This window comes from Bradyrhizobium sp. (genome assembly GCF_027307225.1).
Classification (GTDB): Bacteria; Pseudomonadota; Alphaproteobacteria; order Rhizobiales; family Xanthobacteraceae; genus Bradyrhizobium.
This window is the reverse complement of record NZ_DAHUXJ010000047.1, coordinates 1-51463: the sequence shown is the minus strand read 5'-3', so window position 1 is coordinate 51463 and position 51463 is coordinate 1. Positions and strand designations below refer to the sequence as shown.

At 61.2% G+C, this 51463-nt stretch carries 47 protein-coding genes; 24 read left to right on the top strand and 23 right to left on the bottom strand.

Annotated elements, in window-relative coordinates:
* The 3 genes from hemW to rph all read right to left on the bottom strand — a co-directional run.
* The coding region (gene hemW, locus M6D32_RS07650; protein ID WP_298254949.1) for a radical SAM family heme chaperone HemW at positions 1-1004 on the bottom strand (1004 nt) is incomplete at its 3' end.
* Positions 997-1626, bottom strand: coding sequence for an RdgB/HAM1 family non-canonical purine NTP pyrophosphatase (rdgB, locus tag M6D32_RS07645; protein WP_298254948.1), 630 nt, complete (start codon positions 1624-1626; stop codon positions 997-999). The genes rdgB and hemW, both read right to left, overlap by 8 nt.
* Before the next feature lie 53 nt (positions 1627-1679).
* A complete protein-coding gene (gene rph / locus M6D32_RS07640; protein WP_298254946.1) occupies positions 1680-2393 on the bottom strand; it encodes a ribonuclease PH in 714 nt (237 codons plus the stop codon).
* Positions 2394-2537: 144 nt separating this feature from the next.
* On the opposite strand from rph, the gene hrcA reads away from it, so the two are divergent.
* Both hrcA and grpE read left to right on the top strand, forming a co-directional pair.
* A complete protein-coding gene (gene hrcA / locus M6D32_RS07635; protein ID WP_298254944.1) occupies positions 2538-3626 on the top strand; it encodes a heat-inducible transcriptional repressor HrcA in 1089 nt (362 codons plus the stop codon).
* A 115-nt stretch (positions 3627-3741) separates the two neighbouring features.
* The gene (gene grpE, locus M6D32_RS07630) at positions 3742-4362 is read left to right on the top strand and encodes a nucleotide exchange factor GrpE (RefSeq protein WP_298254942.1); all 621 of its coding nucleotides are present in this window, start codon (positions 3742-3744) and stop codon (positions 4360-4362) included.
* A 148-nt stretch (positions 4363-4510) separates the two neighbouring features.
* Here grpE and M6D32_RS07625 read toward each other — a convergent pair whose 3' ends face one another.
* From M6D32_RS07625 to M6D32_RS07615, 3 genes are all read right to left on the bottom strand, one after another.
* Complete coding sequence (locus M6D32_RS07625; RefSeq protein WP_298254941.1) at positions 4511-4792, bottom strand: helix-turn-helix transcriptional regulator; 282 nt, start codon at positions 4790-4792, stop codon at positions 4511-4513.
* Positions 4789-5076 carry a type II toxin-antitoxin system RelE/ParE family toxin gene (locus M6D32_RS07620; protein ID WP_298254939.1) on the bottom strand — a complete coding sequence of 96 codons (288 nt, stop codon included), beginning with the start codon at positions 5074-5076 and terminating at the stop codon, positions 4789-4791. The genes M6D32_RS07625 and M6D32_RS07620 overlap by 4 nt, the downstream gene beginning before the upstream one ends.
* A 78-nt stretch (positions 5077-5154) precedes the next feature.
* Positions 5155-6090 (bottom strand): hypothetical protein, encoded by a 936-nt coding sequence (locus M6D32_RS07615; protein WP_298254938.1) that lies wholly within the window; start codon positions 6088-6090, stop codon positions 5155-5157.
* Positions 6091-6434: 344 nt separating this feature from the next.
* Here M6D32_RS07615 and dnaK point away from each other — a divergent pair, with 344 nt between their 5' ends.
* From dnaK to M6D32_RS07570, 9 genes are all read left to right on the top strand, one after another.
* Positions 6435-8336, top strand: a complete 1902-nt coding sequence (gene dnaK, locus M6D32_RS07610) for a molecular chaperone DnaK (protein ID WP_298254936.1) — start codon at positions 6435-6437, stop codon at positions 8334-8336.
* 136 nt (positions 8337-8472) lie between these two features.
* Complete coding sequence (gene dnaJ, locus M6D32_RS07605) at positions 8473-9600, top strand: molecular chaperone DnaJ (RefSeq protein ID WP_298254935.1); 1128 nt, start codon at positions 8473-8475, stop codon at positions 9598-9600.
* A 348-nt stretch (positions 9601-9948) separates the two neighbouring features.
* On the top strand, positions 9949-10551 hold the full coding sequence (locus M6D32_RS07600; RefSeq protein WP_298254932.1) for an rRNA adenine N-6-methyltransferase family protein: 603 nt from the start codon (positions 9949-9951) through the stop codon (positions 10549-10551).
* A gap of 41 nt (positions 10552-10592) precedes the next feature.
* Positions 10593-11171 carry an NAD(P)H-dependent oxidoreductase gene (locus tag M6D32_RS07595; protein WP_298254930.1) on the top strand — a complete coding sequence of 193 codons (579 nt, stop codon included), beginning with the start codon at positions 10593-10595 and terminating at the stop codon, positions 11169-11171.
* Between the two features lie 6 nt (positions 11172-11177).
* Complete coding sequence (pyrF, locus tag M6D32_RS07590) at positions 11178-11885, top strand: orotidine-5'-phosphate decarboxylase (protein WP_298254928.1); 708 nt, start codon at positions 11178-11180, stop codon at positions 11883-11885.
* A 22-nt stretch (positions 11886-11907) separates the two neighbouring features.
* Positions 11908-12216, top strand: a complete 309-nt coding sequence (locus M6D32_RS07585; RefSeq protein ID WP_298254926.1) for a DUF1330 domain-containing protein — start codon at positions 11908-11910, stop codon at positions 12214-12216.
* 62 nt (positions 12217-12278) lie between these two features.
* Positions 12279-13094: a 4-hydroxy-tetrahydrodipicolinate reductase gene (gene dapB / locus M6D32_RS07580; RefSeq protein ID WP_298254924.1), complete on the top strand. Its 816-nt coding sequence runs from the start codon at positions 12279-12281 to the stop codon at positions 13092-13094.
* 24 nt (positions 13095-13118) lie between these two features.
* The gene (locus M6D32_RS07575) at positions 13119-13739 is read left to right on the top strand and encodes a 2,3-bisphosphoglycerate-dependent phosphoglycerate mutase (protein ID WP_298254923.1); all 621 of its coding nucleotides are present in this window, start codon (positions 13119-13121) and stop codon (positions 13737-13739) included.
* On the top strand, positions 13736-14266 hold the full coding sequence (locus M6D32_RS07570) for a GNAT family N-acetyltransferase (RefSeq protein ID WP_298254921.1): 531 nt from the start codon (positions 13736-13738) through the stop codon (positions 14264-14266). The genes M6D32_RS07575 and M6D32_RS07570 overlap by 4 nt, the downstream gene beginning before the upstream one ends.
* Positions 14267-14275: 9 nt before the next feature.
* Here the strand turns inward: M6D32_RS07570 and M6D32_RS07565 are convergent, their stop codons facing one another.
* From M6D32_RS07565 to M6D32_RS07555, 3 genes are all read right to left on the bottom strand, one after another.
* Positions 14276-14671 carry a hypothetical protein gene (locus tag M6D32_RS07565; RefSeq protein WP_298254919.1) on the bottom strand — a complete coding sequence of 132 codons (396 nt, stop codon included), beginning with the start codon at positions 14669-14671 and terminating at the stop codon, positions 14276-14278.
* A 733-nt stretch (positions 14672-15404) separates the two neighbouring features.
* On the bottom strand, positions 15405-16301 hold the full coding sequence (locus tag M6D32_RS07560; protein ID WP_298254917.1) for a bifunctional helix-turn-helix domain-containing protein/methylated-DNA--[protein]-cysteine S-methyltransferase: 897 nt from the start codon (positions 16299-16301) through the stop codon (positions 15405-15407).
* A gap of 80 nt (positions 16302-16381) precedes the next feature.
* Positions 16382-16897: a DUF2244 domain-containing protein gene (locus M6D32_RS07555; protein WP_298254915.1), complete on the bottom strand. Its 516-nt coding sequence runs from the start codon at positions 16895-16897 to the stop codon at positions 16382-16384.
* A 27-nt stretch (positions 16898-16924) separates the two neighbouring features.
* On the opposite strand from M6D32_RS07555, the gene nth reads away from it, so the two are divergent.
* From nth to M6D32_RS07540, 3 genes are all read left to right on the top strand, one after another.
* Positions 16925-17704, top strand: a complete 780-nt coding sequence (gene nth / locus M6D32_RS07550; protein ID WP_298254912.1) for an endonuclease III — start codon at positions 16925-16927, stop codon at positions 17702-17704.
* Positions 17705-17831: 127 nt separating this feature from the next.
* Entirely contained in the window at positions 17832-19040 is a 1209-nt protein-coding gene (locus tag M6D32_RS07545; protein ID WP_298254910.1) for an ABC transporter substrate-binding protein, read from the top strand.
* A 257-nt stretch (positions 19041-19297) separates the two neighbouring features.
* Positions 19298-19975 (top strand): isochorismatase family cysteine hydrolase, encoded by a 678-nt coding sequence (locus M6D32_RS07540; RefSeq protein ID WP_298254908.1) that lies wholly within the window; start codon positions 19298-19300, stop codon positions 19973-19975.
* A gap of 80 nt (positions 19976-20055) precedes the next feature.
* On the opposite strand, the gene M6D32_RS07535 is transcribed toward M6D32_RS07540, so the two are convergent.
* From M6D32_RS07535 to M6D32_RS07525, 3 genes are read right to left on the bottom strand one after another with little or no spacing between them, the layout of a single operon-like run.
* The gene (locus M6D32_RS07535; RefSeq protein WP_298254907.1) at positions 20056-21438 is read right to left on the bottom strand and encodes a hypothetical protein; all 1383 of its coding nucleotides are present in this window, start codon (positions 21436-21438) and stop codon (positions 20056-20058) included.
* Positions 21431-22984 (bottom strand): hypothetical protein, encoded by a 1554-nt coding sequence (locus M6D32_RS07530; protein ID WP_298254905.1) that lies wholly within the window; start codon positions 22982-22984, stop codon positions 21431-21433. Before M6D32_RS07530 ends, M6D32_RS07535 begins: the two co-directional genes overlap by 8 nt.
* Complete coding sequence (locus M6D32_RS07525; RefSeq protein ID WP_298254903.1) at positions 22981-24369, bottom strand: toll/interleukin-1 receptor domain-containing protein; 1389 nt, start codon at positions 24367-24369, stop codon at positions 22981-22983. Before M6D32_RS07525 ends, M6D32_RS07530 begins: the two co-directional genes overlap by 4 nt.
* A 792-nt stretch (positions 24370-25161) precedes the next feature.
* On the opposite strand from M6D32_RS07525, the gene M6D32_RS07520 reads away from it, so the two are divergent.
* The 3 genes from M6D32_RS07520 to M6D32_RS07510 all read left to right on the top strand — a co-directional run bounded on the left by M6D32_RS07520 (position 25162) and on the right by M6D32_RS07510 (position 27832).
* Positions 25162-26232, top strand: coding sequence for an ABC transporter substrate-binding protein (locus M6D32_RS07520; protein WP_298254901.1), 1071 nt, complete (start codon positions 25162-25164; stop codon positions 26230-26232).
* A 132-nt stretch (positions 26233-26364) separates the two neighbouring features.
* Positions 26365-27099 (top strand): ABC transporter permease subunit, encoded by a 735-nt coding sequence (locus M6D32_RS07515; protein ID WP_298254899.1) that lies wholly within the window; start codon positions 26365-26367, stop codon positions 27097-27099.
* Positions 27062-27832, top strand: a complete 771-nt coding sequence (locus M6D32_RS07510) for an ATP-binding cassette domain-containing protein (RefSeq protein WP_298254897.1) — start codon at positions 27062-27064, stop codon at positions 27830-27832. Before M6D32_RS07515 ends, M6D32_RS07510 begins: the two co-directional genes overlap by 38 nt.
* 63 nt (positions 27833-27895) lie before the next feature.
* On the opposite strand, the gene M6D32_RS07505 is transcribed toward M6D32_RS07510, so the two are convergent.
* The 3 genes from M6D32_RS07505 to M6D32_RS07495 form a co-directional block, all read right to left on the bottom strand.
* On the bottom strand, positions 27896-28696 hold the full coding sequence (locus M6D32_RS07505) for a xanthine dehydrogenase family protein subunit M (RefSeq protein WP_298254895.1): 801 nt from the start codon (positions 28694-28696) through the stop codon (positions 27896-27898).
* Between the two features lie 126 nt (positions 28697-28822).
* Positions 28823-31171 (bottom strand): xanthine dehydrogenase family protein molybdopterin-binding subunit, encoded by a 2349-nt coding sequence (locus M6D32_RS07500; protein ID WP_298254894.1) that lies wholly within the window; start codon positions 31169-31171, stop codon positions 28823-28825.
* 111 nt (positions 31172-31282) lie between these two features.
* Complete coding sequence (locus M6D32_RS07495) at positions 31283-31768, bottom strand: (2Fe-2S)-binding protein (RefSeq protein WP_298254893.1); 486 nt, start codon at positions 31766-31768, stop codon at positions 31283-31285.
* A 581-nt stretch (positions 31769-32349) separates the two neighbouring features.
* Between M6D32_RS07495 and M6D32_RS07490 the strand changes: the two genes are divergently transcribed.
* The 4 genes from M6D32_RS07490 to M6D32_RS07475 all read left to right on the top strand — a co-directional run bounded on the left by M6D32_RS07490 (position 32350) and on the right by M6D32_RS07475 (position 37317).
* Positions 32350-34062, top strand: coding sequence for a PQQ-dependent methanol/ethanol family dehydrogenase (locus M6D32_RS07490; protein ID WP_298254892.1), 1713 nt, complete (start codon positions 32350-32352; stop codon positions 34060-34062).
* A 22-nt stretch (positions 34063-34084) separates the two neighbouring features.
* The gene (locus M6D32_RS07485; RefSeq protein WP_298254890.1) at positions 34085-35284 is read left to right on the top strand and encodes a transporter substrate-binding domain-containing protein; all 1200 of its coding nucleotides are present in this window, start codon (positions 34085-34087) and stop codon (positions 35282-35284) included.
* Positions 35285-35566: 282 nt separating this feature from the next.
* The gene (locus M6D32_RS07480) at positions 35567-36253 is read left to right on the top strand and encodes a response regulator transcription factor (RefSeq protein ID WP_298254951.1); all 687 of its coding nucleotides are present in this window, start codon (positions 35567-35569) and stop codon (positions 36251-36253) included.
* Between the two features lie 320 nt (positions 36254-36573).
* Positions 36574-37317, top strand: coding sequence for a response regulator transcription factor (locus M6D32_RS07475; RefSeq protein ID WP_298254889.1), 744 nt, complete (start codon positions 36574-36576; stop codon positions 37315-37317).
* A gap of 204 nt (positions 37318-37521) precedes the next feature.
* Here M6D32_RS07475 and M6D32_RS07470 read toward each other — a convergent pair whose 3' ends face one another.
* The 4 genes from M6D32_RS07470 to M6D32_RS07455 form a co-directional block, all read right to left on the bottom strand.
* Complete coding sequence (locus tag M6D32_RS07470) at positions 37522-38874, bottom strand: hybrid sensor histidine kinase/response regulator (protein ID WP_298254888.1); 1353 nt, start codon at positions 38872-38874, stop codon at positions 37522-37524.
* Positions 38871-40040: an FIST N-terminal domain-containing protein gene (locus tag M6D32_RS07465; protein ID WP_298254887.1), complete on the bottom strand. Its 1170-nt coding sequence runs from the start codon at positions 40038-40040 to the stop codon at positions 38871-38873. Before M6D32_RS07465 ends, M6D32_RS07470 begins: the two co-directional genes overlap by 4 nt.
* Before the next feature lie 217 nt (positions 40041-40257).
* Positions 40258-40653 (bottom strand): c-type cytochrome, encoded by a 396-nt coding sequence (locus M6D32_RS07460; protein ID WP_298254885.1) that lies wholly within the window; start codon positions 40651-40653, stop codon positions 40258-40260.
* 233 nt (positions 40654-40886) lie between these two features.
* Positions 40887-41084, bottom strand: a complete 198-nt coding sequence (locus M6D32_RS07455; RefSeq protein ID WP_298254883.1) for a hypothetical protein — start codon at positions 41082-41084, stop codon at positions 40887-40889.
* A 288-nt stretch (positions 41085-41372) separates the two neighbouring features.
* Between M6D32_RS07455 and M6D32_RS07450 the strand changes: the two genes are divergently transcribed.
* On the top strand, positions 41373-41759 hold the full coding sequence (locus tag M6D32_RS07450; protein WP_298254881.1) for a septal ring lytic transglycosylase RlpA family protein: 387 nt from the start codon (positions 41373-41375) through the stop codon (positions 41757-41759).
* Positions 41760-41897: 138 nt separating this feature from the next.
* A complete protein-coding gene (locus M6D32_RS07445) occupies positions 41898-43550 on the top strand; it encodes a sulfatase-like hydrolase/transferase (RefSeq protein WP_298254879.1) in 1653 nt (550 codons plus the stop codon).
* A 217-nt stretch (positions 43551-43767) separates the two neighbouring features.
* On the opposite strand, the gene M6D32_RS07440 is transcribed toward M6D32_RS07445, so the two are convergent.
* Together M6D32_RS07440 and M6D32_RS07435 are read right to left on the bottom strand one after the other, a co-directional pair.
* Complete coding sequence (locus tag M6D32_RS07440) at positions 43768-44406, bottom strand: hypothetical protein (RefSeq protein ID WP_298254877.1); 639 nt, start codon at positions 44404-44406, stop codon at positions 43768-43770.
* Between the two features lie 156 nt (positions 44407-44562).
* The gene (locus M6D32_RS07435) at positions 44563-45414 is read right to left on the bottom strand and encodes a hypothetical protein (protein WP_298254875.1); all 852 of its coding nucleotides are present in this window, start codon (positions 45412-45414) and stop codon (positions 44563-44565) included.
* A 312-nt stretch (positions 45415-45726) separates the two neighbouring features.
* Between M6D32_RS07435 and M6D32_RS07430 the strand changes: the two genes are divergently transcribed.
* Positions 45727-46224: a Phasin protein gene (locus tag M6D32_RS07430; RefSeq protein WP_298254873.1), complete on the top strand. Its 498-nt coding sequence runs from the start codon at positions 45727-45729 to the stop codon at positions 46222-46224.
* Positions 46225-46284: 60 nt separating this feature from the next.
* On the opposite strand, the gene M6D32_RS07425 is transcribed toward M6D32_RS07430, so the two are convergent.
* Entirely contained in the window at positions 46285-47982 is a 1698-nt protein-coding gene (locus M6D32_RS07425; RefSeq protein ID WP_298254872.1) for a glycosyltransferase family 39 protein, read from the bottom strand.
* A gap of 579 nt (positions 47983-48561) precedes the next feature.
* Positions 48562-51246 carry an alpha/beta hydrolase fold domain-containing protein gene (locus tag M6D32_RS07420; RefSeq protein WP_298254871.1) on the bottom strand — a complete coding sequence of 895 codons (2685 nt, stop codon included), beginning with the start codon at positions 51244-51246 and terminating at the stop codon, positions 48562-48564.
* Positions 51247-51463: the final 217 nt, after the last annotated feature.

Here is a 51463-nt window from a genome sequence, read left to right as displayed (position 1 = left end):
TAGCGGCGCGGATCGATTCCTTCGGCCAGACGCAGTCCCATCAGCAGGAATTCGTCGGCGCGCTCCTCGCTGTTGAGGACATCGTCGACCACGACGCCATGGCCGTTGCTCTCGGCCCGCATCAGCCACGCCTCGGGACGCTTCTCGGTCGAGGTCGCGTGCCGCACGCCGTCGATATCGAGACGGCCATGCGCGCCGGGGCCTACGCCTGCATATTCCTGGCCGCGCCAGTAGACGAGATTGTGCCGGCATTCGGCGCCGCGGCGCGCGTGGTTTGAGATTTCGTAGGCATTCAGCCCGTGGTGATCGCAGACTTCCTGCGTCACGTCGTAGAGCGTGCGCGCCAGCGCCTCGTTCGGCGTCTTGAGCTTGCCCGCCGCATGCAGGCCGAAAAACGGCGTGCCTTCCTCGATCGTCAGCTGGTAGAGCGACAGATGCTCGGCGGCTTCGCCAATCGCGAGGTTGAGTTCGCTGGTCCAGGCCTCCGCCGTCTGGTCGGGACGCGCATAGATCAGGTCGAACGAATAGCGCTCGAACGAACGGCGCGCGATCGCGACCGCATCGAGCGCTTCGCGCGCGCTGTGCATTCGTCCGAGCATTTTCAGCGAAGCATCGTCCAGCGCCTGCACGCCGAGCGAAACGCGGTTGACGCCGGCTGCGCGATAGCCGGCGAAGCGCGTCGCCTCGACGCTGGTCGGATTGGCCTCCAGCGTCACCTCGGCATCCACCGCCACGCGCCAATGCTTGCCGATCGCATCGAGGACCGCCGCGACCGTCTGCGGCTGCATCAGGGACGGCGTGCCGCCGCCGAGAAAGATCGACGTCACCTCGCGCCCCGGCGCGCGGCTCGCTGTGGTTTCGATCTCGCGGGTAAAGGCACGGATAAAGCGATCCTCGTCGATCGCGGCATGGCGGACATGGCTGTTGAAATCGCAATAGGGGCACTTCGACAGGCAGAACGGCCAATGCACGTAAACGCCGAAGGCTTCTTTTTGGCTAACCAAAGCAGCGCTCCGCCAGTTTGACGAAGGCGCGGGCGCGGTGCGACAGGCCCATGCCGAGCGGCGGCAGGCCGTGCTTTTCGATCGAGGTCATCTGGCCGAAGGTGCGGTCGTGACCGTCGGGCAAAAACATCGGATCGTAGCCGAAGCCGGCGTCGCCGCGCGGCGGCCAGACGAGCGTGCCATCGACGCGCGCCTCGACTTCCTCGACGTGCCCGTCGGGCCAGGCGACGCAGAGCGCGGAGACGAAATGCGCCTTCCGCTTTCCTGGTTCAGCCGCGCCACGCTCGATCAGCAGGCGTTCGATCCGGGTCATCGCGGCGTTGAAATCCTTCGACGGTCCGGCCCAGCGCGCCGAATAAATTCCGGGCGCGCCGTCGAGCGCATCGACCGCGAGGCCGGAGTCATCGGCGAACGCCGGCAGCCTTGCCACCGTCGCAGCCGCCACTGCCTTGATCCTCGCATTCGCTGCAAAACTGTCGCCGGTTTCTTCCGGTTCGGCGAGGTCGAGTTCGGCCGCCGAGATCGCCGTGACCCCGTGAGGCGCAAGCAGCTCGCGCATCTCGGCAAGCTTGCCGGGATTATGGGTCGCGATCACAAGCTGGCCACTGATGCGGCGGGGCATTCTCATCTTCCGGATTTAACCTGTCATGGCCGGGCATGACGACCTTTTTGAAATTACGCCACCGCCATCTTCTGCAAGTCCACAAGCCGGGCGACGCCCTTCTGCGCCAGCGCCAGCAGCGCCAGGAACTCTCCTTGCGAGAACGGCGTCTTCTCGGCCGTGCCCTGCACCTCGACGATGCGCCCGTCGCCGGTCATGACGAAATTGGCGTCGGTGTCGGCGGACGAATCCTCGGCATAATCGAGGTCGAGTACCGGCGTGCCGTTGTAGATCCCGCAGGAGATCGCGGCGACATGGTCGCGCAGCACCTCGGTCTTGATCATGTTGCGCGCCTTCATCCAGCCGATGCAGTCGGCGAGCGCGACCCAGGCGCCGGTGATCGACGCCGTCCGTGTGCCACCGTCGGCCTGCAGCACGTCGCAGTCGACCGTGATCTGACGCTCGCCCAGTGCTTCGAGGTTGAGCGTGGCGCGCAGCGAGCGGCCGATCAGGCGCTGGATCTCGACGGTGCGGCCGCTTTGCTTGCCGCTTGAAGCCTCGCGGCGGGTGCGCTCCAGGGTGGCGCGCGGCAACATGCCGTATTCAGCCGTGACCCAGCCGCGGCCCTGGCCCTTGAGCCACGGCGGCAGGCGTTCTTCCAGCGTGGCCGTCACCAGCACATGGGTATCGCCGAACTTAACGAGGCAAGACCCCTCGGCATATTTGACCACGCCGCGTTCCAGCGACACGGCGCGCAACTCATCCGGCGCACGGCAGCTTGGACGCATGAAAATCCTCCGAAAATTAACCAATTTGGTTGTCCGGCGTGCTTGTAGGTGGACGCTTGCGCAGCGGCAAGGCTTTTCCTTATGCCTGCTTGTCACCGGGCACCCGGAGGGACAAATTAGGTCGAGGGCAGCGGAGTCTTGAATTTGGCCCACCACGAACCGATCGGCCTGATCTCGTCGCATAGCGGGCTTGCCCAGCTCAACGAGCGCTCGCGCGATATTTTTCGCCAGATCGTCGAGAGCTATCTCGCCACCGGCGAGCCGGTCGGCTCGCGCAACATTTCGCGCCTGATTGCGGTTCCGCTGTCGCCGGCCTCGGTGCGCAACGTGATGTCCGATCTCGAGGCGCTCGGGCTGATCTACGCGCCGCATACCTCGGCGGGGCGGCTGCCGACCGAAGTGGGTCTGCGGTTTTTCGTCGATGCCTTGATGCAGGTCGGCGATCTCACCGAGGCCGAACGGCAATCGATCCAGACCCAGCTTGCCGCCGTCGGCCGCGCGCAGTCGGTGGAAGCAGCCCTTGGCGAGGCGCTGACCCGCCTCTCCGGTCTGACGCGCGCCGCCGCCGTGGTCTTGACCGGCAAATCCAATTCGCGCCTGAAACACATCGAATTCGTGCGGCTGGAGCCGGAGCGCGCGCTGGTGGTGCTGGTCAGCGAGGATGGCCAGGTCGAAAACCGCGTGCTGAGCCTGCCGGCGGGCGTGCCGTCCTCGGCGCTGATCGAGGCCACCAATTTCCTCAATGCACGGATCCGGGGACGCACGCTGGCCGAAGCGCGGCTCGAACTCGAAACCGCGCTGGTGCAGGCCCGCACCGAGCTCGATCAGCTGACGCAAAAGGTGATCGCGGCCGGGGTTGCCAGCTGGTCCGGCGGCGACCACGAGGACCGGCAGTTGATCGTGCGCGGTCATGCCAATCTGCTCGAAGACCTTCACGCGCTCGAAGACCTCGAGCGCGTCCGCCTTCTGTTCGACGATCTCGAGACCAAGCGCGGCGTGATCGATCTCCTGGGCCGCGCCGAGAGCGCCGAGGGCGTACGGATCTTCATCGGATCGGAGAACAAGCTGTTCTCGTTGTCCGGTTCGTCAACCATCATCGCACCGTATCGGGATGCCGCCGGCAAGATCGTCGGCGTGCTCGGGGTGATCGGGCCGACCCGGCTCAATTATGCCCGCGTGATCCCGACCGTGGATTATGCGGCGCGGATCGTCAGCCGCCTGCTGGGCGGCTGATCGGCGGCATCAGGTTTCGTCTGGACGCTTGATTTTCGGCCGCCAAAGCACGATATCCGCCCCAGCAATCCCGACCGTGAACTTATTCAGAAGACGATTTCGAGAAGGTGGCTGCATGACCGATCCGAACGGGCAGAACGACAATTCGGCCGATCCAGAGCAGGCCGCCGAGCCCGTGATTTCCAAGCCCTATATCATGCCGGATGATCCCGAGCCGGGATCGGCCGAGGCGCTTGCCAGGGAAGTCGCGGAGTGGCGCGACAAGATGCTGCGCACGCTGGCCGAAATGGAGAATCTTCGTCAGCGCACGAAGCGCGAGGTGGCCGATTCCAAGGTCTACGGCATCACCGGTTTTGCGCGCGACGTGCTCGACATTGCCGACAGTCTCCAGCGGGCGCTCGACGCGGTGCCGGTGGAAACGCGGGAACTGGCCGATCCGATGCTCAAGACGCTGATCGAAGGCGTGGTGTTGACCGAGCGCTCGCTGCTCAGTGCGCTGGAGAAAAACGGCGTCAGGAAATTCGACCCCACCGGCGAGAAGTTCAATCCGAATTTCCAGCAGGCCATGTACGAGGTTCCTGATCCGTCCGTACCTGCGGGCACCGTGGTGCAGGTGGTCCAGGCCGGCTACATGATCGGCGAGCGGATCCTGCGTCCCGCGTTGGTCGGCGTTTCCAAGGGCGGCGCAAAGGCTGCTGCGCCCGCGCCTGCCAACGGCAATGAGCGGCAGAGCTGAAGACCCCGAAAGCGGCTATTCGTTTCCACGTCATGCCCGCGCTTGTCGCGGGCATCTACTTTCTTACCTCGGGCACGAAAGACGTGGATGGCCGGGTCAAGCCCGGCCATGACGAGCTAACTAACTCCCGCTATAAGCGAAAGCCGCATCAAGCTGCCGACAGCCGCACGTGGAACTTGCTACCGGTTGCCTCGGCATAGCGCAGCAGCGTCTTCGTGCCCGGTAGCGTTTGCCCACTCTCAAGCCGGGCGATCGTGGACTGGCTGGTTCCCATGCGGGCTGCCAGTTCGGCTTGCGAAAGACCGGCGCGCAGGCGAGCCCTGAGCATCTCGGCGGCAATTTCGAACTCCGGCGCCAGCGCATCGTACTCTGCCTTGACCTTCGGATTGGCCAAGAGACGAGCTTTGAGCTTTTCGAACCGGATTGTCATGTGATCTCCTTTGCGCGTTGCAGCGCCAGCTCAATCTCGGCGCGCGGCGTCTTTTGCGTCTTCTTCACGAATGCGCGAACCACGACGACCCTGCGGCCCATCGCCGTGACGTATAGCGCGCGAGCAATTCCATCGCGGCCCGTCAGTCGCAGCTCCCACAGCTTCCCCTCAAGGTGCTTGACGTGCGGCTCACTTAGACTTTCCAGTCCGACGGAGGCGATCCGTTCAGCCAACCGCAAAAAGCGCGCCTGCATGTCCGCGAGTGTCTTTCGCCGGTCCATCATGCGCACCTCCCGCCGAAAGCGGCGATGCCCGCAAATCCGTCCGGCCGGGAAAGGTCAAAGAAGCGGCGGGCGGAGACCCTACGAGCGCGGCTGAATGCTGTCGCGGACCGCACGGAATCTTGGAAAAGCCTTCTCCCATTGATCGCGCGGCGCGCTGCCGATCACGCGCAAGGCGCCCTGGCTGCCGAAGCGCAGCCACTGCACCAGCGTGACCTGGGTGTCGTTTCGCCCGCTGGTGCCATCGATCCGCGTCTCATAACCGGCCATGCTCTCGATACGAACCGGCTCGGACATGGTGATGCGCCCGGTGTGCAGGCCGGGAATGGCGCGGGCCGCCTGCTCGGCAAAGCGGGCGCGGTCGTCAGGCTCCGCGGGCGCTGACGCCATCACGCCGATCACCATGAAGGGCGCGGCCTCAAAGCCCGTGGTCTCATCGCCATCGGAGAGAAGCAGGGCGCCGGTCGCTCCCAGCGCGCGAACGTGCTTGAAGTCGCCAAGGTTGCCGACAGTGAACGGCATCAAGGAGAGTTGTTCGTCGACCGGAACTTCCTTGCGGGTCACGGCCGAGGCCAGCATCTGCCGCACTGCATCGTCGCTGTAGATCTTGGTGGCGTTCTCGGGGACCTGCACATCGACATAGCCCGAGAAGGTGCCGCCCGAGAGGATCATCGCGTAGTGGCGAACGACGCCGGAGGCGTTCTTGACGTTATCGACCGTGTAATAGGCGGTTCCGGCGCCGGTCTCGAGACTCTCCGGCTTGATGGCGCCGATCGCCGGATTGGTCTTGAAGGTATTCATCACCTCGCCATAGGCGGCGGCCGGCAACTCCGCGACCAGCACCTTGACGCTCTTGTCCTCCGTCTCGAAGCCGGTGAAGGTCTTGGCCGGGGTGAGGCCCACCAGCGGCGTCAGCCCGATCCGGGCGCCCGGGGGGAAAACCTGGTCGGCGGCGAACGCGCCCCCCATGGTGATGACGAGCCAGGCGAGGATGGAAGACAGTCGGAGATAGGACATCGGCGATTTTCTCGAGGTATGATTGAGGCCGTGGCCGAATCCCTTTGCCGGCCCGGTCGGCCTTTTAGCGGTTTTGCTGCGGCTGCGACAGCGCCATGGCGGTCCGAGCACCGGGCTTTCCCGGACCCGCCCCGGCGCGGTTCACCATAGCCCTGCCCCGAAACTATCTTTAAAGGTTGCGGGCTTTTACGGACGAAGGTTGCGCTAGCCTCCTTGCAGGGCATACGCCCCCTCCTATATGAGGCTCACCGTCGCAATATCGCGAGTTTTTGATCGTTGGGGGTCCGGATCAGGGCGCCGTCAGGGCCCAGCCGACCTGCCGCAAAAAGAAGGATATGAGGACCATGGGAAAGGTCATTGGGATCGATCTCGGCACCACGAATTCGTGCGTCGCCGTCATGGATGGCAAGAACGCTAAAGTTATCGAAAATGCCGAGGGCATGCGCACGACCCCGTCGATCGTCGCTGTTACCGATGATGGCGAGCGTCTCGTCGGCCAGCCCGCCAAGCGCCAGGCGGTCACCAATCCCGAGCGGACCTTCTTCGCGGTGAAGCGGCTGATCGGCCGCCGCTACGACGATCCGATGGTGGAAAAGGACAAGAAGCTCGTCCCCTACAAGATCGTGAAAGCGTCCAACGGCGATGCCTGGGTCGAAGCCGACGGCAAGACCTATTCGCCCTCGCAGATTTCCGCCTTCATCCTGCAGAAGATGAAGGAGACCGCCGAGGCTCACCTCGGTCAGAAGGTCGACCAGGCCGTCATCACGGTCCCCGCTTATTTCAACGACGCCCAGCGTCAGGCCACCAAGGATGCCGGCAAGATCGCCGGCCTTGAAGTGCTGCGCATCATCAACGAGCCGACCGCGGCCGCGCTCGCCTATGGTCTCGACAAGACCAAGACCGGCACCATTGCGGTATACGACCTCGGCGGCGGTACGTTCGATATTTCAATTCTCGAAATCGGCGACGGCGTGTTCGAGGTGAAGTCGACCAACGGCGACACCTTCCTCGGCGGCGAAGATTTCGACATGCGCCTGGTGAACTACCTGGCCGACGAGTTCCAGAAGGAGCAGGGCATCAACCTGCGCAACGACAAGCTTGCCCTGCAGCGTCTCAAGGAGGCTGCGGAAAAGGCCAAGATCGAGCTGTCGTCGACCACGCAGACCGAAATCAACCTGCCCTTCATCACGGCGGATCAGGCCGGGCCGAAGCATCTGACCATGAAGCTGACGCGCGCCAAGTTCGAGGCGCTGGTCGATGACCTCGTGCAGAAGACCATCGAACCCTGCCGCAAGGCGCTGAAGGATGCCGGTCTCACCGCCGGTGAGATCGGCGAAGTCGTGCTGGTCGGCGGCATGACCCGCATGCCGAAGGTGCAGGAAGTCGTGAAGCAATTGTTCGGCAAGGAGCCGCACAAGGGCGTCAACCCCGACGAAGTCGTGGCGATTGGCGCTGCAATCCAGGCCGGCGTGCTGCAGGGCGACGTCAAGGACGTGCTGCTGCTCGACGTGACCCCGCTGTCGCTCGGCATCGAGACGCTGGGCGGCGTGTTTACCCGCATCATCGACCGCAACACCACGATCCCGACCAAGAAGAGCCAGGTGTTCTCGACGGCCGAGGATAACCAGAACGCCGTCACCATCCGCGTCTTCCAGGGCGAGCGTGAAATGGCGGCCGACAACAAGATGCTCGGCCAGTTCGACCTGATGGGCATTCCGCCGGCGCCGCGCGGCATGCCGCAGATCGAGGTGACCTTCGACATTGACGCCAACGGCATCGTCAACGTGTCCGCCAAGGACAAGGCGACGGGCAAGGAACAGCAGATCCGGATTCAAGCCTCCGGCGGTCTGTCCGAAGCCGACATCGACAAGATGGTCAAGGACGCCGAGGCCAATGCGGCCGAGGACAAGAAGCGCCGCGAAGCGGTCGACGCCAAGAACCATGCCGACGCGCTGGTGCATTCCACCGAGAAAGCGCTGGCCGAGCATGGCTCGAAGGTCGCCGATACCGAACGCCGCGCCATCGAGGATGCGGTCGGCGATCTGAAGGAAGCGCTCAAGGGCGACGATGCCGAGGCCATCAAGGCCAAGAGCAACACGCTGGCGCAGGCCTCGATGAAGCTCGGCGAAGCGATGTACAAGCAGCAGGCCGAAAGCGATGCGGCCAAGGACGCTGCGAAGGATGACGTCGTCGACGCGGAATTTACCGAAGTCGACGACGACAAGAACAACAAGAAATCTGCTTAAGGCCACGATGATGACCCCCATTTCTTACGAGTACGCAAGTGGCGTCTCGAAAGAGTGGGGGTTATTTTTTCGTTAAGCCGAAGGCGGCATTGTAGGCCGCATTCCTTCGGGATGAGGATTCGGGCGGGTTTGACGGATGTCCACCAAGCGCTGTTATTACGAGACGCTGGAAGTCGAGCGGAACGCGGACGATACCAGTCTCAAATCGGCCTTTCGCAAGCTCGCGATGAAATGGCATCCCGATCGCAATCCCGGCGACGCCCAGAGCGAGATCCGGTTCAAGGAAATCAACGAGGCTTACGAAGTTCTGAAGGACGGCCAGAAGCGCGCCGCCTATGACCGCTTCGGCCACGCCGCTTTCGAGCAGGGCCACGGCGGGGCTGCGGGTTTTGGCGCCGGCTTTGCCTCTTCCTTCTCCGATATTTTCGAAGACCTGTTCGGCATGGCGGGCCAGCGCGCCCGCGGCGGCCGCGAGCGTGGCGCCGATCTGCGCTACAACATGGAAATCAGCCTGGAAGAAGCCTTCCAGGGCAAGACGGCCCAGATCGAGATTCCCGTCTCGGTCACCTGCGAAGCCTGTTCGGGCATCGGCGCCAAGGCCGGCACCAAGCCGAAGGCCTGCGGCATGTGCGGCGGGGCGGGAAGGGTGCGTCAGGCGCAGGGATTTTTCACGCTGGAGCGCACCTGTCCGGGCTGCCAGGGCCGTGGCCAGATGATCGAGGATGCCTGTCCGTCATGCTCCGGCACCGGCCGGGTGACGCGCGAGCGCACGCTCTCGGTCAACATTCCGCAAGGCGTCGAAGACGGCACACGCATTCGTCTGGCCGGCGAGGGCGAGGCAGGCGTGCGCGGCGGGCCTCCCGGCGATCTCTATATTTTCCTGTCGCTGTCGGCACACGAATTCTTCCAGCGCGATGGTGCTGATCTGCATTGCCGGGTGCCGATCTCGATGGTGACCGCAGCCCTTGGCGGAGAGTTCGAGGTGCCGACCATCGAGAAGGGCAAGACCAAGGTGAAAATACCTTCGGGAACCCAGTCGGGCCGACGCTTCCGCATTGCATCTAAGGGCATGCCGGTGCTGCGTTCGCGCCAGACCGGCGACATGTACGTCCAGGTCGTGGTCGAGACGCCTCAGAACCTGACCAGGAAGCAACAGGAATTGCTCGCCGAGTTCGAAAAATTGTCCTCTGGTGCAACCCAGCCCGAGGCCGAGGGTTTCTTTGCCAAGGTCAAGGACTTCTTCGGCAGCCGCGCCAGCACCTGAAGAGCGCCGTCGCTGCTTATGAGCGCACAAAACAATAGCGAGTGCAGCGTCTTATCGCGAAGCTGATCTGTTCTGGACCGCGCGCCGCAAGGCGCGTTTTGCTTGACCGGATGGCTGCGTCCCTATACGTGTTTATGACTATTTTCTGACATCGCCGCGAGAGCGGTCCCGCCTAGTGCTGCCTATTCGAAGTTCCTGCACGACAAGCGGCGAATTCGATACAGGAACTTCGAATAGATAAGCAGCACTAGAATCAATATGTTTGCTAGTGCCCATGACTTTCCGAAGTTCGTGAAAATGGGTGCTGAGATGGAATACGAACTTCGGAAAGTGGGCACTAGTAGCGACATGCCATTGCAATCGTCCGCGCGTGCGTTGAAAAAGCCCCTTCGTCTCGATGACGAAGTTCGTTTTCTCCGCTCGTGGATTGAAAAGCCGCTTCACATGGGAGCGGTGATGCCGTCGGGCAAATTGCTCGCGCGCACCATGGCGCAGTATGTCGACATCGATTCGCAAGGTCCTGTTGTCGAACTTGGTCCGGGCACCGGCGCGATCACCAACGCGCTGATTGAGCGTGGTGTCGACCAGAAGCGGCTGGTGCTCGTCGAATATAACCCCGGTTTCTGTGCGCTGCTGCGCGACCGCTATCCGCAGGCCAAAGTGATGCAGGCTGACGCCTATCGGCTGCGCGACGCTCTGCGAGAGGCGCTGGATGCGCCGGCCTCCGCCGTCGTGTCGGGCCTGCCGCTGGTGACCAAGCCGATGCAGATCCGGTTGCGGCTGATCCGCGACGCCTTCCTCGCGCTCGCCCCGGGATCGCCGTTCGTGCAGTTCACCTACTCGGTCGCGCCGCCGATTCCGAAATCGCTGCCCGGCGTTTCCACCGAGGCCTCCGAGCGCGTCTGGATGAACCTTCCGCCGGCCCGCGTCTGGGTGTATCGCAGAGGCTAAACCGCCCCGACCGCGTGGCGGTTTTGCGGGGCATTTAGATCATGGCTGCGTTGAAAATCCTGGTTATCCCGGGTTCGCTGCGAACCGGCTCGCTGAACGCGAAGCTTGCAGCCGCTGCCGCCCATCAATTCGCGCAAGCCGGCGCGGAAGTCACCCGCATCTCTCTCGCCGACTTCTCCCTGCCGATCTATGACGGCGACCTGCAAACGAAATCGGGCGTGCCGAAGAACGCGGTCGATCTCAAGCGCATGATCGGCAGTCATCACGGCGTGCTGTTCGTCACGCCTGAATACAATTCGTCGGTGCCGCCGCTGTTGAAGAACGCGATCGACTGGGTCAGCCGCGTGCACGATGCGCATGAGACCCGCGGCGAGGTGTTTCGCAACCGCGCTTTTGCGTTGGCGGCCGCGTCACATAGCCGGCTCGGCGGTGCCCGCGCCATGGCGGCGCTGCGGCTGATCCTGTCTGCCTGCCATGCGCTGGTCGTTCCAAACCAGCTCGCGCTTGCCTTCGCCGACGACGCCTACGACGATATGAATCGTCTGAAGAAGACGCCCGATATCGAGGCCATGGCTCTGATGGTGCAGCAACTGATCGATGTCTCGCAACGCCTGATGTGAGGTTACATGCCACTGACGATCGTTCCAAAAGACCGGCTGATCGTTTCGCTGGACTTGCCGGCTATCGAGCCGGCGGAGGCGATGATCGAGCGTCTCGGCGACAGCGTGACCTTCTACAAGATCGGCTATCAGCTGGTTTATGCCGGCGGCATGCCGCTGGCCCAAAAACTCCGCGCCATCGGCAAGAAAGTCTTCATCGATGTCAAATTGCATGACATCGGCAACACCGTGAAAAGCGGCGTCGAAAGCCTGTGCTCGCTCGGCGCGACTTTCATGACGGTGCACGCTTATCCGCAGACCATGCAGTCGGCGGTCGAGGGACGCGGCAATTCCGCGCTCAAGATTCTCGCCGTGACCGTGCTCACCTCTTACGACCAGGCGGACATGGAAGCGGCCGGCTACCGCCACGCGGTCGCCGATCTCGTCGCCATCCGCGCGCGCCAGGCCAAGGCGATCGGCGTCGACGGGCTGGTGTGCTCACCCGAGGAGGTGGCTGCGGTGCGCGAAATCGTCGGCGACCAGATGAGCCTGGTTACACCAGGCATCCGGCCCGCGGGCAGCGCGAGCGGCGATCAGAAGCGCTTCATGACGGCGTCGCGTGCGATTGCCGCCGGCGCCGACTATCTCGTCGTTGGACGGCCCATCATGGCTGCGGCGGATCCGAAGGCGGCCGCCGACGCCATTCAGGCCGAGATCGCCCAGGCGCTCGGATAAGAGGAAAAGAGGGAGACCCAACATGGCAAAAGGCTACTGGATCGCGCGCATCGATGTGCACAACCCCGAAGGCTACAAGGAATATGCGGCGCAGAACGGGCCGGTATTCGCGAAGTATGGCGGCCAGTTTCTGGTGCGCGCCGGCCGGCATGTTTCCAAGGAAGGCTCCGCGCGCACCCGCAATGTGGTGATCGAGTTCAAGGATTATGAGACCGCGATCGCCTGCTACAACTCGCCCGAATATGTGCGCCTTGTCGCGCTTCGCGCGCCCCATTCCGAGGGCGACCTCGTGATCATCGAGGGCTATGACGGCCCGCAGCCGGGCCAATAGGCGGGCATGGTCGGTTGCCGGAACACCATCCCCTCGCTACAACGGTTCTGAGAGGATGCACAATGTCCGAGATGCGTTTGATTGTTGCAGGCGCGGGCGGCCGGATGGGCCGGGCGCTGACGCGCGTGATTTCCGAGACCGAGGGAGCGGTGCTGGCTGGTGCGCTGGAGGCACCGGGGTCGGAATTGCTCGGCCAGGACGCCGGCGTGCTCGCGGGCCTGCCCGCCAATGGCGTGTTGCTGTCGGCCGACCTGTGGTCGATGTCGGCGAATGCCGACGGCATTCTCGATTTCACCGTGCCGGGCGCGACCATCGCCAATGTCGCCATCGCCGCCCAACGCGGGCTCGTCCACGTCATCGGCACGACCGGGCTGTCGGCGTCCGACGACGCGGTGATCCAGAGCGTGACCTCGCGCGCCACGGTCGTGAAGTCAGGCAATATGAGCCTCGGCATCAATTTGCTGGCTGCGCTGGTCAAGCGCGTGGCGCAATCGCTCGACGCAAGCTTCGACATCGAAATTCTCGAAATGCATCACCGCGCCAAGATCGATGCGCCCTCGGGCACGGCGTTGATGCTGGGCGAGGCGGCCGCGACGGGACGGCGGATTGCGCTTGGCGAACATTCGGCGCGCGGCCGCGATGGCGAAACCGGCGCGCGTCGGTCAGGCGATATCGGCTTCGCCTCCTTGCGCGGCGGCTCCGTCACCGGCGATCACAGCGTGATCTTTGCCGGCGCCATGGAGCGGATCGAGCTGACCCATCGCGCCGAGGACCGCACCATGTTTGCGCAAGGCGCGGTGAAGGCGGCGCTGTGGGCGCGCGACAAGAAGCCCGCGCTCTACACCATGGCCGACGTACTCGGCCTGCATAATTTCTGATCGGTTCAAAACGGAAATCCTGACATGAGCGATCGTCTTCTCGTGCTGGTGCGCCACGGCCAGAGCGAATGGAATCTGAAAAATCTCTTCACCGGCTGGAAGGACCCTGATCTGAGCGAGCAGGGTGTCGCCGAAGCCAACGAGGCCGGCCGTAAGCTCAAGGCGCAAGGCCTCGTGTTCGACATCGCCTTCACCTCGGTGCTGACGCGCGCCCAGCACACGCTTGACCTGATGCTGGACCAGCTCGGACAAACCAGGATCCCCGTTCACAGGCATCTCGCGCTGAACGAACGCGACTACGGCGATCTCTCCGGCCTCAACAAGGACGATGCGCGCAAGAAGTGGGGCGAGGATCAGGTGCTGATCTGGCGCCGTTCCTACGACGTGCCGCCGCCCGGCGGCGAAAGCCTGAAGGACACGCTGGCGCGCACGCTGCCTTATTACGTGCAGGAAATCCTGCCTTGCGTGCTGCGCGGCGAGCGCACGCTGGTCGCGGCTCACGGCAATTCGCTGCGCGCTCTGATCATGGTGCTGGAAAAGCTGTCGCCGGAGGGCATTTTGAAGCGCGAACTCGCAACCGGCGCGCCGATCATCTACCGCCTGAACGCCGACTCGACCGTCGCATCCAAGCTTGACCTCGCGTGAGCGAGAGCGTCGAGATCGTCTCGCTCGCCGCGCCGATCGGCGATCGCGCACTGGATGAACTTGGCCAGGTGCTGACCGACTGCGTCGCTGGCGGCGCCAGCGTCAGTTTCATGCCGCCCTATTCGTCGCGTGATGCGCGTGCCTTCTTTGAGAAGATCGCGAGCAACGTTGCCGCTGGAGATGTCGTGCTACTCGTGGCAATCATTGGCGGGAAAATCGTCGGCACCGTTCAACTCGGCCTCGACACGCCGCCCAACCAGCCGCATCGCGCCGACGTCAAGAAGATGCTGGTACACCGTTCAGCGCGCGGCCGCGGCGTCGGCGCGGCGTTGATGGCGGCGATCGAAGATGAGGCGCGCAAGCGCGGGCGCTGGCTGCTGGTGCTGGATACCGTGCCGGGCGAAAGCGGGCACCGGCTCTATCTGCGTGCCGGCTGGCAGCAAAGCGGCATCGTGCCCCATTATGCGCTGTTTCCTGACGGCCGGCTCTGCGACACCGCGATCATGTGGAAGCGGTTGAAAGGGTAGCGCTCTGGACTACGCAGGATGGCCGCCAAGGACCTTCCGGATCCCGTCTTCAATGGTGGAGGCGCCTAAGCCGTAAAGCAGCAGGTGAGCCTTGATGGCCCTTTCGAGCTGATCAAAATCGTGGAAATGCCAATACGCGTTTGTGAAAAAATTTATGAAGACGTCGTAACGAATCTGCAGTGTTTGAAACGGTTCGTTTACGGTGTGGGGGTTTTCAACTTTCCGGCTGCAGAGGTGAAGGCTTGGTAGAAAACGCCCTTCTGTTTGGGCGAAAAGAAAAAATCGATGATCAACCGACCAGCACAGGCGCCAGTCGTCGGTGACTGGCTTGGAGAAGAATGGCCGCTTTGCCCGTGATCTTGCCTTGTCAAATTCAAAACCAATCGATGCCGCATCACGTGACATGAGCTTCTTCGGCCGCGAGCTGCCTTCCGGACTCGGCGACTGTCTCAAACCGAGACTCATGCGCTGCCCTGCGCGCGACCCTGTCTTTGGCGAGGTTCCTTTGGCACGGGTCGATCTCGCGACGCCAGTGTGCTTCTCCTGGTTCGAACCGCGAGCTTATTTCTCTCTCCGTGCACCCATTTTCCTGGTCGCGCTGCCGTCTCAACGATTGCAGAAAAGATGAACGGTACACCTCCTTCAGCTCATCGTCGGTTATTGGAAATTGCCTGGGTCGACCGAGCTGCTCTTTCATCGCCTCCGTGACACAGTGTCGATGCGTCGCGAGCTCACTCGCGTTTGCAGCGAACGCTTCCACATACGCCTTGCGCGGCAGAAAGGCCTCGAAACCCAAATCCAGCATCGTTTCGAGAAAGCTATCCGCCCGATCTCCTAGAGCTACCCAATTGCGACAGATCGCATTGGCCTGCTCGAATGATAGTCGTGGTTTCGAACAGTCAGTTTGTCGGGCCATCGTTCACTGCTCGCGGCGCCGATGTGCTAACGCGAGCGCCAAAAGTAATGGATTGGACCACTCGGATCGATTTTGCAATCCATGACGCGGCTTGCAATAGCCGATTTCGCCCGGCGCTCCTCCCCTGGGGGACACGCCGAGATTTCCTCCCGCTTGGCTTCCTTCGGAGCAAAGCGATCCCCTCTTTTCGAGGGGAGGTTTCAAGACGATTAAGGGAAAACGCTAAGCGGCGCTCGCCACCTGCCCGGCTTCCCAGCCGATCATCGCCTGCTTGCGGGTGATGCCCCAGTGATAGCCGGTCAGCGCGCCGCTCTTGCCGAGCGCGCGATGGCAGGGCACCACAAACGAGATCGGGTTCTTGCCAACCGCCGCGCCCACCGCGCGCGAGGCTTTCGGGCTTTCGATCTTCCTGGCGATGTCCGAATAGCAGACCGCGTGGCCCATCGGGATTTTCAGCAGCGTCTCCCAGACCCGGACCTCGAAGTCGGTGCCGATCAGGGTGACACGCAGCGGCTGATCCGCCCGCCACAGCTTCTTGTCGAAGATGCGTTGGGCCAGCGGAGCGGTGGCGAGATAATCCTCGATGTAGATCGCGTGCGGCCAGCGTCTCGTCATGTCGGTCAGCGCCGCTTTCTCCCCTCCCGCATCGGCAAAGGCGAGACCGGCGAGGCCGCGGTCGCTTGCCATCACAAGCGCGGTGCCAAAGGGCGAGGGATGGAAACCGTAACGCAGTGTCATGCCGGCGCCGCCCGCTTTCCATTCGCCCGGCGACATCGCCTCATGGGTCACGAACAAGTCGTGCAGCCGGCCGGGACCGGACAGACCGGAATCGAGCGCGGCGTCGAGCACACTCGCTGAATCGCGCAACAGGCCCTTGGCGTGGTCGAGCGTGAGCGCCTGCATAAAACCTTTCGGCGTCAGCCCCGCCCAGCGGCGGAATAAATGGTGCAACTCATCCGGGGTGAGGCTTGCCGCCTCCGCCATCGCTTCGATGGTCGGTTGCGTCCGCCAGCGTTCGGAGATGAAGGCAATGGCGCGGCGCACCGAGTCGTAGTCGCGCAGCGCGGCGTTCTGGGTGCCCGGCTTGGCCAGGCGAAGGTCGTTCATGGCTGATATCATGGCGTCATTCTTGGCACGATTGATCATGCCACGGATGTAGGCTTGGGGGCTCGCGCGAACCACCCGATTCCCGACGAGATCTAGGGGATGGGATTATAGGTCGGCCCGCGCCGGGCGGCCTGCAGCGCTGCCATCAAGGCATTGGAAAAGCTTTCCTTTTCCTCGGCCCCCAAGAAGCCGCCGATGGAAATCCGCCGGCCCTTCGAGACCAGATAGAGCCGCTCGATGCCAAATTCGGCGTGCGTCTCGCGGTCGAGCCGCACCCACAGCGGATTGAAGGTGAACTCCACGATGTGGCCGCGGTGACTGATCCGCCGCACGTAAAGCTCTGACGGCGTGACGCGAATTTCCTCGCACGCTTTGGCACGGCGGAAATAGATGCGGAACGCCCAATAGATCGCGAGCGCGTCGAGGCCGAAGAAGCCGAACACGGGCCAGGCGCCCATCCAGAGGAAGGCGATGCCGGCGGCAAAGCTCACGACGCTGACAAAGGCCATCAGCACCAGAAAGCCGGTGCGGCCGAGCGAACGGTGCGGCATCAGCCGTGCCGAAAATAGCTCCGCCTCGTTGGGATTAAAACCATTGCCTGGGGTCATGACGGGTCAGTATATCCTACCCGGAAGATGTCGAAAATCACTCGCCGCGCCGTCGTCAAATCCAGGCCCAAATCCGCGACCAAGTCCAAATGGAGGACGGCAGCGTTGTCGCGCGCGGCCAAATCCGGTGCGCGGAAGAAGGCCAGTGCGCCCGCCGCGAAAAAGCCAAAACCCTGGACCGATGCCGAAGTGCGCGAGGCGTTCGAGCGCTTTCGTAAAGCGAATCCAGAGCCCAAGGGCGAACTCGAACATCTCAACCCCTTCACGCTTCTGGTCGCTGTCGTGCTGTCGGCGCAGGCAACGGACGCGGGGGTCAACCGCGCAACACGTTCCCTGTTCCTGGTTGCCGACACGCCGCAGAAGATGCTCGCGCTCGGCGAGGAGAAATTGCGCGATTACATCAAGACCGTCGGTCTCTACCGCACCAAGGCCAGAAACGTCATCGCGCTGTCGGAGAAATTGATCCGGGAATTCGGTGGCGAAGTGCCGCGCACGCGGCCTGAGATCGAGTCGTTGCCGGGCGCCGGCCGCAAGACCGCCAATGTCGTGCTCAACATGGCGTTCGGCGAACGCACCATGGCGGTGGATACGCATGTGTTTCGCGTCGGCAACCGCACGGGGCTGGCGCCAGGCAAGACGCCGCTGGAAGTCGAGCTCGGGCTCGAGCGGGTCATTCCTTCCGAATTCATGCTGCATGCGCATCACTGGCTGATCCTGCACGGGCGCTATACTTGCCTCGCACGCCAGCCGCGCTGCGCGGTCTGCCTGATCAATGATCTCTGCCGCTGGCCGGAAAAGACGATCTAGCGCTCGCGACGCCTCGGCCGCGCCGTCGCGACGACTGGGACCTTGTCCCGGAGAGCCGCCCAGCCTAGGCTCGCTCCAAAGGCGCCAAAGCCCAAAACAAGGCACGCGCGGCAAGGGGAGAGACGGCATGCGGCTACGGCTTGCGCTGGTTTCGGCGCTGTTGGTCACGGGATTGGCGGCGCACGGGGCGCGTGCGCAAATATCCGGCGACGTCGTCAAGATCGGCGTCCTCAACGATCAGACCGGCCTCTATGCCGATCTCGGCGGTCCGGGCTCGGTGGTGGCCGCAAAAATGGCGGTGGAAGATTTCGGCGGCAAGGTGCTCGGCAAGCCGATCGAGATCGTATCCGGCGATCATCAGAACAAATCCGATGTCGGTGCCGGGATTGCGCGCGAGTGGTTCGATGTCGGCAAGGTCGACATGGCGATTGGCTTCGACAACTCCTCCGTCGCGCTCGCGGTCGAGCAACTCGCCGCTGAGAAGAACCGCATCGCGATCGCAGGCGCGGTCGGCAGCACCGCCTTTACCGGCAAGTCCTGCACGCCGAACGAGGCCTCATGGGTCTACGACAGCTACGCGCTGACCACGAGTCTCGCGAAGGCGGTGGTCGCGGAAGGGCGCGACACCTGGTTCTTCCTCACGGTCGACTATGCGTTCGGGCATTCGCTGGAGGCGGATGCGAGCGCGGCGGTGAAAGCCGCCGGCGGCAAGGTGCTCGGCAGCGTGCGTCACCCGCTCAACACCGCGGATTTCAGTTCGTATTTGTTGCAGGCGCAAGCCTCCGGCGCGAAGGTCGTCGCGTTCGCCAATGGCGGCGGCGACATGGTGAACGCCACCAAGCAGGCGAACGAGTTTGGCCTGACCAAGAATCAATCCATCGTTTCGCTGCTGGTGTTCATCTCCGACGTGCACAGCATGCAGCTTCAGGCCGCCCAAGGATTGAAACTGGTGACGGCGTTCTACTGGGACCGCAACGAGGAGACCCGCGCGTGGTCGAAGCGGTTCTTCGAGAAATTCGGCCGGATGCCGACGATGCCGCAGGCGGCGGTTTATTCGGCGATCAACCACTATCTCGAATCGATCAAGGCGGCCGGCACCGATGAGGCCAAGGCCGTGATGGCGAAGATGCGCGAACTCCCGGTCAACGACTTCTACGTCAGAGGCGGACACGTGCGCGCCGACGGCCGCCTGGTGCACGACATGTACCTGGCGCAGGTGAAGTCGCCGGCCGAATCCAAGGGGCCGTGGGATTACTACAAGATTCTTTCCACCATCCCCGGCGATCAGGCGTTCCGCTCGCTTGCGGACGGCGGCTGTCCGTTGGTGAAGCGTTAGGCCGCGCGCTCATAAAATCCGGCCCAACGTCCGCTTCGGTCTGAAACCGTCCTAGTGCCGCCTATTTGAAGTTCCTGCACCGCAAGCGGCGAATTCGATCCAGGAACTTCAAATAGAAAAGCGGCACTAGAATCATAGATTTGCTAGTGCCCATAGCTTTCCGAAGTTCGTGAAAGGTGCGTGCTGAAATGCAACACGAACTTCGGAAAGTGGGCACTAGAGCGAACTTGCGGCTGAAGACTGAAAGGCAAGACCTCGTGAGCAAACCCGGGAAAGGCGTTCTCAAGGCGGAGCCCGCGCCGGTCGAACTGGATTTCGCGAAGACGGCGCTGGTCATCATCGACATGCAGCGCGATTTTCTCGAGCCGGGCGGTTTTGGCGAAACGCTCGGCAACGATGTGTCGCAGTTGTCTCGCGCCGTAAAGCCGGTGGCCGCGGTGCTTGCCGCCGCACGCGAGGCCGGCATGTTGGTCATCCATACCCGCGAGGGTCACTTGCCCGATTTGTCGGATGCACCAATCGCCAAGGTCGAACGCGGCGCGCCTTCTTTACGCATCGGCGATCCCGGCCCGATGGGACGCATTCTCATTCGCGGTGAAGCCGGGCATGACATTATCCCCGAACTCGCTCCGCGCGAGGGCGAGATCGTCATCGACAAGCCGGGCAAGGGCGCCTTCTATGCCACCGAACTTGGCGCGGTGCTGAACCGTCACGGCATCGAGAACCTCGTGGTGTGCGGCGTCACGACTGAGGTGTGCGTTCACACCACGGTGCGCGAGGGCAACGACCGCGGCTATCGCTGCGTCGTGCTGGCCGACGGCTGCGCGTCCTATTTTCCGGAATTCCATGACATCGGGCTGAAGATGATCAAGGCGCAGGGCGGCATCTTCGGCTGGGTCAGCGACAGCGGGTCGGTGATTGAAGCACTCACATAAAATGGGATGGATAGGACATTGTACGGCTGGCTAGAATAGGCACTGACTTCTGCGGCATGGTGGTGCGCGCGGACGCGCGATCAAACTTTACTCGTATCGTCGGGTGCCAAAATAATTGTCTCCGAGAAGTAGGGATGAAATTCGGGGAAGAGAGACATCAGGCGTCCGTCCTCCTGCAAGAACTCGTGGCTTGCACCGTCGATGAAAGGGGGTAGCAACGGTATGCGAGCGTTGGGGTTGTGTAAGACGACCATTCCTTCGACCCACGACTCCGAATAGTCCGGCTTTGAGACATCGTGAACGAAGTAGCGCGGCCGAGGATCGTCTTTGTTGTGTTCACCGCGCACCAGACCGCGCCGTATGATTTTCACGCGGCGGTCGCCGAAGCCGGCGATGTAACCCATTCTCGTGAACTTGCTAAGTGTACCCTGAGGGTTGACGATCACGGCGCTGACATTCTCGGAACCCGGATGGGAAAAGAACCCGGATGCCTCTTTTGACTTGCCCCATACGTGGTGTTCGATGCGCTCGATCTTCATCTTTCCATCTTCGATGTTGTTACGCACCCCGAAGACATAATCCGTGGCAGCCTGCGTTATGGCCCGCATCGTTCCGGTGTGATGAAAATCCTGGATGGCAAGGCAGAACGGCAAGCCGTCCATTTCCGGAATTGTCCAATAGGGCGACTTCCTTTCGAGCTTCCGCCGAAGCGCGCGGCCAAGCTTGATCGGGATAAAGTTCTCTAGATACGTTTTCATCTCATCCGGAGTATTGGGCAATTGGGACTCTCGGTTGTTCGGTGGGTTTATGGTTGTGGCTTCGATGCCGAGCGAACCGAACGGGCTGGTAAAAATGAAATCGGGCACGGCCGTGCCTGGCGCCCGCGCATATCCGAGTTCGGTGAAGGTCGCGAACAGATACAGTTCCCAAAGTCGCGCGTCGAAAGCCGTAGTCTGAAACTGCTCGACGAAATTGCCATCTGTGTCATCGTAAAATCGCATCATCGGCTTGATGATGTCGCGCGCTGAGGAATATTTGATGCCTTCGACAAGCCTTTTGAAGGTGGGATTTAGACGGGCATCATCGACCACAGGCGTAAAGAAATCGGTCGGCGGCTTAGGGTCGTCGGCCTGATAGAAGCTTTCGTCTGGCTGGGCCTGATGTGTTGTCATTGCCGAAAAAAGCCCGCTTCGCGAAGCATCCGGCGTCGGAAAGGAGACGTTGACGTTGATCGAACGGAAGCGATGCCGGTCGTCTTTGCCGAGTATGACCCAACCAAAATCATGATCGAATTTGTCGAAGGTCAGTATGCCGATGACCCGTTCGTCGGTCGTGGCATACCATTCGAGCTCTTCAATGATGAGAACGATTTTTGGATCGCGAGCGTATCCGGCAAGTGCTTCAAATAGACGCTTAGAAAGCGCCTGAATTCCTGATGGAGGGTCAATGCCCTGCTCAGACATAGAACTTAAAGGGCTGCTTCGCTGAGCCCTTCGCGCTTCCCATGGAAAGCACATCGCCGACCTTATCGGCGAAGCGCACCGTAACCGGTAGACCGTCGTTAAAGTTGCAGGCGTTGTAGTTGATTTTAGTCAGTCCCATGATGTCGGTAAGGACGTTTTCAAGCGGTGGCATCTCGTTGCTGGTGCGAAGCACGGATATGAAAAGCGGGTTGGGTGTCTCCGGTCCGATATAGGTGTCGAGCTGGGGCAAATAGCCGGTTGTCCAAAAATAAGCATTCTGGCTATCGAGAATGATAGCGGTGCCGCGTAGCACCGGATAGTCGCCATTGCGAAAGAGCTTTGTCTCGCCATAGGTCGATTTGATCCGAACACCAACAAGGGTCGTTTCCTTTGGAACGGCGCTCTTAAACGCGTCCCACTCTTCGTCATTGAAGGTCGTCCGACCGTGAATGAAAAGTTCCTTTGGGGGGCCGCCATGTTTGGCCAGATACGTTTCGAGCACCTGCCCAATAAGCTGCTTGGCCGCGGTCGGTTTCAAATGAAATTCGTTTTTTCCCGTCTTCCATGGCCCATTTGCGCCACGAAAAACGACGCCATCGCCTTCAGCGAGAAACATCTGCGCCGCACAGCACACGAATTCATTCGGATCGTTTGGCAAGAGTTTGTAGACGAAACCTATGTAGGCGACACCGGGTCGCGCAGATGCCAGCTTCCAAGGAGGCTCAGCTTGTGTCTTGTAATAAAGTCCCGTCGCGAGATTCCATCCTACCGTTGCCGCGTCTTGCAGGCGCCGGGTCGGATATCCCGCTTTGTTCAGGAAAGCGTCGGGCGCAAGCGTGGTCTCGCGGACCAGCTGAGATGTGTAATTAAGTTTCAGAAAGGCAGTCTTGGCCTGTCTGTGAAAATCTGGAATATCGTCGAAGATCTCTTCCGATGTTTGGTCAATAACAGGTCCCAGGAGCGGCAAATCGGTGCGCTCCTTCTGTTTCTTTCCGAAATCGCCCTTGACGAGCGATAGGCCCGTCCGTTTTGCCTTCGGCTTGCAGCGCTCAAAGACGAGTTCGGGCAGGATTAGAAACCAAACGTCTATTTTGTGTTCTTCGTTTTTGTCGTGCTGCTTGACTTTTGTGACGTAGACTTCAACCGCTTTTCGGACGGCTTCGTGTAAATTGATGGTGCGCGTGGCTTCATCAAGTTCCTTGGGATCAATCGCATAAGAAACGATCTTGTCGGGATCGAAAGAGAGACCAAACGCCTCTTCGATACCGGGAAAATTAGTAAGGTGAAGGCGGTTCTTCTTTTCGCCCCGCTTTGGCGGAGGAACGTCGATGCGGCCCTTAAGCTTTTTGGCCCAATCTTTAAAATGAGCGACACCTTGTGCGCTGCCGATCACACCGATCGAAAGCTGCGGAGTCTTCTGAGGTTTGAGATGCGGCCCGTAAAGAAATAGGCCGTCTTTCGGATAAGGGCTCTGCTGCCCGTACGAAAATTCCAGCGGCGGTTCGGGTATATGGAGAACGGGAAGCGATGTTTCAGTGAGCTTCATTCATCGTCCTCCTCGTCGGCGGGCGGACCAATAATTGTCGTTTCATCGACTTCTTCGGCCGCATCGTCGATTTGATCCGGCAAATCGGTCGTGACGGGTGAGGTGAAAAAGATCGGCACACTTTCGAGTTTAATTTGGTCGGCTGAGCCTACGGCGAGATCGATGTACGGGGCGTCCCCTACCAGCATTTCGAGGAAAGCCCGCAACCGTCCATGCCATTGCGGGTTACGCCAGCCCTTGCAAACTGAGCGGCGCAGGCGGTGCTGAGCTGCCTTATCGCCGACCACTGATCCAGCCTCGTCGCCAGAGACTTCCGAGAACAACACGCGGGATTTCATCTTGAAGTGATAGTAGGGCCAGAATGACGGAATAGCGGTAACGCCGAACGACCACACATGCTTCTTGGCGATGTTGCGCAGCATCGAGGAGCGCTTCTCGCCCTGTGTTCCCCAGCCAAATCGCTGACCAATCCGAGCCTGGTCGCGCGCTACATGAAACGCTATGTCGCTCGAATAAGCGAAGCTAAGCAGTCCGCGTTTTCTGGCGTAAGCCTCCCAAGCCTTCCGGAAGATCGATTGTACCCAATTGGATGCGTCACGGCCTTTGATCAAACGATCGGGAAATCCATCTTTGACAAAAGATAGCGCGTCGATCTCGTGGAGAACTTCGAACTTGCCGATATGGGGGAGCTTGGCGTTGACGTCGTCGAGAGAGGCAAACGAGAAAAAGCCTCGCTCGTGCGCCTGAGCGTGATATTCGAAATCGCCCGCTGCTTTCTGCAACGCGGAATGATCTACGGAGCCGGTCGGCGCGAAGTAGCGAATAGTGTCTGGAATTTCGACGACGCGTAACCAATTCGACGTTAGGGCCTCGGGCTCGTTCTTGATCTGAATGGCGTTACGCTGCCGGTACTGCTCCCAATTGGGGCTGATGCGAACCTGTAACGCATCGTGCGGGACATTTTGCTTTTGCAACGCGTCGAGCAGATCGTTCAAGCCGTCTGCCCAGCTCGCAGAGAAGTCGACATATTGAAGTTCGCCGATGCCGAATACTTTCTTGTAGGGTTGGATTCGCAGAGGAATGATGAATTGTGGGTCTTTCAGCTCTTTCACTAAATCTTCTGCGATGCCGATTTCCTCCTGAACGCCGTTACGCGCGAGGCTGGAATCCTGACAGCACAAGAGCATCTTGACTGCTTTGGATTGAAGGGTCGTGGTCAGTTCCTGGCGCCAGCGCATCCCTGGATCGAGCCTTAGAATGTCGGCATAGACGGCATAGCCCGCAGCCTCTAGGCGCGGAGCCAACCACAAGACAAACTCGTCATCTCCGGGAGTTGCTTTGCTGATGAAAACAACATTCCGACTTCCCACAGAGCTGTCGGCCATGAAAGGTACGCTTTGAGAGAATCACACCCTACAGATGTATTGGACCATCTAAATAGCTTTTTTGCTCGTCATTTTTGGCATTTGTAATTATTTCAACTGGTTAGTTCCCATTCAGTGCGACGTAAGACATTTCCCCTTGTGCCGTCGGGCAAATCAATGGTTGTTCTTCGCGCGTCCTTATGCCCGATCAAGAGGGGCGTTTCGCGATCGTCACGAACGTTGGGTAGGGGATGCGATGGACGCGTTGGCGTCGCCAGACGAGCGGCGGCAAGCGCGGACGGCGAAGTCGTGTGGTCTTGACGCCTCGACGCTGGCGTTAACACGGCGACAACGCTTACGCGTTGCGCCGGGGATGGTGACAAGAAAGCCCGATCACCAGAGAGAGCGCGCTATAAGCCGTAAAACCATCGCGCAGGGAAGGCCGGAATGTTTCGGCGGACCTGTGGTGACTAACTCGTGTCCTACCTTTTTTCGGACGCGAGGCTGCGGGTGCGCAAAGCATCCGGCTTTCCCTGCCCCCTCTGTTTCCAGAGGGACAACGATTTGGCATCGCCCGGACGAATCTCGCCGCGGGGATGCGGAGGTATGCCTTGATGGTATCCTTCGAGACGCATCGCTCGCGCGATGCTCCTCAGGATGAGGCCGGAACAAGTGGCCCTCAGGCCTGGCCGGAACCGGGCCTTTTCGTCGCATTGCATGGGAAACGCCGGTCTGGCACCCCGTCTTTGCGGGTCATATCCTGATCAGGATGTGCCATCCTGCTCTCCGTCGCCCCCACTCATGAGTCCCTCCTTGAACCCACGCAAAAAGCAGTCTTCGCGCGACCCCGGCGCGCGCAACTCGGCCGCTGGTCGCGGAAATTGGATTGGTTGGCTTCGCAGCCGGCGGCCGGCGCGGCTTGCCTGCCTTGCGGCATTTTTGCTGCTCATCACTGCCGGACCAGTGCCAGCCGCCGATACGCTCCGTGTCGGGTTCCAGGCCACCGGCACCTTCGCGTGGGTGCTCGACGTCATCCGTCGCCACCGCCTCGCCGAGCGCGCCGGACTGGATCTTCGCGTCAGCCAGTTCGCCTCGCCCGATGCCGGCAAGCTCGCGCTCAACAGCGGATCGGCTGACGTCGCGATTTCCGATTGGCTCTGGGTCGCACGGGAACGGGCGCTTGGCGGCAAGCTCGTGTTCTATCCGTACTCGAGTGCGGTCGGCGCCGTGATGGTGAAAGCGGATTCGCCCATCAAGGGGATCTCCGATCTCAAGGGCCGTGTGCTGGCGGTTGCCGGTGGTCCCCTCGACAAGAGCTGGCTGATCGTGCGCGCGGCCGCGCTCCAGCGCGGCATCGATCTCAAGCGCGAGGCGACGCTGCAATATGGCGCGCCGCCGCTGATGTTCCAGAAAACGGAGCAGGGCGAAGCCGACGCCAGCCTCAACTTCTGGAATTTCTGCGCGCGGCTGGAAGCATCCGGATTCCGATCGGTGCTCGATGTGCGCGACGCAGAACGCGAACTCGGCGCCGCCGAGCCCATCGCCATGGTCGGGTATGTTTTCCCGGAGGCGTTCGCAACCAGCCACCGCAGCGCGATCGATCGCTTCCTTGAGGTCGCGAAAGCCGCCAACGATATTTTGGCGAAGTCCGACAGCGAATGGGACGCGCTCCGCCCCCTGATCAAGGCCGAGGACGAGGCGACATTCCGCGCCTTGCGCGATCGAACCCGCGCCGGCATGCCGAAACGCTCGCTCGACGGCGAAATCACCGATGCCAGCCAACTCTTCAAGACGCTCGCAGACCTCGGCGGCCCCGAACTCGTGGGCCCGGCCAAAGGGCTCGACCCCCATCTCTATTACCATCCGTCCGTCAGCGGAGAGTAGGGCACCCGATCCCGCCTATTGGACTCGCGTCGGATTGCGCGGCCCGCGACTTCCGACCAAAGTGCAAATCGCCGGTGTCTCAGGGGTGATCGAGGAGGGTTCGGCAGTGGTCTTGCATGCAGGGAAACAGGCGTGGCGCGTCTTCTGTCGATCATCGTCCTTGTAGTCATCTGGGCCATCGCTGCCGCTCTCGTCCATTCCCGGATGCTGCCGGGCCCGCTGGCGGTGGTCTCCGAGATTGTTACCGAGACGGCAAGCGGAGAGCTGCCGTACCAGATGGGATGCACGCTGGCGCGGGTCGTCGTGGCGTTCTCGATCTCGCTCGTGCTTGGCGCCCTCGCCGGATTTGCCATGGGCCGCTGGAAGCGCGTGGACCGCTACGCAGATCCCTGGCTGGTCGTGCTGCTCAACCTGCCGGCATTGGTGACCATCATCTTTGCCTATATCTGGATAGGGCTGACCGAAACCGCAGCCATCCTGGCGGTCGCGCTGAACAAGCTGCCGAATGTCGTCGTCGTGATGCGCGAGGGCGCCCGCTCGCTCGATCCGGAACTCGACGAAATGGCGCGGGCATTCGGCTTGACGGGCTCGGTTCGCATGCGTCACGTCGTCATTCCGCAACTCGTCCCATATTTCGCGGCTGCATCAAGGTCCGGTCTTTCCATTGCCTGGAAAATTGTGCTGGTGGCGGAATTGATCGGACGCCCGAATGGTGTCGGCTTCGTGCTCGGCTCGGCGTTCTCGCTGTTCGATTTGACCAAGATCCTGAGCTATGCGTTAACGTTCATCGCAGTCATGCTGACAATTGAAAACCTTCTGGTGCAGCCACTTGAAAGACGAGCCCAACGCTGGCGCCGACGCACTTGAGCTTCGTATCGACAGCAAGACATACCTCTCGGCCGACGGAAATCCTGTCGAGGTGATCCGCGGTCTGACGCTCAGGCTTGAAGCGGGTACTTTCGGCGCACTGATGGGGCCGTCCGGCTGCGGCAAAACCACGCTGCTGCGCATTGCCGCCGGGCTCGATTCCGATTTTGTCGGGACGCGCCGCGTGCCGCCATCGCACCGGCTCGGCATCGTCTTCCAGGAGCCTCGCTTGCTGCCCTGGCGCACCGTCGAGGAGAATATCAACCTGGTGCTGCCCGAGGGAAAAACAGCGACCGATCTCGGGCCGCTGGTCGAGACGCTCGGCCTTGCGGCTCACATGGCGCACTATCCCGGCGAGCTTTCGCTGGGGCTGGCGCGGCGGGTTGCGATCGCGCGCGCCTTCGCGGTGCGGCCGACGCTGCTGCTGCTTGACGAACCTTTCGTCTCGCTCGACGAGACGACCGCGGCGCGGTTACGCGAGGAGCTGACCGCGTTGACGCGGCGCGAGAAGATCACCACGCTGTGCGTCACCCATGGTCTGGCAGAAGCGATCGAGCTTGCCGACCATCTGTTCTTCCTGAGCCACCGCCCGGCAGCGGTCGTGTTCGCAAGACAACTGCATCGGCGCGAATTGCCGCGCAGCAAGGCCGACATTGCATCGATCCAGCACGAAGTTCGCGACGCGCTGGCGCGGCTCGATGGCGCGACCGCCTCGTCTCCCGAAGGACGATGATGGAGAACACCATCGAGAAGCCAGGGTATGCGACGACCAACGGTCCTCGCATGCCCGAAAGACCTATCCCGCGGCCGTCACCGCGCGTTCCGCCATCACCTTGATCAGGTTGGCGCGGTAGTCGGCGGAGCCATGAATGTCGCTCATCAACCCGCTTGCGGCGATCGTGACGTTTGCCAGTGCACTGGCGCTCCAGTTCGCCTTCAGCGCGGCCTCGATCGCGGCAACGCGCATCACGCCATTTTGCGAGGCGCCGGTTGCGGCGACGCGGACGTCACCGGACCTTGTCTTGGCGACAAAGACGCCGGTCAGGGCAAAGCGCGAGGCGGGATGCGGGAATTTCGCGTAGCCTGCCTTGGCCGGAACCGGAAAGGCGACGGCAGTGATGATCTCGCCGTCTTCAAGCGCGGTGGCAAACAATCCCTTGAAGAAATCGTCGGCCGCAATCGAGCGCTTGTTGGTCTTGATGGTCGCGCCGAGCGCGAGCACCGCACTGGGGTAATCGGCGGAAGGATCGTTGTTGGCGAGCGAACCGCCGATGGTGCCGCGATGGCGGACGGCAGGATCGCCGATGTGTGATGCGAGGTGCGCGAGCGCCGGGATCGCTTTCTGCAAAGCCGAGTTTTGCGCGACTTCATAATGCGGCGTCGCGGCCTTGATCGTCACGGTGTCGCCTGAGACGTCAACGCCGATCAGTTCCTTGATCCTGGCAAGATCGATCACATCCGAGGGCGAGGCGAGCCGCTGCTTCATGACGGGAATCAGCGTCTGTCCGCCCGAAAGATATTTGGCGTCATTGCCCTTTCCGAACAGGGCAACCGCTTCGTCAACCGAGGAGGGGCGATGATAGGTGGTCTGGTACATGGGGTGCTCCCTGAAATCTCTTCTCTGTCATTCCGGGATGCGCCGACAGGCGCAGACCCGGAATCTCAAACCGTGCTTCAGATTCCGGGTTCGATGCTTTGCATCGTCCCGGAATGACGAACCTGCCTAAGCAGCTTTGCCGTTGATCACATGCCAGACACGATCGGGCGTCGCCGGCATTTCCAGTCTGTTGTTGCCGATCGCGTCCGTGATCGCGTTGATCACGGCAGCCGACGCGCCGATCGCGCCGGCTTCGCCGCAGCCCTTGACGCCGAGCGGATTGCCCGGACACAGCGTCGTGGTGTGCGACAGCTTGAACGACGGCAGATCGTCGGCGCGCGGCATGGTGTAGTCCATGAACGACGCCGTCACGAGCTGGCCGTTCTCGTCATACACCGCGCCTTCGAGCAGCGCCTGGCCGATACCTTGCGCGAGCCCGCCATGGACCTGGCCTTCGACGATCATCGGGTTGATCAGCCGGCCGAAATCGTCGGCTGCGACGAAGTTGACGAAAGTGGTCTTGCCGGTGCCGGGATCGACCTCGAGTTCGCAGATATAGGCGCCGGCCGGGAAGGTGAAGTTGGTGGGATCGTAGAACGCGGTCTCCTTCAGACCGGGCTCCATGCCCTCCGGCAGGTTGTGCGCGGTGTAGGCCGCGAGCGCGACCATCGGCAGCGCCAGCGACTTGTCGGTGCCGGCCACCTTGAACTCGCCGTTCTCGATGACGATGTCACCCTCGGATGCTTCAAGCAGGTGCGCGGCGATCTTCTTGGCCTTGGACTCGACCTTCTCCATCGCCTTGACGATCGCGGTGCCGCCAACGGCGAGCGAGCGCGATCCATAGGTGCCCATGCCGAACTGCACCTTGTCGGTGTCGCCATGCACGATCTGTACCTGGCTGATCGGAACGCCGAGGCGCTCGGAGACCAACTGCGCGAATGTCGTCTCGTGGCCCTGGCCGTGGCTGTGCGAGCCGGTGAGCACTTCGATGGTGCCGACCGGATTGACGCGGATCTCGGCGGATTCCCACAAGCCCACGCCGGCGCCCAGACTGCCGACCGCCTTCGAAGGCGCGATACCGCAGGCCTCGATGTAGCAGGACACGCCGATGCCGCGCAGCTTGCCTTCAGCCTTGGCCTTGGCCTTGCGCGCCGGGAAACCCGCATAGTCGATCGCTTTCATCGCCGCATCGATCGATGCGTGAAAGTCGCCGGCGTCATAGGCCATGATGACCGGCGTCTGGTACGGGAACTGGGTGATGAAGTTCTTCTTCCGCAATTCGGCCGGATCGACCTTCAACTGCCGCGCCGCAGTTTCCATCATGCGCTCGACGAGATAGCTCGCTTCGGGCCGGCCCGCGCCGCGATAGGCGTCGACCGGTGTGGTGTTGGTGTAGACCGTGATCACCTCGGCATGAATGGCTGGAATGTTGTATTGGCCCGACAGCAGCGTCGCATAAAGATAGGTCGGCACGGCCGAAGAGAACAACGACATATAGGCGCCGAAATTGGCGTGGGTCTTCACCCGCAGCCCTAGGATTTTGTTGTCCTTGTCGAACGCCATCTCCGCTTTGGAGATGTGGTCGCGACCATGCATGTCGGTCAAAAACGATTCCGAACGGTCGCCGGTCCACTTGATCGGACGGCCGGTCTTCTTGGACGCCCACAGGCACACCATCTCTTCGGGGTAGATGTAGATCTTGGAGCCGAAGCCGCCGCCGACATCGGGCGCGATCACGCGCAGCTTGTGCTCCGGAGCGACGTTGTAGAACGCCGACAGCACAAGGCGCGCGACATGCGGGTTCTGCGAGGTCGTGTACAGCGTGAAGTGCTCTTCGGCTTCATTGTAATCGGCAATCGCCGAGCGCGGCTCCATCGCGTTTGGCACGAGGCGGTTGTTGGCGAGCTCGAAGGTCACCACGTTGGCGGCCTTGGCAAAGGCGGCGTCGACCGCGGCCTCGTCGCCGAGCGTCCAGTCAAAGATCACGTTGCCGGGCGCTTCGGGATGCAGCTGCGGCGCGCCAGGCTTGATCGCGGCGCGGATATCGGGAACAGCCGGCAGTTCTTCATAATTGACGACGACGGCTTCCGCCGCGTCACGCGCCTGGTTCTTGGTTTCGGCGATCACGACCGCGACCGCCTGTCCGACAAAGCGCACCGTCTCCGGCGCCATCGCCGGCCACGCGCCCATCTTCATCGGCGAGCCGTCCTTGGAGGTGATGGCCCAGCCGCAGATCAGATTGCCGATCTTGTCGTCGACGATCTGTTGCCCGGTCAGGACGGCGATCACGCCCGGCATCTTCATCGCCGCGGAAGTATCGATGCCCTTGACCCTGGCATGGGCATGCGGGCTGCGGACGAACTGGGCGAATGTCATGCCCATCAGCTTGATATCGTCGACGTAGCGTCCCTTGCCGGTAATGAAACGCCGATCTTCCTTGCGCACGACGCTGGCGCCAATGCCTTCAACACCCATGGTCCTGTTCTCCCTACCGGAGTTTCAAGTCCCGCCATTTGTATCGAACGCGGCGGTCTGTTGTTGGTGACTAATCTGTCTTGTGACGAACGTATCTTGAGGTGCCTGCGGCTATTCGGCCGCCTGCGCGACCTTCATGTGGCCGGCGGCATCGAGCACCGCCTTGACGATGTTGTGATAGCCGGTGCAGCGGCAGATATTGCCTTCGAGCTCGTGGCGGACGGTCGTTTCATCGAGCTTGCCGCCATGGCGATGCACGATATCGATCGATGCCATGATCATGCCCGGCGTGCAGAAGCCGCATTGCAGGCCGTGATTGTCGCGGAACGCAGCCTGCATCGGGTGCAATTCGTCGCCCTTGGCAATGCCTTCGATGGTGGTGACGCTTGAGCCCGCGGCCTGTGCGGCCAGCATGGTGCAGGATTTGACCGCGCGGCCATCGAGGTGAACGGTGCAGGCGCCGCATTGGCTGGTATCGCAGCCGACATGGGTGCCCGTCAGGTTCAGATGATCGCGCAGGAGGTGGACCAGAAGTGTGCGGTCCTCGACGTCGGCCGAGACCGCCCTGCCGTTTACCGTCAGTTTGACTGTCGACATGTTTCCTCCCGGATTATGGCTTTGAGTTTGGCCGATTAGACCACGCGCTGTTTTTGGCGCAATTGCGATCATGGTAGTAGTTCCCCGTCCGAAGGGAAGGGGTAGACTGGCAAGGTTGGGGGGACGCGCGGCCTGGCAATTTGAGGCGGCACTAACGGTACCTGTCCAAGCCGGACGTATCGCCCGACCTCCAACCAGATCCTTGTAGACAACGGACCATTCGTGGCGCAACCGGGATCAAGGTAGTAGCCGAAAGTCTGGGTCGGATGGGCTGAAGTCTCGAGCCGCGCAAGGCGGGACGTCATCGGAAGGCCCGCTGATGCTCATTTGCTTCGACTGCAGCACGACCGCCTGGTGCGCGAGACAACCGTATTCAACGCAAATGGCTTCGTATTATCGCCGGCTTCCGGAAGGCCTGCCTGCCTTCGCGGCAACTACTACCTTCCGCCTATACTGTTGAAAAAAATCATTGCTGTACCTTCGACCATGATGCGGCGGGAAGATCCCTCATCCGTGGGCATCCGCGCCGCGCGCCAGGCAATGTTGCCGACGCGGTAAACAAGATTTCGGAGGAACAGATGATGCTGAGGAGCAGAAGTCTCTTTGCTAGCGTGTCGCTCGCCGTCCTTCTGATCGCGGGAGTGAGTGGTGCGCGCGCCAATGATTCGGTGATGAAGGCGGTTTCCAACCCTGATGATTGGGCGATCGCCGGTCATGACTACGGCAACACGCGTTTCAGTTCGCTGAAGCAGGTCAATTCTGAAAACGTCAACAAGCTGCAATTGGTCTATTCGTTGTCGCTGGCTTCGCTTCGCTCCAACGAATCGTCTCCGATCGTGATCGGCGATACCCTGTATGTCTCGACTTCATGGGGACCGAAATACGTCTACGCGATCGATGCCGCCACTGGCGCGCGAAAGTGGACCTATCAGCCGGACATTCCCGATGACGTGCTGCAAGAAGCCTGCTGCGACGTCAACAGCCGCGGTGTGGCTTATGCGGACGGCAAGATTCTGGTCGGCCGGCTGGATGGAAAACTCACAGCTCTCGACGCCAAGACCGGAAAGGAACTGTGGACGACGACCGTCGTGGACTACAAACAAGGCTCGGTCATTACCTCGCCGCCGCTGGTTGTGCGCGACAAGGTCATCACCGGCTTCGGTGGCGGCGAATACGGAGTTCGCGGCTCGCTGCAAGCATTCGATCTGAATACGGGCAAGCAGCTCTGGCAGACCTACACGGTACCGGCGCCCGGCGAGCCGGGTAGCGACACCTGGAAAGGCGACACCGGCCTTCACGGCGGCGGTGCGGCGTGGCTGGTTGGTTCCTACGACGCCAAAACCGACACCGTGTTTTGGGGCACCAGCAATCCGGGACCATGGAATACCGGGGTACGTTCGACCGGAAACGGGGATTTCGGCAAGCTGACCAATCTATATACGTCCTCGACGCTCGCGATCGATCCCAATACCGGCAAGATCAAGTGGTATTTCCAGGGCACGCCCGCGGATGCGTGGGACTACGACGGCGTCAACGAACTGGTCTTCGCCGACCTGAAGATCAATGGCTCGGAAACGCCGGTGATCATGAAAGCCGATCGCAACGGCTTCTTCTTCGTCGTCAATCGCGACAACGGAAAAATGGTCTCCGCCGAAAAGTTTATTTATGCGAACTGGGCCAAGAAGTGGGACGTCAAGACCATGCGCGCGGAAGAAGACCCCGACAAGCGTCCGGGTCCCGGCCATCCCGCGAAGGACATCTGTCCGAACCTGATCGGCGGCAAGAACTGGCAGCCGATGTCGTTCAACCCACAAACCGGACTCGTTTACATTCCCACCAATAACGTTTGCATGGATTGGTCGGTGAGTGACGTCGCCTACAAGCGCGGCGTGTTCTATCTCGGCGCCGAGTTCCCGACCAAGGAAGGACCGGGCGGCTTCCTCGGAGAACTGATTGCCTGGGATCCCATTGCCAACAAGAAGGTCTGGGGTATCAAGGAAGATCTGCCGTTTAACGGTGGAACGCTGACGACCGCGGGCAACCTGGTGTTCTCCGGAAACCTGCACGGCGCTTTCCGGGCAATCGATGCCAAGACCAGCAAGATTCTGTGGAGCAAGAATCTGGGATCCGGAATCGGAGCGGGACCCGTGACCTATTCAGTCGGCGGCAAGCAATATGTTGCTGTTGTGGTCGGGCGAACCGCTGCGCTTCCGGCGTTCCTCGGCGATGTCGGCAAGAAGATGGTTGCTGCGGCGCCCGAGGGTGGGTCACTGTTCGTGTTCGCCCTTCCTTGACCGAACCTGACGGAGGCAGCAAGTGTTGATATTCCGCATGGCCCGCAATGAGACCCGAAGTTCTTCGTGCGATCCTGGGCTTTTGAAGAATATCCGATGGCTGCTGCTCTCCGTGTTCATCGCGGCGCCGGCCTTTGCGGCCGGTGCCGACGAGGTAAAGCCGCTGCGCCTTTGCGCAGATCCTACCAATATGCCGTTTTCGAGCGACAGCCCGGCAAATCAGGGCCTGTATCTGGAAATCGGCCAGGCCGTCGCACGCGAGCTTGGGCGGCCCGTGACTTACAACTGGTACAAATCGTATTTCGGCAAGCGCACGGTGCGGGAAACCCTGCTCAGCAACCGGTGCGACGCCATGGTCGGTCTCCCGCTGGTCGACGACTTCATGGGACCAGCGGTCATCTTCTCAAAACCGATCGCAACAGAAGGATATGGTCTGGTCAGCCTCCCAGGGCGCAAGATCGCGAGTATCGACGATCTCAGGGGGCTGCGAGTTGCTGTTCAGTACGAATCGAGTCCACAAAATCTGCTGGCGCTACATGACGACATTGAGAAGATGACCGTCCTGAGTCCGGACGAGGGCATGAAGGCGCTGGACCAGGGCAAGGTCGACGTCGCCTTCATATGGGCGCCCGTCGCGGGTTGGCTCAACAAGACGGCGTATGGCGATAAATACCAGATCGTCCCGACCGAGGGCGATCATCTGCTTTGGCGGACGGCAATCGGCTTTGCAAAAAATTCAGGCGAATTGCGCGATGCCGTAAATGCCGCGCTTCCCGGCTTGAAGAGTGAGATCGACGGGCTGTTTGCCAAATACGGTGTACCCAACGTTGCGCCAATCAAATTTGGCGCGCTCGACAAGCCCAAGATGACGCTGGCGGCGGCATCGGACCAGTCCGCGACCGCGAGCCGCCCAAGCACCTCCGACAACCGCTCCGAGCGAAAGGCATCCGCAGGCGACGCCAAGGAAGGACGGGAGGTTTTCAACGGCACGTGCGCTCACTGTCACGGGCCGGATGCCATACAGGCCGAGCGCCACATCGACCTGCGTTTGTTGAAGAAGCGCTATGGCGACAACATGCAGGCCACCTTCTGGAAGACCGTCCATGAAGGCAGGCCCTCGAAGGGCATGCCATCATGGAAAGGCATCTTTAGCGACGAAGACCTCAAGAACGTGTATGCCTACCTTCTGACGGTGCAGCAGGATCCCAACTCGACGAACTAGAGCTCCGATTCCGAAGTTCGCAAGCTATTGCGGCCCCTCCGATGCGAACTTCGGAATCAAAGGAGCTCTAGCAACCTATTAATTCTAGCGCGGCTTTGAATTTGAAGTTCCTACAACGAACTCGCGGCGAAACTGATAGGAACTTCAAATTCACCGCACTAGTGGAGGGGATTTGACATTCGCTACCCAACCGGCCGCTGTAAAGGGATGCGAATGTTAGGAGCGGACCACTAATGCTCGCCGTAACGGACCGAGCCAAGCGACACAAGTACAAGGGTCGTCATCATGAGATTTCTGATCATTGATGACCATCCCTTGTTCAGCGAAGCGCTCGGCAGCGCCATCCGGACTTCCCACCGTGATGCCCATATTTTCGAGACGACCTCGATCAAGAGCGCATTGAGCCTCCTTGCGAAGGAGCCGAACATCGATCTGGCGTTGCTCGATCTGCTGTTGCCGGATGTGGTCGGCTTCTCAGGCTTTCAACGGCTCCGCGATCACTATCCCAAGTTGCCGATAGCGATCGTATCGAGCGAGGAAGACAAACGCACCATCCGCGAAGCGCTGGAAATGGGCGCTGTTGGCTATTTGCCAAAATCAACGTCGCTTGGCGAGCTTTCGCAGGCGATTGCCAGGATCCTGAGCGGTTCCATATCGGCGCCCCGTGATCTCGTCGCCACGGGCGCGCTGGAGACGTCGGATGCGGCGCGAACCCTTCGCGAGCGCATCGAGAAACTCACGCCACAGCAAATGCGGGTTCTGCATCTGATTACGCGTGGTTTGCATAACCGGGAGATTGCCGCCGAATTGAACCTCGCAGAGTCGACAGTAAAAGCCCATGTCACCGAGATCTTGCGGAAGCTCAAGCTGTTTAGCCGCAATAAAGCTGTCATTGAAATCGGAAAGATCGCCCTTCCCCTGCCTCAGTGCGCCCAGAGCCGGAAATCAGACAGAGAGAAGTCTTCGTAGCGGTTGGGACGCCTGGATTGCTGCGTTGCAAACCAAGCAAAGCTGCGAGCAGAGGCGGCCCGATGCTAGTGATCCGATTCTAACATTCGCATCCCCCCTCAGCGTCCACATTGCGAATGTTAGAATCATAGGATCACTAGAAATGTTAGATTCTAGTGTAGTTTAGGATTTGACATTCGCTTTCCGGACTCGCGGCTTTGGGGGAGCGAATGTCAAATCCGCTACACTAGACGCGGGACCTATATGCCCCGCCGGTCCTTTGCGATAACTTTTCCGCCGCGATGGCTGTTTTGGCGATGCGGGAAAGGCAGCGACGCTTCATGACGAGGACCCTCGCGGACCAACAGCGGCCAACCGGCGAGGTCAGAGCGCCTCGGCTGCTCATAGTCGAGGACCACCCCCTCTTTCGCGACGCGCTGATCGGCGTCATCGGCCTGACGTTCCCCAATGCCGATATCTTGCAGGCAACCTCGATCGATGGCGCGCTCGACGCCCTGGCCGCGCAAGAGGCCATTGATCTGATCCTGCTCGACCTGTCGATGCCGGGAACGAAGGGACTTCTGGGTGCCTACCGCGTACGGACCGCCGCACCGAAAAGCGCGCTCGCGATCATTTCGGCACATATCGATCCTCGAATCATCGGCAGCGCAATCTCTTTGGGAATCTCCGGCTATATTCCGAAATCGACGCCCAAGGCGGAACTCGCGCAGCTGATCGGCGGTATCCTGAATGGAGCCGTCTGCTTCCCGAAGCGCCTTCGGGATGCGGAGGCCGCAAGAAGGGGCCGTGCCGACGCCCAGAACCTGGTGCGTCAGCTCAACGCCTTGACGTCTCAGCAATTGCGCGTGCTCGACATGGTCTGCCGCGGTTTGCAGAACAAGCACATCGCCTACGAACTCGATATTTCCGTTACCACGGTCAAGGTTCATGTCTCGGAAATCCTGCGCAAGCTCGGCGTGCGCAGCAGGACCGAAGCCATCATCAAGATGTCGCAACTCGATTTTGCGAAATCTGATCTGGCCTCCCCGATGGGCGCCGGGCGGTCAAGCAGCGGCGAGCCCTAGTGCCCACTTTCCGAAGTTCGTGCTCCATCGCAGCACCCACCTTCACGAACTTCGGAAAGTCATGGGCACTAGTAGCGAACTTATTGATTCTAGTACCGCTTTATCGATCTGAAGTCCCTGATCGAATTCGCCGCTTGTGGTGCAGGGACTTCAGATCGGCGGTACTAGCGCAGCAGTGCTCTGCGTGCGGGCGCGGCTTCCGGTTCAGGACAGCAGGAAAGACAGCAGCGCGCGCATTTCGGCCGGCTTGATCGGCTTCTTCAGAAGCTCGTAGCCCAACGCTGAAACGTCATGCGCGGCCTTGGTCGAATAGTCCGCCGTCACAATGATGGCGGGGATTTCAGTCTTGATCTCGCCGCAGATGAGGTCGACGGCTTCCAGGCCCGTTTCGCCATTGTCGAGATGAAGATCCGCAACGATGGCGTCCGGAACGCCATCCAGGGCGCGGATGCGGTCCAGCGCGTCTGCTTTGGAAATGGTCACCGCAACGTCACATCCCCACTTCTCGAGCAGGTTGGCCATCCCTTCGGCGCTTGACAGGTCATTTTCGATCAGAAGGATCTTCGCGCCCTCCATGCCTCCGTACTCATATTCGAGCTCTGCCCGTTCGGGAGCGGCCAGGATCTCGTCCGGCTCGTTCGTGCGCGGAATAGTCACTGAGAACCTCGAGCCCTTGCCAAGGCGCGATTGCAGGCGGATTTCATGGCCGAGCGCGTTGCCGAAGCGCTGCACGATGGAAAGACCAAGCCCGAGTCCGGCGTTGTCGCCTGCGCTGGTTTCGCCACGCTGGAATTCCTTGAAGATAGCTTCGCGCTGCGTTTCCGGGATGCCGGGACCGGTGTCGTGAACCTCGATGCGGATATTGTCGCCCCTGTGCCGGCATCCCATCAGGACGCCCCCACGCTGGGTGTAGCGCAAAGCGTTCGCAAGCAGGTTCTGCAATATGCGCCGCAGCATCAGCGGATCGGATATCACCCTTTCGCAGCTTGGCCTGATCCTCAGCCGCAAATGTCGTTTAGCGGCAACGGACAGGAATTCCTGCTGCAACGGTTCGAACAGCGCCGATATCGCCACTGGCCGAAACTCGGGTTTCAGAACGCCTGCGTCGAGCTTGGAGATGTCGAGCAAGGTTCGCAGCAAGTCCTCAAGGGTCGCGAGCGAACGGTCGATTTGTTCGGTGAACTCCATTCCGCGCGGGCTGGCGACCATTTCGGCAAGCGCCGAGAGCGTCAATCGCGCGGCGTTCAACGGCTGCAAAAGATCGTGCGTGACCGCGATCAACACCGATGATTTCAGCGAGCTTGCCGCCTCCGCCTGCTGCTTGGCCTCGAGCAGGTGTCCGTTGGTTCTCTCCAGCGATTGCAGGACCTGCTTCAGCTGCTGGGTTCTGTCGCGGACTTGCTGGTCAAGGGCGATTGCCGTCTCGAACAGGGAGAAGGCATTGAGCTGCTGATCGGTGGAACGCTCCACCCGCGACATCAGCGCGGCATTGATCTTCTTGAGCTTGGCGACCTCTCGCTCGATCGAGGTGAAACGGTCGACTCCAGGGGCTGTCATGATGCGGGGCTTCGCTTGCCGATGGCGACGCCGGTCAGCGTCTGATTGACATGCATGGAGCGATACTGCTCGCCATACGTCTGGAAGCCGATCACTCTGTTTCGACGATACAACTCGGACATGTCTCGTGCCAATTGATGTTGCTCGAAGTCGAGACGGCGCAGCACACATTCGAACCCTATGAATATCGTAATCTCTCCAAGATCTTCGGTCATTTCGTTCAGCAGCTTGCTGGTCGCCTCGATCGGATCCCGCCCATTGGCCACGGTGAGAACCATGCCCTCATCGACGGCGCAGAAAAAGCGAAGCGAACCATCCGGGTCCATGCGCTGGATCGAGCGTGCGTAGTAGGCGCCGCCGACTCGCACGAGGACGGGATGCGCTGCAAAGGAGAAGGCGTCGAGCTTGGTCTCGCCGATGCCAACGCAGCGGGAGTATTCGAGCGCCGCGGGCTCCGCGTTGATTTCCTTGACGATACGCCGCTCCGTATCTGCTTCGGTGACCACCATTTTGGTCGAAGTGGGTTCGAAATGGTCGCACTTGAAGAGTCGGAAGGGCAGGCGGGTCTTGATCAGGATCAGGACGGCGGCGTCCGTGTGCGCCTTTCCGCCAAAGAAAACCCATGACTTCTCGAAACGCAGGCCGTCGCCCGCTGAACCGCCAACGACGGGGATATCCTCCAGCGCCGCATAGATCGCCGACATGATTGTTTCTTCACGTTGGCACATCCCGTCGATGAACAGCAGGCCGAAGGATTCCTGGCTCGTATCGCAATTGCCCGTGCGGCGAACGAATTCCTGGTGGAGCTCACCGCAAATCGATCTGCCGCTGTCGACGCGAAACGTCGACAGGTCGAGAAAAGGTCGCGCGGCAATGACGAAATCGGCAGCGCTGAAGCCGAGCGCAACAACGCTGTTTTCCTCCCAGCCGCTGAGCGAGAGCTCGCCGGCGGTCGTGCAGCCGAAGACGGGAGCATCCGGCATGCGTCTCGAGAACTCGGCTATGAATGCTTCCGGATCGTAGAACGGGGAAACGAAGACGACGACCATGGCAAGGTTTGTGGCGGCAAATTGTTGCGCAATCGATTGGGCGGCTTCTAGCGGCTCCGCGGTCTTTGCCTGCGCCACGACAATGCTGTCGGTCGCATTGCCTTGCTTCTCCGCCAAAGGCGATCTCCCAGATATCCATTCTCAATTTATCGCGCGCAGGTTCTTACGACCTGCTTGATATTCGACGTTGAGTCAGCTGGCTCTACAATTCGTGCGCATCGTGGAACTGCTACAGTAACCTAAATTATCGGCTGCGGCTCTCCCGTCAATTGCCAGGCACCGACTGGCGGAACCGACGAAGGTAGTACAGTGCTCCATGGCGCCGGTCGGGCCGCTACCTGTTTTGATGACTGATCGCCCAGACATAGGCCGCGACCGCGTCCACATCCGCCGGCGTCAGATCGCCGTCCATCCCCGGCGCGACCGACATGTTGTGAAGAATGGATTTCTTGATCATGGGCATGGTGCCGTCGCTCCATATGAACAGCCCGAGGGTGAGATCGTTGCCGTTTCCCGTTCCCTTGGCATCCCAGCCGTGGCATTCGCTGCATTTGCCGTTTGCGGCCTCGCCATGAAAGATACGGTCACCGAGCACGATCTGCTCCCGCGTGGCACCAAGCGGTACCGGCAGCTTTTCGGCAGGTGGTCTTCGGGTCTGCGCCTCCGAAGCAATCGACCAGGTCGCGCACGCGGTAAGCACGGCGATCATACCAGCAAGACCTCGGGTCATCATCGTTGATCCCTCAACCGCTGACGAAGAGAACGTCAGACGACCATAGCAACTCCGGCGCCGCCTGTCCGTCAGGGCAGTGCCAGCTTCAGGGAGGACCTTAGTCGGATGGCATCGCAGTCCACGAAGGGTCCTGTCCCCTTAGTTGGAACAATCCTTCCCGATCGTGTTGTTCGCGGCGGCTGGCGAGCACAAGATCTACATGGCGCCTGTCAACCAGTTCCGGCGATGGGTCAGTGCAGTTCGATGTCGGCAATGCGCTTGTAGATCCAGGACCGGCCATCGTATCGCCGCCAGACTCTGCCCCAGACCAGCGATCCGTCGATCGATCGGCGCGGCACTGCGACCGTCCAGATATGCCAGACGGCTGACCAGGAAGGGCGGGGCTCATGATCGAAGCCCTCGAATTCGTCCAGTGAAGAAGGTCGCATCGTACAAACCAGTTCAACGAAAAACGAGGCCAGTGCGGCGAAGCAATCGTAAGCGCGGCGCGAGGGCGCGCAACGCAATGTTCGCGTTAGGATTGATGCCGGAGACAAAGGTTAAGTCTGGAACAGCCGGTAGTCTTAATATCGGCTTTTGATTGTCCAGGTTTTGCGGTTGGTTCAAGACACCGGAATGTTTGATGGCTTTATCCCGTTGGTCATAATCGCGACCGTCGTATTATGCATTTTCGCGTTTGCTGCGGACGCGAGTTCTACTTAGTTGCGGAGGCGACAATGCGCCCCTTGTTTTGCATGGCTGGATTGGCGACGGCGCTGTTGATTGCATCGTCACCACAGGCACACAGCCGAGGCTTCGCCTGGTTCTTCGCGCACTCCAAACCTCACGGATCCTGTTCCGGGCAGCAGGTGGTCGCGACGTACTATGTTTCCGGACGGCGAACCGCGACCGGTCAGGCGTTCAATAGCAGTGGGTACACGGCCGCTCATCGCACGTTGCCTTTTGGATCGCAGGTGACGGTTACAAATCCCGAAAACGGCCGGTCTGTCACCGTTGTGATCAACGACCGCGGTCCATTTACGCGCGGGGTCACGCTCGATCTGGCACGCGGCGCGGCGCGTGCGATTGGCATGTACCGAACGCAGTGGGTCTGCATGAGTTGATCGGCCGGCGGGTCAGGCGAGGGGCGGGAATTGGTCCATGGCTGACGGACGACAAGCCCGGGGACGGGGGGATGACCCGCGGCTCAGGGGTCAGAGAGTCGCATTGAAGAAATCGCCAACGCGCGGCATCCTGCCGCGATGACTTTGACTTTAACACTGGCGGCTGCGATCGGTGCGGTCGCGCTGACCGAGGGCAGCATTGAGCACCTGCTCTTTGCCATCGCGGCGCTCCTGCTCAACGCCGCCCTGCTGCTGGTTTTTGTCGCCGATTTCGAGAGGGCCGTCTTGCTGTCCGGCATGCTCGCCGTGGCCATCGCAGGCGCATCGATCGTCAAGTTCAATTACAGCGCCCTCAAGCTCACCGTTTCCGATCTGCCGCTGGCCTTTGCGGGCACCGTCCCGTTTTTTGTATCGCAGTATCCGCGGATGGTGCTGGGCGTTCTGATTGGAGGCGTATCGCTCGCGCTCGCCTCGATTGCGGTTCTGCTCTACGCCGGTGGATCGCCGGTCTCGATCGCATTTCGTATTCTCCTGTTCGGCCTCGCGCTCACTGCGTTCGGGGCGGTCGCCGCGATGAAGGGTGTCCAGTCCTTGCGGCTGAACCTGACGGACCAGCGCTGCTTCTATTCCACCTTCATGGCTTCGCTGCTCCACCCCGCCTCCTGGCGCGATCTCGGCGGCCTCGCACTGAGCGACATCGCAAATGAACCGCTGCCGCTGAAGGAGGCGACGCCGGCACGCTCTAGCGAACGTCCGGACATTATCGTCATTCAGCACGAGTCCATCTTTGACCCGCGCGTCTTTGGACTTCCAGTCGAGCCGATCGTGGAGCATTTCCTGTCGCCGGCCGGTGGTGAATCCGGACGCCTCAACGTCGACATCTTTGGCGGAGGCTCGTGGCAGTCCGAATTCAGCCTGCTCACCGGTCTTTCCAGCGCGAGCTTCGGCTCGAGCGCCTACTATCTCTTCAAGCGAGGCGCCGGCCGTTTCCATTCCAGTCTTCCGCGCTCGTTGGCCTCGCTCGGTTACAAGACGACGCTGACATCGAGCTGTCGCCGCGGCTTCCTCGACTACGATGAGTTTTACGGTTCGATCGGCATCGGCGAGCGCATTTTCATCGACGATTTTCCGCCGCCCTTCGATATCGAGCATTTCGAGACGACAAATTCGGATGCGATGTTCCTGGAGACGGTGATCGATGCGCATGTCCAGCGGATCGCGGACGATCCGGCGCCCCGGTTTCTTTATGTGCTGACCAACTTCAATCACGGCCCGCACAGCCGGCGCCTCGTGCCGGCCGGACGGTTTGACAGCGAGCGGGCGTTTGCGACGGCGAGCTTCGGCGATGCCGGATATGGCGAGTATTACGCGCGGCTTGCGGAAACCGCCTCCACGTGGCGAAAGCTCAGGGCGAGGCTCGCAAGCCAATTTCCGCGGCGCCCGGTTCTGATCGTGCACTATGGCGACCATCAACCGGTGTTGACGAGGCGGATCGGTCGGCAGCTGAAAGCCCCAAGCGATGCGCGGCGGGCGTTTCGTACCTTTTATGCGATCGAGGCTTTGAATATCCCCGGCTTCACGCCCGAACCGGGCGCGGACCTTGATATCGCTTTTCTGGGAACTGTCGCCTTGCAGCGGGCAGGCCTTCCGCTCGATCCCGTATTTGCGACCCGCGCGAGCTTGCTCGACGATTGCCGGGAAGCCTATTTCGCTTCGGCCTCCAGGCGAAAATACCGATTCCATCGCACGCTTGTCGACTTGGGCCTGGTTGAACTGACGGCCGCGCGTTAGCGATTGTCGCAGGGGCCGACGACGCTTAACCGTCGCCCAACCCCAAGCTTGAAGGGCTCAAGCAGCAACGACGGTTGAGCCGTGAAGCCAGAAGATTTGAACGCAATGGCAGGCGGCTCAGGAGAAAAGGTCCTGAATTCAGCCGATCGGCGCCGGTACCAGAGCTCTTGTGGAGAGCGGACGGCGGTCTCCGGCGTTTCAGGTGAACGCGTCGGCGTTAATTCAGCTGCGGTGATCTAGCGAATCTTGTCGCCGGACCTGATGCGGACCTGACGAGCGGCCGGGCGCGGCGAGACCTCACGCGTGGCCGGCCGGGGAGGCTCTTTCGCGTACGTGAAGAAGCCGCATTGCGCAGACCCATCGGTTCAAGCCGAATTTTGATCAATCCGTTACCTGAAAGCTGCCGGGAAGCCGCCAGCGCAGTCAAGGTTGCCTGACGAACTCCCTCAATGGCACGACGGAGTTCGTCGCTGTCGATCTTCGCAGCCGCATAGATTTCCGAAAGCTTGATCAGTTCATGACCAGCCAGGACAATATCCAGGCCACACAGCGCCATCAGGGCGCGTATGGTGGGCTCGCTTTCGGCAAAAGCGAGCAGTTGAGCGCCGAGTTCAGCAAAAGTGCCCTGCGCGTGTCGGACGTTTCGCACGGCCTCATCGTAACAGCGGATCTCCCGGGAACTGACCGCCAACTCCCTCGGTCCCGGCAGCTGCAGGTTACGGAAGGCGAGCATCCGCTCGAGCGCGCGGTTTCGAAGCTGCAAAATCGTCCGTGTCTGTCGGCCGATCAGTTCGACGATAACCTGGCCGATAAAGAAGGCGGCAGGAATCGTAATCAGGCAGACATACCACTGCATGTCGCTCCCCAATCGCGGCTTGCCGGATCAATCAACCCTAACGGATCGTTACTCACAAGGGTGAATCGGTCGTCGGCGCTCGGCCGTTGCTGACTTGGTTAACGGCAGCCGTGACTTGGAGGCGTCGTCGAGGTCTTGATGTCAATCAGTCGCCCGTTAGCGTTTGCTCACGGCGATGTTCGGAATGTAGTGGCAGGGGTCGGATGGATTGACGTAGCCGAGATCGAATTCAATCACGTCGCCCTCGTTCACCGCGAATCCGGCAGGAAGCACCACCGCGAGCTTATGCGCGCCGCGCAATGTCTCGACGATGACCTGCTGGCTTTTCAGGTAGTGTGGATTCATATGCCGGTCCAACACGAGTTGGCTCGTTCGGATCAAGGCGAGCCCCTGAGCCTCGGTGGCAAACTCAACCACCTTCGCCTGGTACCGGTTCGTTTCCGTCGGTGACAACAGCTTCGCCTTGAGGCCGCATTCGAGCTTCTCCTCCTTGATGGCCGTCAACTCGTCTTCGCCCGGCTCGCTTGCCGTTGTTTGCGGTGGTGCGGGGCCGACGGGCGCCAGGTTCGTCGCCTCGGAGGCAGCGGCCGCCGCACCGGCGGCGGCCTCGCCATCAGCCGGCGGTTGAGGAACTCCCACCGGACCCGAATTCGGATCGCCGCCATCGTGTCCCGGCTGCTTCGGCTGATCGGCGCCGTTGACGTTCAGCTTCGCAACAGGCGCCTTGGCCCGCTTTTCGACATCGGCCACGGGAGGAAGGCTCGGCGGAGGATTGTTCTGCTCGTTCGGCGCGGAATCCGGAGGTGGCGGAGCCTGCGCGTTCGGCTTCTCCATCACGATCCCAACCGGGATTGCGACGACGGCGGAGGCCGGTACGATCCGCTCGAACGCCCCGAAGATCAGAAGCAAGGTAATGATGACATGGCCCGCAATCGCCAATCCATAGCCCATGCGGACGGCGCTGGATTCCCGTCGAAGGAATTGCTGCAACCGCCCCATTACCGTCATCGCGTCAATCGGAAACTGCCTGGACCGGGCCCGTTCTACCCCGGGCATGCCCAGGGCTTCAAGAAGGCTTCAACAAGGCCTCAACCAGCGGGGCTGAGCCGGAATCCGGCGATACCACGCTTGCGTTGGCGCGAAACCAGCTGCACCGTCGGAATTTCGTCAATGGCGAAGCGGACTAAGGCTGGGGCGATCCTCGACAAATATGCGCTGAATCTAATCTTGGTGCGGTGGAACTTTCGGAACGTTGCACGCCACAGCCTATTGTCTCTGTAGCGACCTTTTGGCCGACCTCCTCATTCCGTGGAGTCTCAATTGAGCAAACATAAGCCGGCAATGGCGTCAAGGCACGCCCACAGCCCGAAAATAGCCGCGAAGGCCCAACAGGCCGCTCAAGCAATTGTTAGAAGCCCGAAAGACAACCGTCTGCGCTCGGCTGGGGCAGGCCCGACTGAATCGCCGCCCCCGACTGAATCGCCGCCGAAGCCTCGTAACGACCCACCACAAGAGTCTGTCCTTGTCGAGAATCCGGCGACACCCTTGGAAGATGACAGCAAACAGACGACGACCGACAACGATACAAGGAAAGGAACTAATTTTTCCCTGGCCACGGCAAACGTCCAAGCTTATCAAGCCAAGCTACTCGAAATGGCTCTGGCCAACATGCAATTGGCTTTTGAATTTTCTCACAGGCTTGCGACCGTCAGGTCGCCCCTTGAATTTCCCAGTGTCATTGCAGAATTCACAAGCAAGCGGGTCGCCATGTTTCGCAAGCATTCGACGGAGCTGGCCGAATTAAGTATCAAGCGGTGAAGGGGCCGAGACCAAGGGTTGGGCAAGGGATGCGATGAACGCGACCGGCGAAGACCAATTTTACCGCGTAACGGCGGCTACGGGCCCGCTGAGTGGCCGGTGGTCCTTGATGGTGGCGATGACGACGCCGAGCCGTTTCACGGTGCCGATGACCCTGCCGTCGAGAGCGCGATCGCAGTTCATGTGGGTGGGCGCGATGAAGAACTGGTAGCGGTCCCATCGCGGCGCAAAGTGCAGTTCCGGCAGCGTGACCGCCTTCTCGAACGCGAGGCGTACGCCGCACACCGCGACCGCATAGCTTTGCGGCTGGTGGCCCGGTTCGGCATGATCCGTACGCCGAATATAGGCTTCGAGTTGATGGATCGCTTCGGGCATGCTGTTGAACCAATAGTCCGTGGCATAGCGCCGCGAAGCGCCCTGCAGCCCTCCCACCAGCGGGTTGTAGAAGAGATATTCATCGGGGTGTAGCTCGACCAGCGTCACTGCGTTCCACGCGAAGCAGGCGCTGATGGCGGCGAGGCTGGCGACCGCCACCGCGCGACTGCGCGTGGCAAGCGCGGCCACCGCCGCATCCAGGCCAACGCCCGCAAGCGCCGCCAGCGCGGGGATCACGAACAGGAAATGGCGAAGTCCGGTGAAAGCCGGGCCGTCCAAGATCACCTGGCAGGCCAGCGGAAAAATCACCGCCAGGCCGATCAGGGCAATGTCTCTTTGCCGTGCCGGCGTCGCGGCGGTCGCCAGGCTCGATTTCATCGCGAAAGCCAGGCCCAGAACCGCGCCGAACAGCATCAGCAGCGGTACACGGATTGCAATGTAGGTCGGTACGTAGAGCCGCGGCACGTGCGCCATCTCGTAAACCTTGCCGTCGAGGACGGTTTGGATGTCGTAATGAAATTGCGAGAACGCGAGCAGGCCCCGGATCGGGTTGAGCGGCGCCAATGCCGCCCATGGCCAGGCCAGGAGCATGAGGACATAGGCAAGGAGAAGCCCCGGCAGCATCCGCAGCGAAGATCGAAGTACAAAACGCCAGTGTGCGCGAGCGCGACCGAGCCACGGCCGCGGCAAGCAAAGGATAATCGCCAGGCCGGCATAGATGAAAAGCAGGAGACCCAGGCTTCGCATGCCGAGCGCCGCCCCGGCCAACAGGCCGAACGCCACGACATGGCCGGCGCGGGGCTTTGGCAGAGAATGCGCGATGCGGATCAGGAACAGTATCGCGCCCATCATCGCCGCGGCAAACGGGACGTCCTTTGTGTGATTGAACATCGTGCCGTACCAGGCGCCGCAGACGCTCAAGGCAATCGCGGCGATAAACCCCGCGCGCGGGCCCGCGATCAGGCGCGCGGTGAGAGCGGCAGCGCCGATCCCGCCGACGCCGATCAGGGCGCAGAGGATGTGGCGCAGGGCATACGGCTCGATCGGGAGGAAGTGGCTGAGACCGACGGCGACGATATCGAACAGCCCGCCATAGAGATAAAGGTTCTCGAAATTGAATACGCTGCGGTCGCGGAAGCCGCTGGCATAGTAGCGGAGGATCAGTTCGCCGTAGTGATGTTGCACCGGCTCGTCGTTGGAAACCGCATAATCCCTGAAAGTCAGGAACGCGAGGACCACGAGAGCCGCGACGAGGATAACGGTGGCGAAATCATAGCCGTCAAAGCGACTGAACCATCTCATCGCCTGGCGCGAGGACGAAACCGTTCCACTGCCGGGAATCCGTTCCTCGGGAGGCCTCGTTTCGATGCTGGTGTCGGTCATTTCATGAAGGCGGGTCTGTCAACTGAACAGCTTGATGTCCGCGGCGTTGCGCGCCTGCGATCATTGCAGGCACAAAACGGTAAGCACAGCGCAACGATGACGGCAATTCCCAAAGAGACCAATTATGCCTCTAGTGATCCGATTCTAACATTCGCATCCCCCCTCGGCGCCCACTTTGCGAATGTTAGAATCACAGGATCACTAGAAATATTTGATTCTAGTGTAGTTTAGGATTTGACATTCGCTTTCCGGACCTCGCGGCTTGGGGGAGCGAATGTAAAATCCACTACACTAGTGCGGCGAATTTGAAGTTCCTATCAGTTTCGCCGTGAATTCGTTATAGGAACTTCAAATTCAAAGCCGCTACTCAAATCAGTAAGTTGCTAGAGCTCCTTTGATTCCGAAGTTCGCATCGGAGGGGCCGCAATAGCTTGCGAACTTCGGAATCGGAGCTCTAGTCGCTCGCACGAAGCGTGCCGTTCATGGCAAGTCCGGCCGGACCTTCCTCCGGTCATCGAAGGTGCGCGGCGCAGCAAATCACGTGAAGTCGCCCGCCTCGCGGCGGACGACTCGTGCGCCCTATCCCGCAGCCGCATTGATGTCGAACGGCGCGGCAGGCCGCCTTGTTCGTGTGCTCTCGTCGCGCTGCTTGGGCAGCCCCGCGAAGCCGCGGAGCGCTTCGGCCATTTGCGCACGGCCGGGGGCGCCCGTAATCACCACATCGACCATTGTGAAGGACGAGTGGAAGTGGCCGGCCGCCTTGAGCTGTTCGACCGGTACGCCGGCCTTTGCCAGCGCGTCGCCATAGGCGATGCCCTCGTCGCGCAGCGGATCGAACTCGGATGTCGCGATGAACGCGGGCGGCAGGCCCTTGAGCTCGCCGCGGAGCGGCGACGCGCGCGGATCGATCCGGTCGGCGGGCGAACAGTAGAGGTCCCAGAACCAGAACATCAGGCCGCGAGTCAGGAAGTAGCCGGTCGCGTTGTCCGTGTAGGATGGGCGGTCGTAAGTGCAGTCCGTGACCGGGTTGACCAGCAACTGCCCCGCGATCTCAGGACCGCCACGGGCTTTCGCGAGCTGGCAGGTGACCGCCGCGATATTGCCTCCCGCGCTCCAGCCCGCAACCAGCACCGGGCCGGGCCTCCCGCCGAGATCGGCCGCATGCTCGGCGATCCAGCGCGTCGCCGCATAGCCGTCCTCTGCCGCGGCCGGGAAACGATGCTCAGGCGCATGACGATAGCCGACGCTGACGAAGATCATGTCGGTGCGCCGGCACATGTCGCGGCAGAACGGATCGTCGGACAATTCGTCGCCCAGCACCCAGCCGCCGCCATGGAAATAGACCACGATCGGATGCGGCCCCGGCGTCGCCGGCCGATAGAGGCGATATGGCAAGAGGCCGTCGGCCCCCTGCAGCACGCCCTCGCCGACTTCCCCAATCGGCCTGCCGGCCGGCCTCGCTTTGTTGAACTCAGCGACGAAGGCGCGCGCACCCGCGGCGCCCATGGTCTCGATCGGCGGCAGGTTCATCTCCGCCAGCATGTTCAACACCAGCCGTACGTCCGGTTGCAGGCGAACGATTTCACCGTCGTTGCGCTGCCCGGCAACATCAGGGCCGGTGAGCCTGAAGCCGAGCATACCGCGACCGACGATCTCGTTGCAGATGCTGCGATAAGGTCCGACGCCGCCGGTATAAGGCATCACGCCCCACGCTTTGCCCGGGACGTTGGCGCCCGTGTACCAGGTGTTGGCGAGCCGATGCAGCGTCAGCATGGCGCAATCGGCCATGTGCCGTGCCCAGCCGGTTTGCGCCGCTTCAGTCGCCTCGATGGTTGTAAGGCCGGCTTCGCGCATTGCGACCAGCCGGTCGACGACCCAGTCGATGTGCTGTTCGATCGATACCGCCATGTTCGACAGCACCGATGGGCTGCCGGGGCCAGTGATCATGAACAGGTTGGGGAAGCCTGCGACCGTGAGGCCAAGATAGGTCTGCGGGCCATTGGCCCAGACTTCGGCGAGCGGCTTGCCGCCGCGGCCCGTGATCGGATGCACCGCGAGGATTGCACCTGTCATCGCATCGAACCCGGTGGCAAATACGATGACATCCAGATCGAAGCTGCGCTTGTCGGTGGTGATGCCGGAGCCCGTGATCGCCTTGATCGGTTCCTGCCGGAGATTGACCAGCGTGACATTGGGACGGTTATAGGTGGCGTAGTAATTGGTATCGAGGCAGGGCCGCTTGGCGCCGAACGGATGGTCGTGCGGACTGAGCGCAGCTGCCGTCTCGGGATCCTTGACGACGCTTCTGATCTTTTCGCGGACAAGATCGGCGACGCGGGCATTGCCATCGAGATCCGCCCCCTGGTCGGCCCAGAGCTGCGTCAGGATATAGACCAGATCGCCCTTGCCCCACGCGGTATCAAAGCGCTCGCGGCGTTCGGCATCGCTGAGCTGCCAACTCACGGAGGTCTGTTGTGGCCATGGCACGCCCGCAAGCGACCACCGGGCCTGCTCCCGGTAGGCCGCGCGGTCGCCCTTCAGCAGGGCGATGCGGTCCGCGGGCGCCGGACCATTATGCGCCGGCAAAGCAAAATTCGGCGTACGCTGAAACACGGTGAGCTGCGCGGCCTGTTCTGCGATCAGCGGGATCGCCTGGATGCCTGAAGATCCCGTGCCGATCACGCCGACGCGCTTGCCCTTGAGGTCAACGCCGTCATGCGGCCAGCGGCCGGTGAAATATATCTCGCCCTTGAACTCCTTGACTCCCTCGACCTCCGGCGGTTTCGGCGCCGAGAGACAGCCGGTCGCCATCACATAGAAGCGACAGGAAACGCCTGGACCGTTGTTGGTCGTCAATAGCCAGCGACCCGCGGCCTCGTCCCATGTCGCGGCGGCCACCTTGGTGCGAAAGCGGATGTCACGGCGCAGATCGTACCGGTCGGCGACGAAGCCGAGATAGCGCAGGATTTCCGGCTGGGTTGCGTATTTCTCCGACCAGGTCCAGGCGGTCTCGAGCTCCGGATCAAACGTATAGCTGTAGTCGATGGTCTGGATGTCGCAGCGCGCGCCGGGATAGCGGTTCCAGTACCAGGTGCCGCCGACGTCGCCGGCCTCGTCGAGCCCCACCGCCGTGAAGCCTGCCTTGCGAAGGCGATGCAGCGCATAAAGGCCGGCGAAGCCGGCACCGATCACCGCGACATCGACATGTTGTGTCGCGCCTGGATTGTTGGTTTCCGAGGCACGTGCAACCGCTGCGTCTTGCATGGCATTCCTCCCGTGCGTTTTATTTTGGTCACAGGCTATGCCCGCGCGCCGGACTTGTCATCAGGACAATGCAACCTCTGTCAGTAGCGCGTGATCTGTCGCCTGTTTGTAGCTCGTGAAGTGTCGTGTTTTTAGTGCCCTGGAACAAAGGGGGCACGATGGGCACGGCATCCATTCACGAGGGTGTACGACGGATGCGGTTTTCAAGTTTGCTGGA

Coding starts and splice junctions, on each gene's coding strand:
- rdgB (WP_298254948.1), bottom strand. CDS start 1,626: ATGCCCCGCCGCATCAGTGGCCAGCTTGTGATCGCGACCCATAATCCC.
- rph (WP_298254946.1), bottom strand. CDS start 2,393: ATGCGTCCAAGCTGCCGTGCGCCGGATGAGTTGCGCGCCGTGTCGCTG.
- grpE (WP_298254942.1), top strand. CDS start 3,742: ATGACCGATCCGAACGGGCAGAACGACAATTCGGCCGATCCAGAGCAG.
- M6D32_RS07625 (WP_298254941.1), bottom strand. CDS start 4,792: ATGACAATCCGGTTCGAAAAGCTCAAAGCTCGTCTCTTGGCCAATCCG.
- M6D32_RS07620 (WP_298254939.1), bottom strand. CDS start 5,076: ATGATGGACCGGCGAAAGACACTCGCGGACATGCAGGCGCGCTTTTTG.
- M6D32_RS07615 (WP_298254938.1), bottom strand. CDS start 6,090: ATGTCCTATCTCCGACTGTCTTCCATCCTCGCCTGGCTCGTCATCACC.
- dnaK (WP_298254936.1), top strand. CDS start 6,435: ATGGGAAAGGTCATTGGGATCGATCTCGGCACCACGAATTCGTGCGTC.
- dnaJ (WP_298254935.1), top strand. CDS start 8,473: ATGTCCACCAAGCGCTGTTATTACGAGACGCTGGAAGTCGAGCGGAAC.
- M6D32_RS07600 (WP_298254932.1), top strand. CDS start 9,949: ATGCCATTGCAATCGTCCGCGCGTGCGTTGAAAAAGCCCCTTCGTCTC.
- M6D32_RS07595 (WP_298254930.1), top strand. CDS start 10,593: ATGGCTGCGTTGAAAATCCTGGTTATCCCGGGTTCGCTGCGAACCGGC.
- pyrF (WP_298254928.1), top strand. CDS start 11,178: ATGCCACTGACGATCGTTCCAAAAGACCGGCTGATCGTTTCGCTGGAC.
- M6D32_RS07585 (WP_298254926.1), top strand. CDS start 11,908: ATGGCAAAAGGCTACTGGATCGCGCGCATCGATGTGCACAACCCCGAA.
- dapB (WP_298254924.1), top strand. CDS start 12,279: ATGTCCGAGATGCGTTTGATTGTTGCAGGCGCGGGCGGCCGGATGGGC.
- M6D32_RS07575 (WP_298254923.1), top strand. CDS start 13,119: ATGAGCGATCGTCTTCTCGTGCTGGTGCGCCACGGCCAGAGCGAATGG.
- M6D32_RS07565 (WP_298254919.1), bottom strand. CDS start 14,671: ATGTCACGTGATGCGGCATCGATTGGTTTTGAATTTGACAAGGCAAGA.
- M6D32_RS07560 (WP_298254917.1), bottom strand. CDS start 16,301: ATGATATCAGCCATGAACGACCTTCGCCTGGCCAAGCCGGGCACCCAG.
- M6D32_RS07555 (WP_298254915.1), bottom strand. CDS start 16,897: ATGACCCCAGGCAATGGTTTTAATCCCAACGAGGCGGAGCTATTTTCG.
- nth (WP_298254912.1), top strand. CDS start 16,925: ATGTCGAAAATCACTCGCCGCGCCGTCGTCAAATCCAGGCCCAAATCC.
- M6D32_RS07545 (WP_298254910.1), top strand. CDS start 17,832: ATGCGGCTACGGCTTGCGCTGGTTTCGGCGCTGTTGGTCACGGGATTG.
- M6D32_RS07535 (WP_298254907.1), bottom strand. CDS start 21,438: ATGTCTGAGCAGGGCATTGACCCTCCATCAGGAATTCAGGCGCTTTCT.
- M6D32_RS07530 (WP_298254905.1), bottom strand. CDS start 22,984: ATGAAGCTCACTGAAACATCGCTTCCCGTTCTCCATATACCCGAACCG.
- M6D32_RS07525 (WP_298254903.1), bottom strand. CDS start 24,369: ATGGCCGACAGCTCTGTGGGAAGTCGGAATGTTGTTTTCATCAGCAAA.
- M6D32_RS07505 (WP_298254895.1), bottom strand. CDS start 28,696: ATGTACCAGACCACCTATCATCGCCCCTCCTCGGTTGACGAAGCGGTT.
- M6D32_RS07500 (WP_298254894.1), bottom strand. CDS start 31,171: ATGGGTGTTGAAGGCATTGGCGCCAGCGTCGTGCGCAAGGAAGATCGG.
- M6D32_RS07495 (WP_298254893.1), bottom strand. CDS start 31,768: ATGTCGACAGTCAAACTGACGGTAAACGGCAGGGCGGTCTCGGCCGAC.
- M6D32_RS07490 (WP_298254892.1), top strand. CDS start 32,350: ATGCTGAGGAGCAGAAGTCTCTTTGCTAGCGTGTCGCTCGCCGTCCTT.
- M6D32_RS07475 (WP_298254889.1), top strand. CDS start 36,574: ATGACGAGGACCCTCGCGGACCAACAGCGGCCAACCGGCGAGGTCAGA.
- M6D32_RS07470 (WP_298254888.1), bottom strand. CDS start 38,874: ATGACAGCCCCTGGAGTCGACCGTTTCACCTCGATCGAGCGAGAGGTC.
- M6D32_RS07460 (WP_298254885.1), bottom strand. CDS start 40,653: ATGACCCGAGGTCTTGCTGGTATGATCGCCGTGCTTACCGCGTGCGCG.
- M6D32_RS07455 (WP_298254883.1), bottom strand. CDS start 41,084: ATGCGACCTTCTTCACTGGACGAATTCGAGGGCTTCGATCATGAGCCC.
- M6D32_RS07450 (WP_298254881.1), top strand. CDS start 41,373: ATGCGCCCCTTGTTTTGCATGGCTGGATTGGCGACGGCGCTGTTGATT.
- M6D32_RS07445 (WP_298254879.1), top strand. CDS start 41,898: ATGACTTTGACTTTAACACTGGCGGCTGCGATCGGTGCGGTCGCGCTG.
- M6D32_RS07440 (WP_298254877.1), bottom strand. CDS start 44,406: ATGCAGTGGTATGTCTGCCTGATTACGATTCCTGCCGCCTTCTTTATC.
- M6D32_RS07435 (WP_298254875.1), bottom strand. CDS start 45,414: ATGACGGTAATGGGGCGGTTGCAGCAATTCCTTCGACGGGAATCCAGC.
- M6D32_RS07425 (WP_298254872.1), bottom strand. CDS start 47,982: ATGACCGACACCAGCATCGAAACGAGGCCTCCCGAGGAACGGATTCCC.
- M6D32_RS07420 (WP_298254871.1), bottom strand. CDS start 51,246: ATGCAAGACGCAGCGGTTGCACGTGCCTCGGAAACCAACAATCCAGGC.